Annotated in this window: 37 protein-coding genes; 23 read left to right on the top strand and 14 right to left on the bottom strand. The window is 65.9% G+C overall.

The genetic code is table 11. From position 1 onward, the window contains the following. On the top strand, positions 1–1,444 hold a 1,444-nt coding region (locus tag ACXAID_RS07310), incomplete at its 5' end, for an SDR family NAD(P)-dependent oxidoreductase (protein ID WP_475021527.1). Continuing rightward, entirely contained in the window at positions 1,441–7,944 is a 6,504-nt protein-coding gene (locus ACXAID_RS07305) for a beta-ketoacyl synthase N-terminal-like domain-containing protein (protein ID WP_475021526.1), read from the top strand. The genes ACXAID_RS07310 and ACXAID_RS07305, both read left to right, overlap by 4 nt. Positions 7,945–8,016: 72 nt before the next feature. Here the strand turns inward: ACXAID_RS07305 and ACXAID_RS07300 are convergent, their stop codons facing one another. The 3 genes from ACXAID_RS07300 to ACXAID_RS07290 all read right to left on the bottom strand — a co-directional run bounded on the left by ACXAID_RS07300 (position 8,017) and on the right by ACXAID_RS07290 (position 14,340). Beyond that, positions 8,017–10,929, bottom strand: coding sequence for an MMPL/RND family transporter (locus ACXAID_RS07300; protein ID WP_475021525.1), 2,913 nt, complete (start codon positions 10,927–10,929; stop codon positions 8,017–8,019). A 121-nt stretch (positions 10,930–11,050) separates the two neighbouring features. Then, positions 11,051–13,924: an MMPL/RND family transporter gene (locus ACXAID_RS07295; protein WP_475021524.1), complete on the bottom strand. Its 2,874-nt coding sequence runs from the start codon at positions 13,922–13,924 to the stop codon at positions 11,051–11,053. Further along, positions 13,921–14,340 (bottom strand): MmpS family transport accessory protein, encoded by a 420-nt coding sequence (locus ACXAID_RS07290; RefSeq protein WP_475021532.1) that lies wholly within the window; start codon positions 14,338–14,340, stop codon positions 13,921–13,923. The genes ACXAID_RS07295 and ACXAID_RS07290 overlap by 4 nt, the downstream gene beginning before the upstream one ends. Before the next feature lie 983 nt (positions 14,341–15,323). On the opposite strand from ACXAID_RS07290, the gene ACXAID_RS07285 reads away from it, so the two are divergent. Beyond that, positions 15,324–16,727: an MFS transporter gene (locus ACXAID_RS07285; RefSeq protein WP_475021531.1), complete on the top strand. Its 1,404-nt coding sequence runs from the start codon at positions 15,324–15,326 to the stop codon at positions 16,725–16,727. 34 nt (positions 16,728–16,761) lie between these two features. Here the strand turns inward: ACXAID_RS07285 and ACXAID_RS07280 are convergent, their stop codons facing one another. After that, positions 16,762–18,042, bottom strand: a complete 1,281-nt coding sequence (locus ACXAID_RS07280; RefSeq protein ID WP_475021523.1) for a wax ester/triacylglycerol synthase domain-containing protein — start codon at positions 18,040–18,042, stop codon at positions 16,762–16,764. Between the two features lie 383 nt (positions 18,043–18,425). Between ACXAID_RS07280 and ACXAID_RS07275 the strand changes: the two genes are divergently transcribed. The 5 genes from ACXAID_RS07275 (at position 18,426) to ACXAID_RS07255 (ending at position 23,541) form a co-directional block, all read left to right on the top strand. Next, positions 18,426–19,412: a sulfotransferase family protein gene (locus ACXAID_RS07275; RefSeq protein WP_475021522.1), complete on the top strand. Its 987-nt coding sequence runs from the start codon at positions 18,426–18,428 to the stop codon at positions 19,410–19,412. Between the two features lie 178 nt (positions 19,413–19,590). After that, a complete protein-coding gene (locus ACXAID_RS07270; RefSeq protein WP_475021521.1) occupies positions 19,591–20,871 on the top strand; it encodes a glycosyltransferase in 1,281 nt (426 codons plus the stop codon). Positions 20,872–21,020: 149 nt separating this feature from the next. Continuing rightward, on the top strand, positions 21,021–22,001 hold the full coding sequence (locus tag ACXAID_RS07265; RefSeq protein ID WP_475021520.1) for an ATP-binding cassette domain-containing protein: 981 nt from the start codon (positions 21,021–21,023) through the stop codon (positions 21,999–22,001). Beyond that, positions 21,998–22,753 (top strand): ABC transporter permease, encoded by a 756-nt coding sequence (locus tag ACXAID_RS07260; protein ID WP_475021519.1) that lies wholly within the window; start codon positions 21,998–22,000, stop codon positions 22,751–22,753. The genes ACXAID_RS07265 and ACXAID_RS07260 overlap by 4 nt, the downstream gene beginning before the upstream one ends. Continuing rightward, positions 22,750–23,541: an ABC transporter permease gene (locus ACXAID_RS07255; protein ID WP_475021518.1), complete on the top strand. Its 792-nt coding sequence runs from the start codon at positions 22,750–22,752 to the stop codon at positions 23,539–23,541. The genes ACXAID_RS07260 and ACXAID_RS07255 overlap by 4 nt, the downstream gene beginning before the upstream one ends. Positions 23,542–23,577: 36 nt before the next feature. Here the strand turns inward: ACXAID_RS07255 and ACXAID_RS07250 are convergent, their stop codons facing one another. Continuing rightward, positions 23,578–24,369 carry a GAP family protein gene (locus ACXAID_RS07250; protein WP_475021517.1) on the bottom strand — a complete coding sequence of 264 codons (792 nt, stop codon included), beginning with the start codon at positions 24,367–24,369 and terminating at the stop codon, positions 23,578–23,580. A 234-nt stretch (positions 24,370–24,603) separates the two neighbouring features. On the opposite strand from ACXAID_RS07250, the gene ACXAID_RS07245 reads away from it, so the two are divergent. Next, a complete protein-coding gene (locus tag ACXAID_RS07245; RefSeq protein ID WP_475021516.1) occupies positions 24,604–25,416 on the top strand; it encodes a TylF/MycF/NovP-related O-methyltransferase in 813 nt (270 codons plus the stop codon). 30 nt (positions 25,417–25,446) lie between these two features. Beyond that, positions 25,447–26,436 (top strand): Gfo/Idh/MocA family protein, encoded by a 990-nt coding sequence (locus tag ACXAID_RS07240; protein WP_475021515.1) that lies wholly within the window; start codon positions 25,447–25,449, stop codon positions 26,434–26,436. Here the strand turns inward: ACXAID_RS07240 and ACXAID_RS07235 are convergent. Both ACXAID_RS07235 and ACXAID_RS07230 read right to left on the bottom strand, forming a co-directional pair. Beyond that, positions 26,384–27,211, bottom strand: a complete 828-nt coding sequence (locus ACXAID_RS07235) for an alpha/beta fold hydrolase (RefSeq protein WP_475021530.1) — start codon at positions 27,209–27,211, stop codon at positions 26,384–26,386. The genes ACXAID_RS07240 and ACXAID_RS07235 overlap by 53 nt on opposite strands. Positions 27,212–27,268: 57 nt before the next feature. Then, a complete protein-coding gene (locus tag ACXAID_RS07230) occupies positions 27,269–28,912 on the bottom strand; it encodes a GMC oxidoreductase (protein WP_475021514.1) in 1,644 nt (547 codons plus the stop codon). Between the two features lie 207 nt (positions 28,913–29,119). Between ACXAID_RS07230 and ACXAID_RS07225 the strand changes: the two genes are divergently transcribed. Continuing rightward, a complete protein-coding gene (locus tag ACXAID_RS07225; RefSeq protein WP_475021513.1) occupies positions 29,120–30,595 on the top strand; it encodes a PE-PPE domain-containing protein in 1,476 nt (491 codons plus the stop codon). Here the strand turns inward: ACXAID_RS07225 and ACXAID_RS07220 are convergent. After that, on the bottom strand, positions 30,556–31,779 hold the full coding sequence (locus tag ACXAID_RS07220; RefSeq protein ID WP_475021512.1) for a glycosyltransferase family 4 protein: 1,224 nt from the start codon (positions 31,777–31,779) through the stop codon (positions 30,556–30,558). The two genes, ACXAID_RS07225 and ACXAID_RS07220, sit on opposite strands and share 40 nt — an antisense overlap. Positions 31,780–31,987: 208 nt before the next feature. Between ACXAID_RS07220 and ACXAID_RS07215 the strand changes: the two genes are divergently transcribed. The 3 genes from ACXAID_RS07215 (at position 31,988) to ACXAID_RS07205 (ending at position 35,607) form a co-directional block, all read left to right on the top strand. After that, the gene (locus ACXAID_RS07215) at positions 31,988–32,863 is read left to right on the top strand and encodes a class I SAM-dependent methyltransferase (RefSeq protein WP_475021511.1); all 876 of its coding nucleotides are present in this window, start codon (positions 31,988–31,990) and stop codon (positions 32,861–32,863) included. Between the two features lie 7 nt (positions 32,864–32,870). After that, the gene (locus tag ACXAID_RS07210; protein ID WP_475021510.1) at positions 32,871–34,145 is read left to right on the top strand and encodes a glycosyltransferase; all 1,275 of its coding nucleotides are present in this window, start codon (positions 32,871–32,873) and stop codon (positions 34,143–34,145) included. Positions 34,146–34,428: 283 nt separating this feature from the next. Then, positions 34,429–35,607: an acyltransferase family protein gene (locus ACXAID_RS07205; protein WP_475021509.1), complete on the top strand. Its 1,179-nt coding sequence runs from the start codon at positions 34,429–34,431 to the stop codon at positions 35,605–35,607. 10 nt (positions 35,608–35,617) lie between these two features. Here the strand turns inward: ACXAID_RS07205 and ACXAID_RS07200 are convergent, their stop codons facing one another. From ACXAID_RS07200 to ACXAID_RS07190, 3 genes are all read right to left on the bottom strand, one after another. Beyond that, the gene (locus tag ACXAID_RS07200; RefSeq protein WP_475021508.1) at positions 35,618–37,831 is read right to left on the bottom strand and encodes an acyltransferase family protein; all 2,214 of its coding nucleotides are present in this window, start codon (positions 37,829–37,831) and stop codon (positions 35,618–35,620) included. Between the two features lie 75 nt (positions 37,832–37,906). Continuing rightward, the gene (locus ACXAID_RS07195) at positions 37,907–38,668 is read right to left on the bottom strand and encodes a rhamnosyl O-methyltransferase (protein WP_475021507.1); all 762 of its coding nucleotides are present in this window, start codon (positions 38,666–38,668) and stop codon (positions 37,907–37,909) included. Between the two features lie 255 nt (positions 38,669–38,923). Beyond that, positions 38,924–40,564, bottom strand: a complete 1,641-nt coding sequence (locus ACXAID_RS07190) for a GMC oxidoreductase (RefSeq protein ID WP_475021506.1) — start codon at positions 40,562–40,564, stop codon at positions 38,924–38,926. Positions 40,565–40,736: 172 nt separating this feature from the next. On the opposite strand from ACXAID_RS07190, the gene ACXAID_RS07185 reads away from it, so the two are divergent. The 4 genes from ACXAID_RS07185 to ACXAID_RS07170 all read left to right on the top strand — a co-directional run bounded on the left by ACXAID_RS07185 (position 40,737) and on the right by ACXAID_RS07170 (position 45,995). Further along, positions 40,737–42,005 (top strand): glycosyltransferase, encoded by a 1,269-nt coding sequence (locus tag ACXAID_RS07185; protein WP_475021505.1) that lies wholly within the window; start codon positions 40,737–40,739, stop codon positions 42,003–42,005. A 167-nt stretch (positions 42,006–42,172) separates the two neighbouring features. Next, positions 42,173–43,555 carry a nucleotide sugar dehydrogenase gene (locus ACXAID_RS07180; protein WP_475021504.1) on the top strand — a complete coding sequence of 461 codons (1,383 nt, stop codon included), beginning with the start codon at positions 42,173–42,175 and terminating at the stop codon, positions 43,553–43,555. Between the two features lie 50 nt (positions 43,556–43,605). Further along, a complete protein-coding gene (locus ACXAID_RS07175) occupies positions 43,606–44,607 on the top strand; it encodes an NAD-dependent epimerase/dehydratase family protein (protein WP_475021503.1) in 1,002 nt (333 codons plus the stop codon). Between the two features lie 104 nt (positions 44,608–44,711). Further along, complete coding sequence (locus ACXAID_RS07170; RefSeq protein ID WP_475021502.1) at positions 44,712–45,995, top strand: glycosyltransferase; 1,284 nt, start codon at positions 44,712–44,714, stop codon at positions 45,993–45,995. 40 nt (positions 45,996–46,035) lie between these two features. On the opposite strand, the gene ACXAID_RS07165 is transcribed toward ACXAID_RS07170, so the two are convergent. Together ACXAID_RS07165 and ACXAID_RS07160 are read right to left on the bottom strand one after the other, a co-directional pair. Next, a complete protein-coding gene (locus ACXAID_RS07165; protein WP_475021529.1) occupies positions 46,036–47,094 on the bottom strand; it encodes an NAD-dependent epimerase/dehydratase family protein in 1,059 nt (352 codons plus the stop codon). 129 nt (positions 47,095–47,223) lie between these two features. Further along, on the bottom strand, positions 47,224–49,359 hold the full coding sequence (locus tag ACXAID_RS07160) for an acyltransferase family protein (RefSeq protein WP_475021501.1): 2,136 nt from the start codon (positions 49,357–49,359) through the stop codon (positions 47,224–47,226). A gap of 458 nt (positions 49,360–49,817) precedes the next feature. On the opposite strand from ACXAID_RS07160, the gene ACXAID_RS07155 reads away from it, so the two are divergent. Beyond that, positions 49,818–50,867, top strand: coding sequence for a class I SAM-dependent methyltransferase (locus ACXAID_RS07155; protein ID WP_475021500.1), 1,050 nt, complete (start codon positions 49,818–49,820; stop codon positions 50,865–50,867). A gap of 9 nt (positions 50,868–50,876) precedes the next feature. On the opposite strand, the gene ACXAID_RS07150 is transcribed toward ACXAID_RS07155, so the two are convergent. Further along, positions 50,877–51,380 (bottom strand): DUF2505 domain-containing protein, encoded by a 504-nt coding sequence (locus ACXAID_RS07150; protein WP_475021499.1) that lies wholly within the window; start codon positions 51,378–51,380, stop codon positions 50,877–50,879. Between the two features lie 149 nt (positions 51,381–51,529). On the opposite strand from ACXAID_RS07150, the gene ACXAID_RS07145 reads away from it, so the two are divergent. The 4 genes from ACXAID_RS07145 to ACXAID_RS07130 form a co-directional block, all read left to right on the top strand. Next, positions 51,530–52,261 (top strand): class I SAM-dependent methyltransferase, encoded by a 732-nt coding sequence (locus ACXAID_RS07145; protein ID WP_475021528.1) that lies wholly within the window; start codon positions 51,530–51,532, stop codon positions 52,259–52,261. Positions 52,262–52,334: 73 nt separating this feature from the next. Further along, a complete protein-coding gene (locus tag ACXAID_RS07140; protein WP_475021498.1) occupies positions 52,335–53,603 on the top strand; it encodes a glycosyltransferase in 1,269 nt (422 codons plus the stop codon). Between the two features lie 318 nt (positions 53,604–53,921). After that, complete coding sequence (locus ACXAID_RS07135) at positions 53,922–54,152, top strand: MbtH family protein (RefSeq protein WP_475021497.1); 231 nt, start codon at positions 53,922–53,924, stop codon at positions 54,150–54,152. 22 nt (positions 54,153–54,174) lie between these two features. Beyond that, positions 54,175–56,560 (top strand): AMP-binding protein (locus tag ACXAID_RS07130; RefSeq protein WP_475021496.1); only part of this gene is annotated, 2,386 nt, incomplete at its 3' end.

Genomic DNA, 56,560 nt, shown 5'->3' with positions numbered 1-56,560 from the left:
GGCCCGCGGCGAGCAGATCGGCCTGCCCCAGGCCCGGGCGCAGGCCGAGAAGCTGATGGCCGAGCGGGAGGTTCGCGCCACCCTGTCCGCCGCCGAACAGCAGGGCACCGCCGCGAGGTACTTCGCGACCGACATCAACGACACCGCAGAGTTGCGACGCGTTCTCGACGAGGTTCGGCAGACGTTCGGACCCATCGCCGGTGTCGTGCACGGTGCCGGTGTCCTGGCCGACAGGCGTCTGGAGGATCTCGACGACGATCAGTTCCTCAAGGTGTTCAGGACCAAAGTCGTCGGCGCGGAGGCGCTGCTGGACGCCACGGCCCCCGATGATCTGCGATTCATCTCGCTGTTCTCCTCCATCGCCGCGCGAGCCGGGAATCCCGGGCAGTGCGCGTACGCAGCCGCCAACGCCGCCCTCGAGGCGATCGCGGCGCGCGAAGCCCAGCGGCGGGGCGGCGATTGCGTGGTCCGCGCATTCGGCTGGGGACCGTGGGACGGCGGGATGGTCGACGCGACGCTCAAGAGCCGCTTCCTCGAAGCCGGCGTGGGTGTCATCCCGATCGACGAAGGGGCACAGTTCTTCGCCGAGAACGCGTTGCGCCGCTCCACGGCCACCGCGGTCGTCGTCGCGGCGCCCGCCGAGGCGCGTCTGCAGGCGGCCCGGCTGGAATGGGACGTGTCGACCGAGATACTGCCGATGCTCGCCGACCATCAGGTTCGGGGCCGGGTCGTCATCCCCGTGGTCATCGTCCTCGATGCGATGCTGCGCGCGGCGCGCGGCCTGGTGGCGGACGCACGCCCGATCGTGCGGGACTTCCAGGTGCTGTCCGGGGTCACGTTCGCCGCCTGTGAGCATCAGGATCTCACGCTCGACTTCGAGCCGTCGGGATCGTCCTACATCGTCACCGTCCTCGACTGCGAGGGCCGCAAGCGCTACCGGGCCGTCGTGGACACCGGTGAGGGCACCGCCGCCGATCCGGCCCCGGGAGTGCCCGAGATCTCTGGCTCGCCCTGGCCGATGAGTGTCGGCGACGCATACGCGGGCCCGTTGTTCCACGGACCGCAGTTCGCGTCGATCGAGCACCTCGATGTCGTCGGATCCACCGGCGGCACAGCCAGCGTCAAAGGTCTGCGCGAGCTGGGGTGGCCGGATGGCAACTGGACCATCGACCCCGCGATGGTGGACGGCGGCCTGCAGCTGGGGATCCTGTGGGCCAGCGCGCAGGGGCACCCGCTGGTGCTGCCCGTGCGGGTCGGGCGTGCGGTGTTCCACCGCGCCCCCGGTGACGGCGGCACCATGTGCTGTCGCATTGCCGCACACCCCGTCAGCGACAAGCAGGTCGACTTCGACATCGTGATCGAGACCGCCGACGGCACACCGGTCGCCGAGCTCGCCGGCGTGGAGTTCTATGTCGCAGGCGCAGGGGCGGATACCTCGGCGTGAGCGATTTCGAGCCCGTCGCGATCGTCGGGAGAAGTTGCATCCTGCCTGGTGCAACCAGCCCGGCGGAACTGTTCGAGGCAACCAAGGGTGGACGCTGCCTGCTCACTCCCACCCCACGTGATGCCTGGCGCGGAGTGGATCCGGGGACGCTGCACAGCAGCCGACAGCCCGGGCTGCGGGTGGCGTCGGCCACCGGCGGCTACATCGAGCCCACCCCGGACATGTCGTCCGCGCCCGAGCTTGCGGGAATCGCCTCGCGCATAGCCGGTTTCGAGCGGCTCGACCCGATCGCGCACTGGCTCACCCGATGCGCGCACCGGGCGCTGTCCGGTTCACCCGTGGCGCCGGGGACAGGACTCATCGTCGGGAACCTGTCCTATCCCAGCACGCTGAACACCGCTTTCGTGGAGGGCTTCTGGAACCAGAGCCGTGACGGCGCCGGCAGAGACGCCACAGACCCGGTGGACCCGCGTAACCGGTTCTCCTCGGGGCTTCCGGTGCAGCTGGTCGCCGAAGCCATGCAGATGACCGGACCGGTGTTCGCCCTCGACGCGGCCTGTGCGTCGTCGCTCTACGCGATCAAGCTCGCCTGCGACGCCCTGCACGACGGGACCGCGGAGGTGATGCTCGCCGGCGGTGTCAACGGCGCCGACGACCTGTTCCTGCACCTGGGTTTCACGTCCCTGCAGGCACTCAGCCCGTCGGGGCGGTCCCGACCGTTTCACGCCGATGCCGACGGACTGGTTCCTGCGGCGGGCGCGGCGCTGGTCGCGTTGAAGCGACTCGAGGACGCCGAACGTTGCGGTGACCGGATCCTGGGTGTGATCACCGGGATCGGACTCTCCAACGACGGTCGTCAGAGCGGCTTTCTCGCCCCGGCGGTCTCCGGGCAGAAGCAGGCCATGGCTGCGGCGCTGGACCAGGCCGGGCTCACGCCGGCCGACATCGACTACGTCGACTGCCATGCCACCGGAACCGTCCTGGGCGATGCCATCGAGCTCGAGAGCGTCCTCGCCGCCTACGGTGAGGTGCCGCTGAAACTGGGGGCACTCAAGGGAAATCTGGGCCACACGATCACCGTCTCAGGGGCGGCGAGCCTGGTGAACGTGCTCTCGGCCATGCAGGCGTCGACGATTCCGCCTGTGCTGTGCGACAAACCGGCCCCGGCGCTGAACGACACCCCCTTCACCTTGACCACCACCGCTTCGTCGTGGGAGGGGACGATCAAGCGGGCGGCGGTCAGCAACTTCGGGTTCGGCGGAAACAATGCACACCTGATCGTCGAGACCCACGTTCCCTCCCGCCGCCCCATCCGTCGCCCGGCACCGCCGGTGGGCGAGGTCGTGATCTGCGGGATCGGTGTCGTCACCGGCGACGCGCAGGACGCAGAACTGTTCCGTCGCCGGGTGTTGGACCGCCCGGCGCAGCCCACCCCGCTCGATGCCGTCGAGCTCGAGCTCGCCGGGCTCGGGTTCCCGCCGAGCGAACTCAAGGCCAGCCTCAGTCAGCAAACCGCGATGCTGGCGGCCGCGGCACAGGCGCTCGAGCAGGTCAGCACCGACCCCGACCGCACGGGGGTTCTGGTCGGCATGGGTTGTGACGCCACCATCGCACGGCAGCGGCTGCGGGTGCTGCACGCCGACGATGACACCTGGCTGGCCGCCAACGCCGAGGCGGCACCACAGCTCACCGCCGACGGCGTCGTCGGAACCATGCCCAACATCCCGGCCAACCGCATCCACGCACAACGCAACTTCCGGGGATTCGGCTTCACCGTCTCCAGCGAGGAACTCTCCGGCATCACCGCGTTGCAGATCGGCGTGCGCGCGCTCCGCAGTGGCGAGCTCGACACCGTGGTCGCCGGTGCCGTGGACATGTGCTGCGAGCCGGCACACGAGCAGGCTTCGAACGCACTGGCAACCGATACCGAAGCGCCGCACGGTGACGCGGCGGTGGCCTTCGTCCTCAAGCGGCGCGCCGATGCCGAGGCCGCCGGCGACGAGATCCTCGCCGTCCTCGACACCGCCGCCGGCCCGGCGGACGCCGATGACGTGAACGAGAACTTCGCTGTGCACCGATTCGGACGTACGCACGCCGCCAGCGCTGCCACCGAGGTGGCAGCCGTCGTGGCGGCGCTGCGTTCGCGGGTGCGGGTCGACCGGGGCGGGGCCCAACCGGCGCCCGGACGCCGGCGCTGCTCGGTCCGGCTGGACTCCCTCGGCGGTCGCACCGACGCCGTGACCGTGACGGCGGACGCAGCGCCCGAACCCTTGGCCCTCGGCGTGGTTCCCGTCACGGAACGCTATGCGGCTGCGAGCAGAGCAGACTTGCTGGACCGAATGACACGCCAGGACCCGGGCGGTGACGGGCCGGTGCGGTGCTCATTGGTCGCCGACGCCGCATCCACGCTGGACAAGCTGAGGCGTTCGGCCCGGGACCGGCTGGCAGCGGGCCAGGCACCCGCCGGCCCGGGCATCGCATTCGCCGAGACGCCGATAGCCGGTGAACTGGCGTTCATGTTCACCGGCGCGGCCGCTGCCTACCCGGGCGCCGGCCGAGATCTGCTGCTGGCGTGGCCGGAGCTCGGCGACGCGCTGGCCGCACGCCTGTCCGGTGTCGGCGACCTGGCGCGGGCGATGTACGGCGACGGCATCACCGCGCTGGACCCGCGCGCCCAGCTCACCGGATGCGCACTGGTCTGTCAGGCGCACGCGGAGTTCTCCCGCACGGTTCTCGGCCTGACACCCGGCGCAGCGATCGGCCTGTCCTCGGGTGAGACGAACTCCATGTTGGCTTTCGGAGTCTGGCGCGATCTCGAACCGATGCTCGACGAGATCGAGGCCTCGGGCATGTACGGTGACCAGCTCACCGGCAGCTGTCGTGTCGCGGCAGCTGATTGGGGCCTGGGAGATCAGCCGGCGCCGTGGGAGTGCTGGCGAATCACCGCGCCGAGGGCCGCGATCGAGACGGCGCTGGCCGCCGAACCCCGGGCCTACATGACCATCGTCCAGGCACCCGACGACTGTGTGATCGGCGGCGAACCCGCCGCGTGCCGACGCGTGATCGATTCGATCGACGGCGCCGGTGCGATGCCACTCGGCTTGGACATGGTCATCCACTGCAGCGCCATGGCACCGTTCGCCGACACGTGGCGCCGTATTCACACCCGCACCACCCACGAGGCACCGGGGGTGCGGTTCTACACCAACGCGGGCAACCGGGCCTACACACCTACCAGGGAAGCTGCCGCCGAAGCGATCACCCAGCAGGCTGTCGAGCCGATCGACTTTCCCGCGACCGTGCTGCAAGCCTGGGAGGACGGAGTGCGCGTCTTCGTCGAACACGGGCCTCGCGGCATTCTCAGCGGTGCCATCCCGAAGATCCTCGGTGATCGCCCGCATCTGGTCGTGGCGCTGGACGCACAGGAACGCCGCGGCCTTCGCGCTCTCTCGGAATCGGTGAACAAACTGTGGGTGCATGGACTGCCGGTGGACGTCGACGCCGTCGATGCCCGTATGCGGCTGCTCCGCGAGCGATCCGGTTCGGCGCGGTCGGAGAAATCACGCACGATCACGCTGCCCGCTCACTGGCCCGATGTCGTGTCGGCGCCCGAGGAGCCGGCCCCCGACACGCCCGAGGATGGGAAGACATCGATGCCCGCATTGGACCCGGCAAGTATTCAAATGATGCCGCCGGCACCCGCACGCCCCGCGCCGTTGAACTTCTCTGAGGTCGAACTCGTTCCGGCTCGGACCGCGACGGTGACGAGCTCGGTCGGCCACGATTCGGGTACCCCCGAGCAGGTGAGTGGCAGGACGGCCGCAGCGCTGAGCCTGATCGCCTCGGTGGGTGAGGCCCAGTCCGTTTTCGTCGAGCGGCAGGCGCAGGCGCACGCATCGTTTCTGAAGATGCGCGGTGACCTGCTGGCCCTGGCCACCGGCCGGCATTCGCCGGCTCCACCCCCCGCCCCGAGCGCCACCGCGGCGGCACCGGTGGCCCCCGTGCCCGTCCCGGCGGAGCCACCGAGGCCGGCAGCCCCGGCGACGACCGGTGCACCGCCGGCGGAGACGGGCACGTCCGCGCCGGCGATCGACCGGCCCACACAGGTGCCTGTGCAACCCCCGACGACTCCGCGGGAGAGGCCGGGCCCGGCCGCGCCGCGACCCGACGAGCCGCTGTACGACCGCGCGCAGCTGGAAATCCTTGCCGGCGGAAATATTTCCGAGGTCTTCGGACCCCTTTTCGCCGAGCTGGACCAATACCCGCGGTTGGTTCGGATGCCTGAGCCCCCGTTGCTGTTCGCCGACCGGGTGATGAGCATCGACGGCGAGCCCGGGTCGATGGGGACGGGCCGGATCATCACCGAGACCGATGTCGTCGCCGACGCCTGGTACATGCACAACGGCCGGATGTCGCCCGGGGTGGTGATCGAGTCCGGCCAGGCCGACCTGCTGCTCGCGTCGTGGCTCGGCGCCGACTTCACCAACCGCAGCGAGCGCGTCTACCGCCTGCTGGGTTGCGACCTGACGTTCATGGGCGAACTCCCGCAGGGCGGCGACACCCTGCGCTACGAGATCCACATCGACGGCCACGCGAAGACGGGTGAAACCCGGCTGTTCTTCTTCCATTACGACTGCTACATCGGTGATCGGTTGATGATCTCGGTGCGCAATGGGCAGGCGGGTTTCTTCTCCGACGACGAGCTCGCCGAGTCCGACGGAGTGCTGTGGGATGCGACGTCGGACGCCCCGCGCGACGGCGCCCGCCGTGATGCTCCGCCCTGCGTGACGACCAAGCGGTCCTTCGACCGTGACGACCTCGACGCCTACATCCGCGGACACGCGTTCACCTGTTTCGGGCCAGGTTTCGAGCGGGCCGCAGCGCACACCCGTACACCCGCGACTCCCGGCGGGCGCCTGCGGCTGCTCGACGAGGTCGCCGAGTTCGACCCCGAGGGCGGGCCGTGGGGCCGGGGCTATCTGCGTGCGACGGCGGCGGTGCCGACCGATGCGTGGTTCTACGACGGACACTTCAAGAACGACCCCTGTATGCCCGGCACGCTGATGGCCGACGCGGCCACCCAGGCGCTGTCGTTCGCCATGGCCGCCTACGGATTCACCATCGAACGCGACGGCTGGCGGTTCGAACCGGTCCCGGACGAGATGGCGCGATTCGTCTGCCGCGGACAGGTGATCCCCGACTGGGACCACAACCTCGACTACGAGGTCTTCATCGAAGAGATCGTCGACGGCCCGACACCGACGGTGTACGCCGCGTTGCTGTGTCGTAGTGACGGCTTCAAAGTCTTCCACTGCCGCCGATTCGGGATGCGTCTCGTTCCGGACTGGCCGATGCCGGTGGCGCCCGGTCCGGTTCGAATCCTGGAGAACACAAAGGACGTTCGCGGCGATCAGGGCGCGCTGTTGGCCTGCGGTCGGGGCATGCCGTCGGATGCGTTCGGCGCCTTGTACGCTCCGTTCGACGGTACCCGCCGGGCGCCCCGGCTGCCCGACGAGCCGTACCACTTCATGTCACGGGTGCTCAGTGTGTCCAGCCCGCCGGGGGTGCCGACCAAGGGCGGCACCGTCGTCGCGGAGTACGACGTTCCGGCCGGCGAATGGTATTTCGCGGATGCCCACGTCGACGCGGTCCCGATGCCGGTGCTGATCGAAATCCTGCTTCAGCCGTGCGGCTGGCTGTCTTCGTACAACGGATTCGCCGCCAACCGTCCCGATGACGTGGTCTTCCGCAATCTCGACGGTGGCGAGGTCGTGCAGCGTCGCCCGGCACGGGTCGGCACGCTGCGGGTTACCTCGACCCTCGAACGGTTCGCCGACGGTGCCGGTTCGACCATCGTGTTCTTCGATGTCGTGTGTACCCAGCAGGACGAGATCGTCATGACGATGAAGACGGCGTTCGGCTTCTTCAGTCCCGACGCGCTGAAGAATCAGGTCGGGCTTCGAACCGACCCCGCTGCACTGGAAGCACTGTCCGAGCCGGCTCCGGTCGCGCTGTCCTACCGCGCCGAGGAACTCGACGGCGCACCGTGGCTGGACCAGGGTCGCCTCCAAGTGCTCGACCGGGTCAACTTCTGGCCGGGTGGGGGAGAAGCCGGTCTGGGCCGGCTCGTCGCGGAGTACGACGTCACCCCCGAGGCGTGGTTCTTCAAGGCTCACTTCTTCCAGGATCCAGTGCAGCCCGGTTCGCTGGGACTCGAGGCCATGCAGCAGGCGGCTCGCGCGCTGGCCCGGCTGGCCGGTCACGTCCCCGCCGGCGATGACTACGAGTTCGAGCCGGTCGCCCTGAATCAGATGTTCAGCTGGAAGTTCCGCGGCCAGGTGATCCCGACCAACAAGCGCACCCGATCCGAGATCGAGGTCGTCTCGGTGACGCCCGAGCAGCGCGGTGCCCTGGTCGTGTTCAACGGCAGGTTCTGGGTCGACAATCTGTGCATCTACGAGACGAGCGCGATGGGTGTGCGCGTCATCGGCCGGTTCTAGCAGTCGAGACCGCCGACCGCGCCGAATAGGCTATGCGAGTTCGGCTTCGCCGGATTCCTGGCCGCCGGGTTCCTAGTAGTCGGTCGGCCTGGCCGGTCCGGGTGCGGCGCCGTCCCGCTCGTCCCCGGGAAGCAGCAGCGCGCGCACCGCCGTTCGTGGTCCGGCCGGCCGGAGCATTGTGCTGGCCGGGCGGGGACGCACGATCAGCGGCCACCAGAACCACCGCCCGATCAGCGCGGCGATCGACGGAGTCAGGAACGACCGCACGACCAACGTGTCGATCAGCAGACCGATGCCGATGGTGGTGCCCACCTGCCCGATGACCTGCAGGTCACTGAACACCATCGCGGCCATCGTGAAGGCGAACACCAGGCCGGCATTCGTCACGACCTTGCCCGTCCCGCCCATCGCCCGGATGATGCCGGTGTTGATCCCGGCGCCGACCTCCTCCTTCATCCGGGAGACCAGCAGCAGGTTGTAGTCGGAGCCCACGCCCAGCAAAACGATGACGGCCATCGGAAGTACCATCCAGTGCAGCTGGATGCCGAAGATATACTGCCAGATCAGCACCGAGAGCCCGAAAGACGAGCCCAGGGAAAGGGCAACGGTACCGACGATCACCATGGAGGCCACCAGGCTTCGGGTGATGATGAGGATGATCACCAGGATCAGGCAGAGTGCGCTCACAGCAGCGATCAGCAGATCGTATTTGGAGCCTTCGCTGAAGTCCTGGAACGTCGACGCGGTGCCGGCCATGTAGATCCTGGCGTCACGCAGCGGCGTCGTCTTGAGCGCCTCCTCGGCCGCCGACTTGATCCGGTCGATACTCTCGATGCCCTCAGGCGTGCCCGGGTTGCCCTTGTGGGAGATGATGAATCGCGCGGCTTTTCCGTCCGGGGACAGGAACGAGCTCATCGCCCGCTGGAAGTCCGGGTTCTCGAAGACTTCCGGCGGCAGGTAGAAGGTGTCGTCGTTGTTGGCGGCGTCGTAGGCCTGCCCCATCGCCATCGCGTCCTGGTTCGAATCTTCGAGCGTGGAGAAGGATCCGGACATTGTGCTGTGCATCGTCAGCAGCATGTCGCGCATCGTCTTCATGATCGCGATCAACCGGGGCATCTGCTCGAGCAACTTGGGCAGCACCACGGCCAGCTTGTCCAGGTCCACTTCGAGTATCTGAACCTTCTCGGCGAGTTGGTCGATGCCGTCGAGCGCATCGAAGACATTCCGCAGTGACCAGCAGATCGGAATGTTGTAGCAGTGCGGCTCCCAGTACAGGTAGTTGCGTATCGGCCGGAAGAAGTCGTCGAAGTTGGCGACGTTGTCCCGCAGATCCTCCATCACGACTCTCAGGTCCTTGGTCAGCGCAATGGAGTTCAGCGTGACGTCGGTGATCTGCCGCTGGATGTCGTACATGTGCTCGGTGATCTGGATCTGCCTCTCCAGCATCTCCGTCTGGTCGAGCATGTCGTCGACCCGGTCCTGCATGAACTCCATCATTTGCTGCTGACTCGCGTTCTGCATGCTGATCAGGAACGGGATGGAGGTGCGTTCGATCGGTGTTCCCTCGGGTCTGGTGATGCCCTGGACCCGGGAGATCCCCTGGACCCGGAAGATGGCTTTCGCCAGTTTGTGCAGGACGATGAAGTCCGCCGGATTCCGCATGTCGTGGTCGGACTCGATCATCAAGATGTCGGGCATCATCCGGGCCTGCGAGAAATGCCGATCCGCGGCGTCGTAACCGACGTTCGCCGGAACATCGTCGGGGATGTAGCGGCGGTCGTCGTAACTCGTCTGGTATCCGGGGAGCGCAACCAGCCCGACGAGGGTGACCGCCAGCGTCGCGACGAAGATGGGACCGGGCCAGCGCACGATCGCGGTGCCTATCCGGCGCCAGCGACGGACCCCGATCACCCGGGTGGGGTCGAACAACCCGAAGCGGCCACCGATGGTCAGAACGGCCGGAACCAGCGTGAGCGCCACTCCCATCGCCACGAGCATGCCGATGGCACACGGCAGCCCGATGGTCTGGAAGATCGGCATCCGGGTGAAACTCAGGCACAGCAATGCACCGGTGATCGTCAGACCGGAGCCCACGACGACCGGGGCCACCCCGCGGTAGGTGGTGTAGAAGGCCGTTTCCCGGTCCGCACCGGACTGACGTGCCTCCTGGTACCGACCGAAGAAGAAGATCCCGTAGTCGGTGCCGGCCGCCATAGCGAGCGCGACCAGCAGGTTGATGGCGAACGTCGACAGCAGAAAGAAGTCGTTGTCGCCGAGGAACGCGACGATGCCGCGGGCCGTGAAGACTTCGATACCGACCGTGATCAACAGCGCCACGACGGTAAGCAGCGACCGGTAGACGATCATCAACACCGTGAAGATGATCAGTGCGCCGATCAGCGTCATCTTCAGTATGGACCGCTCCCCGCTGTGGGTCATGTCCGCGAGCAGCGGGGCACCGCCGGTGACGTAGACCTCCACGCCGGGAGGGGCAGGCATTCGGTCGACGATGTCGCGCACCGCATCCACCGATTGCTGTGCAAGCGACGAACCCTGGTCGCCGACCAGGTTCAACTGCACATACACGGCGTAGCCGTCGGGGCTCTGCGCGCCCGCCGCGGTGAGCCGATCCCCCCACAGGTCCTGCACGTGCGCGACATGCTGCGGGTCGTCGCGCAACGCCCGGACCAGTTCGTCGTAGTAGGCGCGAGCGTTGTCGGCGAGCGGTTGTTGCCCCTCGAGCACGATCATCGCCAGGCTGTCCGAATCGGATTCGCCGAACACCTCGCCCATGCGTGTCATGGCCTGCACGGACGGCGCGTCCTGGGGGCTCATCGGCACAGACTGTTCCCGGCCGACCTGTTCGAGCGAGGGGACCGCGAACGTCACCAACAGCGCCAGCGCCGCCCAGGCCAGCACGATGACGATCGAGAACCGGCGGATCGTGCGCGCGATGAAGGGGCGGGGCGTGCTTGCCGGCTTCATGTGGCAGCCACCGCGCCGCCGGTGCGGGCGCCGACGCGACGGCTGCTCCGGCCGCTACCGCGCTGTGCCACGATGATGCTGCTTCCCACGAATGTCCGCGCCGTTCTGATGGATCCGCCGCCTACTGCTGCTGGCTCTGCAGCAATGCGCGCACCAGCGGACGCGGTCCGGTGGGGCGGAGCAGGGCACTGGCCGGGCGGGGCCGGACCTGGGTCGGCCACCAGAACCACCGCCCCAACAGCGCGGCGATCGACGGCACCATGAGCGCGCGCACGACGAGGGTGTCGAACAGCAACCCCAGCGCGATCGTGGTGCCCACCTGACCGATGCTGCGCAGATCGCTGACCACCATCGAGCCCATGGTCGCGGCGAACACCAGACCTGCGGTCGTGACCACCTTGCCGGTGCCGCCCATGGCCCGGATGATGGCCGTGTTGATGCCGGCCCCCAGCTCGTCCTTGATTCGGGACACCAGCAGCAGGTTGTAGTCCGTGCCCACCGCGAGAATGGTGATCACCGCCATGACGAGCACGGCCCAGTGGATCTGGACGCCCAGCAGGTACTGCCAAACCAGGACGGAGACGCCGAAGGCCGCGCCCAGTGACACCAGCACAGTGCCGACGATCACGATGGCGGCGACCAGACTGCGGGTCATGATCAGCATGACGCTGAAGATCAGACAGATCGCCGCGACCACCGCGATCAGCAGGTCGTACTCGGATCCGATGATCATGTCCTTGGTCATCGCGGCGGTGCCGGTGAGATAGATCGACGAACCCTCGAGCGGTGTGCCCTTGAGCGCTTCCTCGGCCGCGGTGGTGATGGCGTCGACCATTTGGATGCCGTCCCGCGACGCCGGGTCGCCCTTCTGCATGATGAGCATCCGGGCGGCAGTCCCGTCCGGTGACAAGAAGATGTCCATGACGCGTTTGAAGTCTTCGTTCTCGAAGACGTCCGGCGGTATCCAGAACGAATCGTCGTTCTGGGCGGCGTCGAAGGCCTTGCCCATGGCAGTCGGGTTGTCGTTGGCGGTGTCCATCTGGCCGAAGACCCCGGACATGGTGCTGTGCATCGTGAGCATCATGGTGCGCATGCTCTGCATGATCGCGATCATCTCCGGGAACTGGATCAGGATCTGCGGCAGCAGCGCATCGAGCTGATCGAGGTTCACCACCAACTGATCGAGCTTCTCGGTCAGCTGATCGACACCGTCCAGCACGTCGAAAATGCTTCGCAGCGACCAGCAGATCGGAATGTTGTAGCAGTGCGGTTCCCAGTAGAAGTAGTTGCGGATCGGTCGCCAGAAGTCCTCGAAGTTGGCCACGTTGTCACGCAACTGCGCTGTGGTGTCTGCCATTTCATGCGTGGTGGCGACCATGGAGTGCGTCGTGGCGACCATCTCCTTCATCAGGTCGTACATGGTCTGCATGATCGCGATCATCTCGGTCAGCATGTTGGCCTGTTCGAGAAGATCGTCCATCCGCAGCTGCTGGAACTGCATGAACTGCTGCTGGCCGGCCTGCTGCGTGCTGAGCATGTAGGGGATGGTCGCGTGGTCGATCGGTTTGCCCTCGGGCCGCGTCACGGCCTGCACGCTGGAGATACCCGGAACCGCGAGAACGCCCTTGGCGAGTTTGTTCAGGACCAGGAAATCGGCTGGATTCCTCAGGTCGCGGTCGGTCTCGATCAAAAGGATCTCGGGCGTCATCATCGCTGACTGCGGGAAATGCCGCGCGGCGGCGGCCATGCCCTCGCTGGCCGGAATGTCGTCGGGAAGGAACTTCTGGTCGTTGTAGCTGGGCTTGAACCCCGACAGCGTCAACAACCCCAGCAGGGTGACCGCCATCGTCGCCACCAGTATCGGCGCGGGCCAGCGCACCACCGCCGTACCCACCCGGCGCCACCCGCGCACCCGCAGGTCCCGCTTGGGGTCGAACAGCCCGAAACGACTTCCGAGCGCGAGGACAGCCGGGAACATCGTGAGCGCGACCGACAGCGAGACCAACACCCCGACGGCACAGGGGAGGGCCAGGGCGGTGAAGAAGGGCAGCCGGGTGAAGCTCAGGCAGTACAGCGCTCCGGCAGTGGTCAGGCCCGACGCCAGTACGACTTTCGCGGTTCCCCGGTAGGTGGTGTAGAAGGCCGTGACCCTGTCCTCGCCGGCTTGACGCGCTTCCTGGTAGCGGCCGACGAAGAAGATCCCGTAGTCGGTTCCGGCCGCGATGCACAGCGCCACCAGCAGATTCACCGCGAACGTGGTGAGGCCGATCACCTCGGTCTGGCCGAGGAGTGCGACGACCCCTCGGGCGGTCAGCAGCAGTATGCCGACCGACGCCAGCAGCAGCATCACGCTGATCACCGACCGGTACACCAGCAGCAGCATCACGAAGATCACGGCGATGCTGACGACGGTGATCAGGATGACGGTCCGGTTGCCGCTCTCGCCGACATCGGCCGCGATCGCCGAGGGACCGGTGACGAAGGCCTGCACCCCTGGCGGGGCAGGTGTCTGGGCGACGATGCCGCGCACCGCGGCCACGGCGGCGACAGCCTGCTCCGGACCGCCGGCGAGCCCGACTTGCACGTATGCGGCCTTGCCGTCGGCGCTCTCCGCCGCGCCCCTGGTGAGTTCGTCACCCCAGAAGTCCTGGACTGACTGCACGTGTTCGGGATCGTCGTCCAGTTGGCGAATCAGGCTGTCGTAGTACTGCCGCGCGTCCTCACCGAGGGGTTCCTGGCCCTCGAGGACGATCATCACGATCCCGCTGGATTCCGGTGTGTCGAAGGCGTCGCTCAGGCGCTCGGAGGCTTGGAAGGACGGTGCGTCGGTGGGATTGAGGGGTACCGAATGCTGCTGGGCGACCTGCTCGAGTGACGGCAGGCCGGTGGTCAGGGCAACCGCGATCGCCAGCCACCCGAGGATGATCAGCGGTGAGAACCGGTGGATCGTCTTCGCCACCAGCGGTCGAGTGCTCTGCAACTGATGGTTGCTCATGCGGCCTTCAGCACGCAGGACGTGAAGGTGCTGGCTTCGTGCGTCTCGATCTTCTCGTCCTTGAGCACGCCGTCGACCAGGATGCGGCAGCCGAGGCTGCCGCTGTCACCCTGCGCCGCGATGCTGCCGATGCTGGCGGCCGTGGTGATGGGGAATTCCAGCGACCACGGCAGCGGTACCCCTTCGAGGAACTCCGGATCCCCGTTCTCGTCGAAGTAGCTGATCTGGGCCACCGTTCCTGGCGGCCCGAAGATCTCGTATCTCAGGATCTTGGGGTCGACCGGTTCGACCGGCTCGTTCCTGGTGTCGCCATAGGAAATCGAGTCGTCCGAGCCGAACACCCCGTGCAGTCGCGACACCGTCAACGCTCCGGCGCCGAGGACGGCCAGAATCACCAGCGGAATCCACAGCCGCATGAGGAACCGGAGAACCGCGACACCCGGATTGCGCCGGCGCTTGCGGGTGCCGGATTGCGTCGAGGGAGCAGCCGGCTTCCGGCGCCCCAGCCGACCGCGGCCACCGGACTGTCTACCGGCGTCCTGGTGGCCTTCGTTGCCGACATCGGACTGTTCAGCGTCAAGGTCGGGCAAACTGCCGTCGACCACCGGACCCACCTTTCCACCTTTCCACCGGTTTCCGCATCTGGCATCAGGCCAGTCGATCGGACTTGCACCCGAGAACAATCGGCCGCGACACCCCGCGTTACACCGGATGCGGATGGCGTCACACGCTATCCGTTCGGTGGTCACTGTCAAGAAGCACCAACCCGCAGAGCCCGACCTTTGTTGACGCCAGAGTCAACCACGCCCGTGGTCGCGGTAGGAGCGTTTTTCGCAAACGCATAGGCAGATCTCAGCGGGCGCCGGCGACACAATGCGCCCGCCCGCCGCCCTCGGCGAACCCGGCGACGCCCGCAGCTACCGATGGATCCCCCATCTAGCTGGTGTTTTGCGGGAGGGACCCAGCCCAGTTCGACCCGCGCCCACCGGGCCGGACACCGCCCCGGGACGGCCCGGAGCGCACCCCGCCGGACCGGGTAGCGCGCCGGCAGGTGCAGCGTTGGCAATGCGGGAAGGTCATCTTGCTTATCGCTCCCCAGCCGAGATTCGGGCTGGTCAACCCGGTTCACCGGAACGGCACCGGGGCAGCCGCTTCGGTGTCGATGCGGAGAGCCGAACGGGGTCCGCGCGGCACCTGGATGCTGCTAGCATCGTGCGCTACTGCGTCGGTACCGGCGCAGATCCGGGCCCCCACTGGATGAGGATCGCGCGCGATGAGCGGCCCCAACTCGACGCCGGCCGAGTCGTCGGCCGTTCAGCAAACTCACTCCGGGGTGTCGGCGCGGCTGCGTTCCCGTCAGTTCCTGGGCCCGGTGGCGGCGATCGGCGGGATCCAACTGATGGCGTCGATGGACGGCCCCGTGGCCGTATTCGCTCTTGCCGAGATCCAGAGCGAACTGAACCTGTCCGACGCCGCCCGCAGCTGGGTGATCACCGCGTACCTGCTGACCTTTGGCGGACTGATCCTGCTGGGCGGCCGGCTGGGCGACACGCTCGGCCGCAGGCGAACCTTCCTCACCGGGGTCGCACTGTTCACCGTCGCCTCGGTCCTGTGTGGATTCGCATGGGACGGCGCAGTCCTCATCGCTGCCCGGTTGCTGCACGGTGCTGCTGCCGCGATCGTCGCGCCGACCTGTATGGCACTGGTGGCAACCACTTTTCCGAAGGGACCGGCGCGCAATGTCGCCGTCGCGGTTCTCGGGGCCACGGCCAGTGTCGGCGCTGTGTTGGGTCTGGTGGTCGGAGGCGTCCTCACCGAGGTGTCGTGGCGGCTCGCGTTCCTGGTGAACGTGCCGATCGGGCTGCTGGTCTTCGTCCTGGCCCGCACGATGCTCAAGGAGACGCGACGGCAGCCGATGAAACTCGACACCGTCGGCGCCGTGCTGGCGACACTGACATGTACCGCAACGGTGTTCGGGCTGTCGATGGGCCCGGTGAGCGGCTGGCTGTCGGCCGTCACGATCGGTTCGGGGTCGGTGGCGCTGGCCGCATTCGTCGCGTTCACGGTGGTGGAACGGACCGCAGCCAATCCCATCCTGCCGTTCAGCCTGTTCGCCGACCGTGACCGACTGGCGACCTTCGCGGCGATGTTCCTGGTCCGTGGCGTGGGTTTCACCCTCACCGTCCTGATCGCGGTGTATGTGCAGAACATCATGGGCTACAGCCCGATGGCCGCCGGGATCGGTTTCATCCCGTTCACCGTCGCGATGGCTGTCGGGGTGGGCACGGCGTCGCGGCTGGCGACGCTGTTCTCCCCGCGCGTGGTGGTCATCGCCGCGACTGCTGTGGTGCTCGGCGCCATCGTCTCGGGCGCCTCGATGCTCGAACCCGGTGTCCCGTACTTCCCGAATCTGGTGCTGCCCATCTCCGTCGGTGCGTTCGGACTGGGGTTGATCAGTGTCCCGCTCGGGCTGGGACTGCTCGCCAGCGTCGGCACCGACAGGATCGGGCCCACCTCGGCGGTTGCGGTCATGCTGCAGAGCCTCGGCGGACCGCTGGTGCTGGTGGTCGTTCAAGTCGCCATCACCTCGCGCACCCTGCAGCTGGGCGGGGTGGACGGACCGTCGACAGCCATGAACGCCGATCAGCTTCACGCGCTGGACCAGGGCTACATCTACGGGTTGCAGTGGCTGGCGGCGGCGGTGATCCTGCTGGGCGTGGCCGCGTTGTTCATCGGTTACAGCGCGCAACAGGTTGCACACGCACAGAAGGTCAAGGAGTCCATCGAACTGGACGATCCGTAGCTCCCCGGCGGGGACAGCGGGCCCCGCCGGGGAGTCAGTCGAATTCGCCGGTCAGACCGAATTCAGCCAGCGTGCGCTCGGCAAGGTCGCGCAGGTCCTGTTTGGTGGTGACGAATCCGGGGCGGTAGCCACAGATGTGAATGCCGACCTTGTTGGCCTCTGCACCGCAGCCGTAGAACAGCTGCAACTGGCTTCCCATCCTGTCGAGCCGCCGGCGGGTCAGCAGCTGGTCCACACCGCGCAGAAACGCGTAGTCGCACGGGGTGCCGTCCGGGCGGATCACCACCGGACCGACCTCACCCAGGCTCGAGCACACGACCGGCTGGTCGGGGTCGTCGATCGCGGAATCGACCATGTGCTTCCACGCCCGCTTCGGAGTGAACGGAGTCAGGGGAGCGAGCCTCGCCGACTCGTCGGTGGCTTCGCGGAGATCCTTGAGCGCCTGTTTGATAGCGGCACGGGCACTGCGCAGATCGGTCGTCACCTGTGACGGGTCGATCCTGAAGTGGGCAAAGGACACCGCAACTGCCCGGGTGTCGCCCTCGGACCGGTCGTTGACGACGAGAACCATCTTGACCGCGCCGTCGTCCTGCCCGCGCCCCATGCGTTCCCCGAGTTTCGCGGTCAGGGCCGCCGCCAACGTGCTGCCCGTACCGCCGAGAGCCGCCGCGCGGGCCTCCCACTCGTCCATGTTGGTACGAATCCAGATCCCGGGCATGGTGACGAGGTCGTCAGGCCCACCGGCCTGCCCGGCCCCCGGGTGCGACGCACTGCTCTGGCGGGCGGTGTCCCGGCGCCGCAGTCCGGCCTCCTTGATGGGCGCGACCGCCGCACGGAGCGCGCTGACCGTCGCCGGTAGATCCCGCGCCGCGTCACCGGCGTCCTGGATCAGCCCTTGGAGCAGCGGCCGCGCGTGTGGCGGTGGGTAGCCCTGACCACTCGTATCGCCCATCACCGCGAGCGCGACCGCGACCACCCCACCCACACCGTCGATCACGTAGTGCGACATCACCAGGGTGATCGCATATGTGCCGTCGGTGAACGGCAGGACGCTCAGACGCCAGGCGGGACCCGTTTCCGGGTCGAGCGGCATCCGCGCGCGTTCGTCGAGCCAGTCACCGAATTCGGAACGCGGGCGGGCGTGCTCAGCGATATCGAGTTCCGACGGCCTGCCATCGCAGACCCACCGGTCCCGCCCGAACGGCAGCTTTGAACGTTCGATACGCCGCCCCATCATTCCCTGCGCGAGATTCTGGTGGAACCGCTTCAGTGCGTCGAGGTCGATCGCTCGCTCGTAGACCCACACGACCTGCATGACTTCCTTCTGCCCCGCCGCGCGGTGGCCGGCGTAGAAAGCCTGGTCCAGGAACGCGAGCCGATTATCCGGTCGCAGTTCTGCTGTGGATGCGGGAGCGCTGGAAGAAGCACGCACGGGGCGTATCCGGACTGCCACTGATTTGCCTCCGATGACGCAGGATTCGCCCGCGAAGCCTGCTGAGGCATCCACCCGGTCGCGGGGCGACGCCGCAGCACGGGCATGGTCCTTGGCCGGGGCCGAACCGATTGACACGGCCAGAGTAGACGACGCGATGGCGCGACTCGGCAGAAAACGCAATCCGGAGCGCGGTAGCCGTCGGCCGGAGTGGATGGGCAGCCCAAAGCTCCCCGAATCGATTACCGCATCTCTATCCTGTCGCTGTGGACCCGAGCCGAAGCACTACGGCAGCCCGCCCGGTAGCTCTGTTCGTGCTGGGTTTCGGCCGCTCCGGAACATCGGCACTGGCGCGGGTGCTGTCACTGTGTGGCGCCGCGCTCCCGCCAAGGCTGTTGGGCGCCACCAAGGACAACCCGCGTGGCTACTGGGAACCGCGAATGGCGGTGCAGCTCAACGAAGAGATCCTGCGGAATCAGGGAAGCTCGGCCTACGACCTCTCACTGCACGATTCCGAGGGCTCGGCGCCCGACGCTGAAACGAAAGCCCGCTGGTTGGCCAAGGTCAGAACGTTCTTCGCCACGGTGCCGGCGGCACCGGTGGTCGTCATCAAGGAACCGAAGATCACGGCCCTGATCGGTTTGTGGTTCGAGGCGGCGCGGCTGTCCGGATTCGATGTCGCGGCCGTGGTTGCGGTACGTCACCCGACGGAAGCCATCGCGTCGATCGAAAAGCGCGCCCGCCGTCAGAATTACGTCGGTTCCTCACCGGAACTCGGTAGCGCCTGGTGGCTCAAGTACACCCTGCTCGCCGAACGAGACACCCGCGACGTGCCCCGGGTGTTCGTTGAATATTCGAACCTTCTGGAGGACTGGCGCCGGGAGGTCAAGCGGATTTCGACGGGCCTCGAGATCGATCTGGACCCGCAGCGGGCAGCAGATGCGATAGACGAGTTCCTCTCTGCGGATCTGAGGCACCACACCCACCGCGGACCGGTGACAGAGACCTTCGGAGCCGACTGGATGTCCAGCGTCTACCGGGCACTCAGTGCGGCCGCTCGAGACGATCCCTTTGATCAGGATGCTCTGGACCGTGTTTCGGAGGCCTACCGGATGAGTGAGGCCGGCTTTCGGACGGCGCTGGAGGATTCCCGGCGCTACCGCAAACTGAACCGGATCATGTTTCCGTGGATGGTGCGACTGGCTCTCGGCGCACTGGCGCTGGTTCACGGCCGCAAAGGGACCTGGTCCTAAGCTGATCCAGTCGAGCAGTAGGCCCGCCAGGCAAATTCGCGGCGAGTGCGCGCGAATCCGGCCGAGCGAGCCGAAACGTCGGTTTCGCTGCGTTGCCTGGTCGGGGCCGGGTTAGGCTCCCAGACCGCACGGTCATTGTGCGAAACACGGACGGGCAGTGAAGGGCCGGAACCACGCTGTGAAGATTGTGCTGGCTTTCTACGGAACTCGCGGCGATGTCGAGCCGGGCATCGCACTCGGGCGTGAACTCCTGCACAGAGGGCACGACGTGTGCATGGCCGTCCCGCCTGACCTCATCGGTTCGGTTGAGGCGGTCGGCCTGCCGGCGGTCGCCTACGGCCCGGACACGAAGGCATGGCTGGAGGAGACCCGGGACTTCTGGGCGTATTTCTTCCGCAACTTCTGGCGGGTTCGGGATGTGTTGCGGTTTCTGCGCGAATCCCGGGAGCCCGGGACGCGGTGCTGGGCGGACATGAGCGCGATGCTCACGTCGCTGACGGAGGACGCGGACCTGCTGGTGACCGGCGTCAGCTACCAGGAGCTCGCCGCCAATGTCGCGGAGTATCGCGATATCCCGTTGGCGACGGTGTTGTGGTTTCCGATCCGCGTCAACGGTCGGCTCATGCCCGCCCTGCCGGCACCGGTGACCCGCTCGCTGATGAGGGGGTACGAGTGGCTGGTGTGGCGAGGGGTGAGGAAGGTCGAGGATGCGCAGCGCCGGCACCTGGGCCTCGAGCGGGCAACGGCCCCGGCGCCGCGCCGGATCGCCGAACGTGGCTCCCTGGAGATTCAGGCCTACGAGGAGATCTGCTTCCCGGGCTTGGCTGCTGAATGGGCGAATGGATCCGGGTCACCGACGGTCAACAGGCCGTTCGTGGGCACGTTGACACTGGAGTCGTCGACGGCGGCCGACGCTGATGTGGCGTCGTGGATCGCCTCCGGGACGCCGCCGATCTGCTTCGGGTTCGGCAGCATTCCGGTCGAGTCGCCGGCGGAGATGATCGCGATGATCTCCGCGGCCTGCGCCCGGTTGGGCGAGCGGGCCCTGGTGTGCGCGGGCTGGACCGACTTCAGCGAGGCACGAGCATTCGACCACGTCAAGGTGGTCGACGCGGTGAACTACGCAGCGGTCTTCCCGCTCTGCCGGGCGGTGGTACACCACGGGGGCGCCGGTACGACGGCCGCGAGCCTGCGCGCCGGAGTCCCGACGTTGATCCTGTGGATGGCTGATGTCCAGGTGGTCTGGGGAGCGGCGATCAAGCGGTTGAAGGTGGGCACCGCGCGGCGCTTCTCGTCGGCGACCGAGGAATCGCTGGTCGCCGACCTGCGCACCATCCTGAATCCGCGGTACCTGACCAGAGCCCGCGAGATCGGGGCGCTGATGAGCAGACCCGCCGACAGCGTTTCGGCGGCCGCCGATCTTGCCGAGGACTTCGCCCGCGTGCGCAGTGACGGGTAACCAGCGAACGCCGGGCGCCCGGGTGGGCGACTCCGATCTCTTGCGGACCGCGCGGCGGTGAACATCGATGGGCACCGATCGGGCACCCTGCGCACATCCGGGCACGAACCGGTCGATCGCGGCCTCCTGGCCCGCCTACTGCTACCGAGGTGCGCCAATCTCAGGTTCGACACCCCTGCCCCCCAGTATCATCTGCACTCGTGATCGAGCTAGACGGCGTCGCCAAAACGTTCGGCGGGACAGTGCACGCATTGCAGGACGTGAGCTTCTCGGTCCCTGCCGGGTCGGTCTGCGCGCTTCTCGGTCATAACGGTGCGGGCAAGACCACCACCATAAAGATCTTGTCCACGTTGCTGCGGCCGACTTCTGGCCAAGCTGTTGTGGCCGGTCATGATGTTTGCCAGAACCCCGGCCAGGTGCGCGCCAGCATTGGTACCACCGGCCAGCTCGCCGCGCTCGACTGGCAGCTGACCGGCAGGGAGAACCTGGTGCTGTTCGGCCGGCTGCGGGGGATGCGGCGCAAACACGCGCAGCTGCGCGCCGATGCCCTGATCGAACAGTTCGAGATGTCGCACGCCGCTGACAGGCGAGTGGTCAACTACTCGGTCGGCATGCAGCGCCGGATCGACATCGCAGCTGCTCTTGTCGTTCTCCCGAAGGTGCTGTTCCTCGACGAGCCGACGACCGGGCTGGATCCCCGCAGCCGACGCGCGGTCTGGGACCTGGTGTCGTCGCTGTCGGTTCAGGGAGTCACGGTCCTGCTCACGACGCAGTACCTCGAAGAAGCCGATGTGCTCAGCGATTCGATCGTCGTCATCGATCAGGGTCGCGTCATCGCCCGCGGGACCGCCGAGGACCTCAAGCACCGGGTCGGATACAGCTACTGCACGGTGAGCCCGGTGGACCCGGCCGACCTGTCCAGAATCTTCCAGGCAGTCGCTGATCTGGAGGGCGCCGAAGCCGACTACGACGCGAGCACGGTGTCGGTGCTGGCACCCAACGGCGTCGCGACATTCAGTGAGGTCTTCCGCAGGGTCGACCAGCTCGGAGTCGAGCTGGCCGACATCTCGCTGCGCAAACCCTCTCTGGACGAAGCGTTCCTGCACCTCACTACAAGCGTTGTGACGTGACCGCGCTTGCGGCGCTGACCGAGCGGATGGTGCTCAGTCAGATTCGCGACGATCTGCCGTTCGCGATTCTGGCCCCCACCGGCTTCTTCGTCGTCTTCCATTTCGCGCTGCGCAATGTGATCGATACGGGTGAGACGAGTTACGCGCAATACCTGCTACCCGTCATCGTCATCCAGGTGGTCTTCCTCGGCGCGCTGACAACCGTGGACCGCGCGGTCGTGGATCAACAGTCCGGCTTCGGAGTCCGGCTGCGCACCCTGCCCATCCCCTCGGTCGTGCCACTGATGGCCCGCATGCTGTACTGCCTGTTCCGCGGGGCCATCGCCCTGCTCACCGCCATCGCGGTCGGGTACGTGTTCGGCTTCCGGATATTCGGCGGGATCGGCTACGCAGTGGCTTTCGCCGCTCTGGTCCTGGTGTTCACCCTGGCGCTGTCGCTGGGTGCCGACGCAACGGGGGCCGGTATCGCGGACTCCCAGATCGGCAGAAGCGGCGCATCGAGTCAGTTGCTCCTGATTCCCCAGTTGCTCCTGATCATGCTGTCCACGGGGATGGCCCCGGTCGAGTCGTTCCCCGACTGGCTGCAACCGTTCGTGCGCTACCAGCCCGTATCCCAGTTGACCGAAACCCTGCGCGGATTCGCTACCGGCGATGTCGTGATCAGCAATCTGACGATCAGCTTGGCCTGGTGTCTGGGGCTCCTGCTCGTGTTCGGCGCCATTGCGATGCGGATGCAGAGGCGGTCGCAATGAGCGTGAACACCGAACTGCGTAGTTCGCTGGCCGGCGAGAGCCTGCTGTTCGCCGGCCGGCTTCTGACCCATTGGCGCCGCGAGCCGCTGGTGCCGATCCAAGCTCTTTTGTTTCCAACCTTTTTGCTGCTCACCTACTACCTGCTGGTGGGCGAGTCCGCGATGAAGGTCACCGGCACAGACAGCCTGTACGGATTGGTTCCGACATGCGCCGTCGCCGGTGCGATGTTCGGGGCGCTGGCCGCCAGCCTCAACATTCGAGTCGAACGCGATTTCGGCCTGCTCACCCGGATGTGGGTGTTGCCCGTCAACCGGGCCAGCGCCCTGACCGGCAGGCTGCTCGCCGAGGCCGCTCGTACATTCGTGGCCTCGGCCATCATCACCGCGGTCGGTATCGGGCTCGGACTGCGCTTCCAGGGAAGCTGGCTGGCTCTCATCCCGTTCCTGTTGGTCCCTGTCATGGTCGCAGTCGTCTTCGCGACGGCGCTGGTGGCGATCGCGGTCCGTACGACGAACAGTGCGGCGATCATGTGGCTCGGGGTGCCGGCCATCGGCGCGGTGTTCGCGAGCTCCGGTACCCCGCCCGTGGAAATGCTGCCCACCTGGATGCAGCCGTTGATCCGCTTCCAGCCCATGTCACCGACGATCGAATCCATGCGGGCACTCGCCCTCGGGGACCCCGCGTTGTGGCCGCTGCTGCTGACATCGATCTGGGCGCTCGCTCTGGCCGCAGTCATCGTTCCGCTGGCCATCCTCGGCTACCGCAAAGCGGCAGAGTCAGGTAGCTGAAACCCCAGGCGCCCGCGGCGCTCCGAGAGGACAGCCTCAGATCCCACCCATTCCGTGAGCCACCATCGAGAACCCGAGCACCGCGAATATCGCGATCAGGATGTGGCGGCGGTGCGCCGATGCCCAGTCGTGTAGGAGCTTCAGCGCAGCCCGCGTTTTCGCCGGGGTGACCAGGTAGCTGACCAGAATGACCTCGACGACCGCGAGCATCGCGACGAGATATGCGGCAGCGGCGACCAGCTGCGCGCCCAGCGCCGCTCCCGAGGCAACGATGATCGCGAGCGCGAACAGCACCGCGTCGGGTCCGGGACCCACCAGCAGGCCGATCAACCAGGTCACCCACAGCGAGCCGTTCTCCCAGGCGTTGTTGGCGCGGCCGATCAGCCGACGTATCGCCGACCCGCCCTCGGCCGCGTCATCCTCAGCCCGATTCAGCGGCGACGATTGTGCGGACGCCGTATCCGGCTCGTCGAGCACAGCCGGGGAGCCCTGGGCCGCTACGCCTGCGGGGCGCCGACGCATCACCAAGCTCAAGGTCAACAAAACGGCGACCGACAGCGCGAACACCCCGAAGCCGACCTGGATGCGCTGGACAGTCGAACTGGCACCCGGATCAGCCCAGTCTTGGCTGAAAGACCGCAGCATCGGGGTGAACTGCAGCACCAACAGGGGCACGAACAGCACGGGAACGCCCACCGTCAGGCTGCCGGTCCAGTAGGCGAGCAGGTTCGGCAGCGGTCTTGGGCGGGAGATCACGAGTGCTGTGACTCCGAGGCGAACTGGATTGAGCATCCCCAGCACAGCCAGGAGCAGCAGCGAGCTCCACATGGGCGGGACCCTACCGGGTCGTCTGTGTGTCCATCGCCGATCCGCCGCATCGTCGTCGACCGTCCGACACCGACAAATCGACGCCTGTGACGATCTGTTCGGGGAAAGTGCGGAACACGCGGTCGATAGATGTCTAGACTCTGCCCGGGAGTACCGGTTTGCGAGATCAAGACCGGTTTGCGAGATCACCGCCGGTTTGCGAGATCAACACCGGTATGCGAGATAGGGGCAGCCGTGACTGTGACCGACTACGACGTCCGATCGCTGTACCTCGACCTGCTCCGGCGCAACCTGACCAGATACGGAATGCACGAGCGCACCCCGTCGGGTTGGCCACTGCAGCGTCGCCTCCTGCTGAAGACCGTCAACACTCTGACCCCGATACTCCGGGGCTCGAATGCGAAGGCCCAGCAGGCACGCGAATTAGGCCTGGACTGGCCGGCAGAGGCCGAGACGATGATCGGGATGCAGCGATTGACGAGTCTGCAGCACTGCGTCGAAACAGTGCTCGAGGAGGACATCCCGGGAGATCTGATCGAATGCGGGGTGTGGCGCGGAGGAGCGTGCATCCTGATGCGTGCGGTCCTGGCAGCCTACGGTGACGGCACCCGAAACGTGTGGCTTGCCGATTCGTTCCAGGGGGTGCCGCGCTCGGACCCGGCGAACTACAAAGCGGACAAGGGGATCAGGGCTGATTTCGCCGCCGGAATACTGGGGGTCTCGGAATCGGAAGTCCGCGCGAACTTCGAGCGCTACGGCCTGCTCGATGACCGCGTCCGTTTTCTGCCCGGGTGGTTCAAGGACACCCTTGCCGACGCCCCGATCGAGCGAATCTCGGTGCTGCGGCTCGACGGTGACCTCTACGAATCCACCATCCAGGCCCTTGATGCCCTCTATCCGAGATTGTCACCGGGCGGCTTCTGCATCATCGACGACTATCGGGCGGTGAAGGCGTGCGAGACGGCGGTCACCGATTACCGTACGAGGCATGGGATATCAGCACCCATCGTCGACATCGACGGGACAGGCGTGCTGTGGCGCAAGTAGTGATCCGGGTCGAGCACTCACCTCGAGCACGTGTCTGACACCGAGGCCCCGATACGGATCGGCATCCTGGGGGCAGCGCGCATTGCGCCTGCGGCGATCATCAAACCCGCCAGGAAACACAGCGAGGCGGTGGTGGCGGCCGTCGCCGCGCGCGATGGCTCACGCGCGCGATCGTTCGCCGGCAAGCACGGCATCGCCCGGGTGCACGACAGCTACGAGGCGCTGATCGCCGACCCGGATCTCGACGCGGTGTACAACCCGCTTCCGAACGGGCTGCACGGCAGATGGACGCGCGCAGCGCTCGAGGCCGGCAAGCATGTGCTGTGCGAGAAACCCTTCACCGCCAACGCCGCCGAGGCACGCGAGATCGCCGCGCTGGCTGCGGCTTCGGACAGGGTGGTGATGGAGGGTTACCACTACCGCTACCACCCGTTCGCCCTGCGTGTCGAAGAGATCATCGGCTCAGGTGAACTGGGCAGGCTGCAGCGGGTGGAGGCGGCGTCCTGCTTCTGGCTGCCGAAGTTCTCCGATATCCGGTACGACTACAGGCTGGCCGGCGGCTCGCTGATGGATCTCGGCTGCTATGCGGTCGACATGGTTCGCACATTCGGCGGCTCGACCCCGGAAGTCACGTCCGCGCAGGCGAAGCTGCGTGGTCCGCAACTGGACCGGGCCATGACGGCCGAATTGCGTTTTCCCGGCGGATACACCGGTAGTGTCCGCTGCTCGATGTGGTCATCGGACCTGCCCCACTTCACCGCTAGGGTGGTTGGTGACCGCGGCGAACTGCGGCTCAATCCGCTGATACCGTTCCAGCGATTCTCGGTTCGATCGGCGAACGGAAAGCGCGTGGAACATTTTCCGCTTCGGGCAACCTACGAGTATCAACTGGATGCCTTCGCCGCCGCGGTGCTGCGCGGAGAGCCGATCCGGACGACACCCCAGGACGCGGTCGAGAACATGACCGTCATCGATTCGATCTACGAAGCCGCCGGCCTCGAACCACGCATGCCGGCCTGATCGGCGCTGCCACGATCTCGGTCGGCAGCGCCGCGCGGGAAAGCCAGGCGTCGACGGTGCGCGAGAAGAGATCCGGATGGCGTAGCGGCCAGTCGTGGCGCATCCCGACTGCGACCCGCTCGGTTCCGTTCGGCATCAGCCGCGCGAGCGCAGCCGCCCGCCGGCGAACCACCGGCCATTCCTTGGTGCCGGTGAGAAACAGTGTGGGGGTGCCGGATCTCTCCAGTCCACTGGGAGCAGCGAAACCCACCGACGCCGCGACGATGTGGCCGACCGCCCCGCCCGACCTGAGACTCAGGTCCTGACGATAGTCGGTGACATTCGCAGCAGGAATCGGAATTTCGCGAGCCTCGAATCCCCGGTTGACCATCCACCGGAACGATGCGGTTCGGGCGAGCCGACCCGCCACCCGTTGTGCAAATCGGCCGCCCGGCAGCGTGTTGACGATCGCGCCGCACAGCACCGCGCGGTCGACGACGCCGGGCTCGGCCGCCAGCACCTGCATTCCGACCTGGGCCCCGAGGGAGAATCCCACCAGGTGCGCCCTCCCGCCGGCCCGGGACCGGATCAGGTCGGCCACAGCACCGGCGGCTCGGGTCATCTCGAAAGGTCCTTGGCCTGCGCTCTTCCCGTACTGCGGAAGGTCGGGCACCAAGCAACGGTATCGCTGGTATCGCAGCATTCGTTCGACCACGGGTGCCCAGGACCAACCGCTCATCCTCCCTCCGTGCAGCAAGACGAGGGTGGGCGCCTCCAACGGACCTGATTCACGCACAAACAGATCCACGAAACCATGCTACTCGCGGCGCGAGGCCCCGAGCCTGCCCGTGGATCAGTTCGCGAAATGGGCCTGATCGACGTGGTGGGCCACCCGCAGGGCGTTGGCCGCCACCGTCAGGCTGGGGTTCAGCCCGGTACTGGAGGGAAAGAACGAGGAGTCCACGACATAGAGGTTGTCGACTTCGTGGGAGCGGTTCTGCGCGTCCAGCACACTGGTGTCGGGATCGGTGCCGAAGCGGCACGTACCGCACACGTGGCCGAGCGCGGTGTTGTTCTCCCCGGTTCGCAGCGTGAGACTGCGGAACGGCGCCAACACATCCTTCACCTGTCGCAGAAATGTTGCGCGGCGCTCGACCTCGCTGGGGTGCAGACGATATTGAAGTCGAAGTCGCTGGCGGCCGTCGGAACCGGGATCGGCACTGGGCAGCACACGATTGTCGAGATACGGGAGATCTTCCATGATCGCGGCCAAGATCAGCCCACCGGTGAAGAACTTCTCGTAGAACGGTCGCGCAGCGGGGCTCAACAGACGCATGGCCTTGGCTCCCCAGCCCGGGTGGTTTGTCAGCATCTCCATCGGTGCCAGTGTCGTCATGGCACCCGCCGACTGGACGGTGCCGAGTTTCTGGCCCTCGAAGAAGTAGAAGTCGTTGAGCCCGAGTTCCTTGTTCTCGGCGGTGATCCTGCAACCGGGTTCCGGCCAGACCTCGATCCAGTCCAGCAGGTGCCGCATGAGGTTGCGCCCCACCCAGTCTGAGCCGTTGGCCACACCGCGCGGCCAGTCACCGGATCGCGAGTTGAGCAGCAGCAGTGGAGTGGCCAGGGCCCCGGCGGCGAGCACCACGACCTTGCCCTTCAATGTCAGCGTAGTGCCGCGGCGCTCACAGATGACCCGCCGGACGTGCGTGCGGTCAGCGTCCAACCGCAGCACCCGGCAGTCGGCCAGCAACTGCGCACCATGCTCGGCCACAGCCGGCTGCACGCCATTGCGGCCGGCCTCGTTCTTGCACGTCCTCGCGCACAAATAGGCCTGGCAGGTCACGCATCCCTCGGTGTAGTCACAGGCCATCGGCAAGCGGTATGGATGCAGCCCGCGCCCGGCCAGATAGTCGGCCAGCAGCTGGTTCTCGGCTGAGAACGGTGGCGCGGTGGGCAAACCCCCGGCGGGCGGCCGCAGCGGATCGGGCCCGCCCCGGACGCCGAGTAACCGCTCGGCTTCGCCGTACCACGGAGCCATCTGCTCGTAGGTGACCGGCCAGGCGTCGGGGATGGTTGAGTCACCCGGGTCACCGAAGTACTGCCGGGGGGTGAAGTCCTCGGCGAAGAACCGCTCGCACACCATGCCGTACAGCGCCGAGGATCCGCCCGTCCCGCTTCCGATGAAGGGGATGAATCGTTTCGAGAACCGTCCGCTGATGTCTTCGATCTCGTCGGTGGACCGACCGGCGCGGGCCAGGGCGTCGAAGTAGGTCGCCGTGGACTGACCCGCGTGCGGTTCGGCCACCTCGGGCATGGCTGACCGAATCGTGTCGGGGACTTCGGGCAGCGCAGAGCGTCCTTTTTCGACGAACAGCACCTTTCGGCCGGACTGGGCCAGCCGGCGGCCGAGCATGCCACCGCCCATGCCCGTTCCGACGACGATCACGTCCCACAGCACGCGTTCTGCGCTGTCGGCAGTCAAGTCGCCATCAGCCACAATCGAGCTCCTCAGCGTGATGACCCAAAGATTGCTCTAGCCTTGGGCGATTCAGGATCGTAACATCGGATTCGACTGATACAGCAACAGATTGTGGGGCTGCGCTTCATGCAAGGCGGCAGTACACCGCACTCGAGGGGGCTTTACATGCGCAGTGCGCGTCGCGCGACTGTCGTGGCGGTATCAGCACTCGTGGTCGCTACCGTCGTGACCATCGCGGCGACCATGCCGCCGATTTTCACCTTCGCCGCACTCGCGGGAACGACCCTGCTCATCATGGGCGGCACGGGACATTCGCTGGCGACACCACCGGACACGATTCCGTACGTGCAGCAGTACATCGGCATGGCCGAAAACGACTATGTGCTGCCCTCCGCGACCGGGACCGACTCCACGGGAATCCCGGACGGGCCCTACAACAGCGTCGCCGTCATCACTCCCGAAGAGCATGCACCGAACTACGGAACCCTCACCTTGGGGGAGTCGATCGCCCAAGGCCTGGCCAATCTCGACAACTGCATCACCTCCGAGGTCTGTCACTACAACGAGAACATCGCGTCCTCCGCGCCGTCCCCGGCCGACTCGTTCGTGGTCTTCGGATACTCGCAGAGCGCCACCATCGCAATGCTGGAGAAGGCCAGGCTCACGGCCCAGTACGCGGCGGGCGACGGCCCAGACGTGTCTTTCGTCGTGATCGGCAATGCGCGACCGAACGGGGGGCTGGGTACCCGCGACACCACCGGAATCGTGGCGGCCACACTGTTCGGGGTACCGCATCACGAGCAGATCACCGAGCCGGCTCCGACCGACACCCAATACTCGACCGTCGACATCGCGATCCAGTACGGCTTCACCGATATCCCGTTGAATCCGCTCAACCTGCTCGCAGACCTCAATGCCTACATGGGGATCGTCCTGCTGCACACCACCTACGGCGACCACAGCCTCGACGATCCCGGCGTGGTCGATCAGGGGCAGTACGGTGACACCCACTACTACATGATCGGCACCGACATCCTCCCGATCCTGCACCCCGTGCAGGGCATCCCGGTGGTCGGACCTGCGCTGGCCGATTCGTGGGACCCGGTGCTGCGTGTGATCGTCGAGTCCGCCTACGACCGCAGCATCAGCCCGGGCAAACCGACCCCGTTCGATCCGCTGTACTTCGAGAACCCCATCACGTTCGCCAACGACCTTCTGGTGGCGATCCCGACTGGACTCGACAACGGCATCGAGCACCTCACCGGGGTACGCCCGCTGAGCACCCAGCGGCCCGACGCATACGGCGTCGGCGGCCCGGAGGGCGATTCCGCACCGCCGGAACCGGCCGCGATCAGCGACCCGAGTGCGGCTCCGACCGTCTCGCCGGTGTCGACGTGTACCGATTGTTCGGCACCGGTGTCCGAACAGCCCGGCGACGAGATCGATGAGCTCGTCGAGGCCGAGCCGGTGGACACAGACCCCTCGACGGTGTTCTCCGAACCGTCGGATGACAGCGCCGATGTCGAAGAAGCTGCTGACACCGCCGCGGATGATTCACGCCACGCGGACAACTCGAGTAGCGCTGAGACGTCGGCGAAAACCTCAGCCGGTGATTCGGGCTCGTCCAGTAGAGGCAAGCCTGGCGCTCGCAGTGCCGATCGTCAACAAAGGCCTAGTGCGGCGGCGAGTTCGTCGTCATGACGGTCCCGCCCGAAGCGTTGTGACGCCGCCAGTGCTCCGCGGGCCAACTCTCGACGCAACTGCTCGTCTGCTTCGAGTCTCATCAGATTGGCCGCGAGTTGCTCGGCGTCGCCGGCGGGGCTGAGCAGTCCGGTGACGCCGGGCGCGATGATCTCAGGAGTACCGCCCGAATCGGTCCCGCATACCGGCAGTCCCGCCCTCATCGCCTCCACGGTCACCCGCCCGAACGCCTCGGATTCGCTGCACATGAGCCCGACGTGGGCGGCTGACCAGTGCGGTCGGAGATCGCGGGTCGGTTCGTGGATGCGGACCAGATCTGTGACGCCCAGCGTCTCGGCGAGGATGCGTAGCGGTTTGTGGCTGCCCGCTCCGATCAGCGTCAACTCGATATCGACGCCGGCCCGGCGGGCGGCGGAGACAGCCTGGATCGCAAGGTGCTGCCCCTTGGATTGCGAGAAATAGCCGACGAGCAGGACTCGCATGGGCTCCCCGGGCCGGCGCTCCGAGGCTGTCGCGAGGGGAGTGTCGACCACCGGATAGACCACATGCGTGGTCATCGACGGATCCTGCGCCAGCAGGGCGAGCTCGACCGCCCGTGAATTGCAGATCACCGACTCCGACAGTCGGCCGATGAGCCGAACGGTCCTGCGGTAGCCGAGGAGGAACCACAATCGGTGGTCATCTCTGCCGAACTCGCGGACGACCCAGTGGTGGGGGATACCGAGCAGGGCGGCCGCGATCGCGTGGGACGGGATCGTCATGGTGTTGCTGAGCACCAGTGCCGGACGCAGCCGCCTCAGCAGCAGCACCGCCTGCACGATGCCCGGGATCAGGATGATGCTGTAGGGCACCGCGCCGACCAACGCATGCAGGTCGAAACCAGCGGTTCGCGACCACTTGCCGAAGGCCCACCATGGCGTCCAGGCAGTCAGCGTGGTGACTTCGTACCGGGCGCAGTCCGCCGCCAGATCTCCCTTCTGGGGAAATACGGCAAAGAGCTCGACGTCCGGGCGTTTACTTCGAAGCGCTCGCAGGATGTCCCGGAATCCGATCACGCCACCACCGCCGAAGTTGCTGACGTTGGAGACCACGACGACCCGGGGCACCGGACTGCCGCCAGGCGAGGATGATCGATTCGTGCTGAGCCGCATCCGCGCGCGGCGCAGTGCGTCACGAGCGAACATGCCCGGAGTGTATGGGACGCAGAACCGACATTGACCGATATCGGTGCCACCCGATGGTGTTTGGCGTAGTGTTCATCGTGGCCCGGCGGTGCCCGTGCACGCCGAATTGAGCAAATTCGGACGAGGTTCCGGTTGCACGCCACGAGACGGTGACGGCCACGCAGGGAGTGACTGAGATCTTGGTGATCACGGGCGGAGCAGCGCTTCGATGACGAACGTCATGCCGCTGCCGGACACTGCCATGGTGACGTTGTGGTGTCGCGCAAGTGAGGCGTCACGGCCCGACGCCATCATCGACGACCCGCTGGCGATCAGCCTGGTCGATTCGATCGACTACGACTTCAACAGGTTCAAACTCGCCGCCGACGGTCAGGACCTCGCCATCCGGGCCCTGGCGTTCGACGAGAACACCCACCGCTACCTCGCCGATCACCCGAATGCCACGGTCGTCGCGCTCGGCGAGGGCATGGAGACGAGCTTCTGGCGCCTCGACGCCGCCGGACTCGGCGATGGGTTTCGTTGGCTCACCGTCGATCTACCGCCGAACATCGAACTCCGTGAGCGGCTGCTACCGCATTCCCCGCGCATTTCGAGCTGCGCGCAATCGGTACTGGATTTCAGCTGGATGGACCGGGTGGACCCGGAAGGCGGGGTGTTCATCACCGCCGAGGGACTCCTGCCGTACCTGGAGCCGGCCGACGCGCTCGGTTTGATTCGCGAGTGCGCCCGTCGTTTCCCCGGTGGGCAGATGATGTTCGACCTACCGCCGAAGTCCCAGGCCATGCTGGCGGCGCGGCATCGGTTGTGGAAGGTGCTGCGGCAGGATTGGCCACGAACCCCGTTCAGCCTGTCACCGGGGGAGTTGGCCGACCTCAACGACCTGGTGCCCAGGGTTCGGGCCGTCCACAACCTTGCGCTTCCGCAGGGGCGTGGCGCGTTGTTCGGCCACCTGTTGTGGCAGACCCGGCACCACCCCGTGTATCGACCTCTTCGACGGTTGGTGGGACTCGGTTTCCCGGTGCTGGCAATGCTGGCCCTGGTTGAGTTCGACCCCGCGCCCGGCGCGAGCGACCCGGAAGGTTAGGTCTGCGATGAAGATCGCGCTCGCTTGCCACGGCGTACGTGGTGACGTCGAGCCCACTGTTGTCATAGGCCGCGAGCTGTTGCGCCGCGGCCATGAGGTCGCCATCGCCGTGCCGCCCAACGTGGTCGGCTTCGCCGAATCAGCCGGGCTCGCTGCGATCGCGTGGGGCGAGGACTCGCAGGTAATGATGGATGCCCAACGCGACTACTGGTCGTGTCTGTTCCGGACGCCCTGGCGAGCAAGAGATCTGGACAGGATGGGACGCGAGATCGGGGAGATAGTCTCCCGGTGCTGGACCGCGGAAGCCTTTTCGACGCTGGCCGAGCTCGCCGAGGGCGCCGACCTGATCATCGCCGGTTACGGTTTCGAACAGTTCTCGGCGAACGTCGCCGAGTACTACGGCATTCCGCTGGCCACCGTGCATTTCTTCCCCACCAGGGCAAACGGGAGGGTGTTGCCGCTCCTACCAGCAACGTTGGGCCACGCGGTGATGCGGGCCTATGAGCGGTTGTCCTGGAGCGGCCCGGTCAAGGAAGTCGAGGATGCTCAGCGCCGCGGGCTTGGCCTGCCCGAAGCGGCAACTCCGTGGCCAGACCGCATCGCAGAGCGCGCCTGTCTCGAGATTCAAGCATATGACGAGGCGGTCGTCCCCGGACTGGCGGCCGAGTGGGCGAAATGGGGTGGCCAGCGGCCCTTTGTCGGAACATTGACGCTGGAATCACCGACGGAGGCCGACGAGGAGGTCGCCACCTGGATTGCGGAGGGAAGCGCACCGGTCTTCTTCGGGTTCGGCAGCGTGCCGATCGGCTCGCCGGCCGAGACGATCGCAATGATCAGCGCCGTCTGCGAGCAGCTCGGTGAACGAGCTCTGGTCGGCGCCGGCGCCACCGACCTCAGCGGCGTCCGCAACCGCGATTGCATCAAGTTTGTGGGCCAACTGAACTACGCAACGACCTTCCCGGCCTGTCGCGCCGTTGTGCACCACAGCGGCGCCGGAACCATCGCCGCATGCCTGCGGGCGGGGGTGCCGCAGGTCGGCCTTTGGACCCTGCCTGACCAGGCATTGCGGACGCGCCAGCTCAAGCGATTGAAGGTGGGAGCCGGGCGACGGTTTTCGACGACCACCGAGAGAACCTTGCTCGCAGACCTCCGCCGGACACTCGACCCCCAGTACCTCGCCAACGCCCGCGCCCTCGCGCAGCAAATGACGCAGCCGTCCGAAAGCGCGGTTGCCGCTGCTGACCTTGTTGAAGAGTTCGCGCGCCTCGGTCGCGTCGGCTGACCGGGCGGACGGGTCGCTACCAGCGGAGCAGGCGATCTGTCCGGAGACCAAGGTTTGCAGGCACCCGGACTGTCAATTCTGAGCAATCTCGCGATGCTGCCTCCCTTTGGCGATTGATCGTTGTATTGTGCGCCCGAAGTCACTTTTGGCGAAGTTCCTGGCGAACCAGGTGGCACACGGAATGGGCAGGTGAGCCAGCGCCGGACAGTGGGATTCGATCGACCTGTGGCGATTCTGCGTCGGCGAGACAACCTGGGTAGTTCACTCGGGCGGATGAGGTGAGATGAGCGCGGATCCAAATGTCGCAGGGTCGGGGGAGGGCGCCGGACGGTCAGAACGGCCCCGCAAGACCATCCTCAAACTCGGCGACGAGTTCGATCCCAAAAACAATGCCCTGAATGCCTGGCGATTGGCGATGGCCACAGGGGTGATACTTTGGCACTCCTGGCTTGTCACCGGGCGCCAGGTATCGTTCGAACCAGCCCATCAGCTTCTCAGGGATGTGTGGGTGGACGGATTCTTTGCAATCTCGGGATTCCTGATCACCTGGAGCTGGTTCAAAAGACCGCGCCTGAGAGACTATTTCGCGGCCAGAGGGCTACGCCTACTTCCCGCGTTCTGGATCTGCCTGATCGTGGTGGCATTCGTCATCGCACCGACCGCCGTGGCGATTCAGGGCGGCGCTCCAGCCAACCTGCTGCTGTCTTCGGGGCCGATCGACTATGTCCTGCAGAACAGCGCCCTGCTTATCAAGGTCAACGATATCGACGGCACCCCACTGGGGGTTCCGCGCCCTGGAGAGTGGAACAGCTCGCTGTGGACCCTCTACTGGGAGGCATTGTGTTACATCGCCATTGCCGTCCTCGGGGTGACCCGACTTCTTGCTCGCCGATGGGTGATCCCACTGTTGCTGGCGATGGCTGTGCTCTGGTCGATGCAACTGCCGTCGATGAGCGCAATCGTCGAAGCGCCCCCCGGCGAGAGGCCGCAGATCGACGCGGCGACGGAGCTGCTGATCGCCCAAGGAGCAGCGGCACGCTTCGCGGTCATGTTCCTCGCCGGAGCACTGCTCTATCAGTTGCGCAACGTGATTCCCGCTCGATGGTCGTTGGTCGCGCTCAGTGTCGCCATAGTCCTGCTTGCCAGCCTGCTGCCGAACTACCGTGTGATCGCCGCCTTCCCACTGGCCTACGCACTGATCGCTTCAGGCGCCCTCATCCACAACCCGCGTTTCAGGTTGCGCACCGATCTGTCCTACGGTGTGTACATCTACGCCTTTCCGATGCAACAGCTCCTGGTCATCTGCGGGCTAGCGTTTCTGGCGCCGCCACTGTTCGCTATCGTCGCCACTGCGGTCACCGTGCCGTTGGCCGCTCTGAGCTGGTTCTTGATCGAAAAGCCCGCGATGTCGCTGAAATCGCGCCTGCTGAGGAGAAGCCCTCCGGCGACGAGCGCCGATTGACTCGCCGCCGCTACCGCAACGCAGAACGTGCTCCGTGGGCCATCGCTCGGTCCGCCAACGCCCCGATGACCGGCGCCAACGCCAGCGAGTAGCCGGCCGCCAGGTGGTTCCAGTCGAAATAGACCAGAGAGTTGCCTACGATCACCGGGCACAGGTGCTCGGTGCAGAAGAGGTCGGTGAGGTCGGCGTGTTGTCCACCGCCGGCTTCGGTGGCGGCAGCTTCCGCTTCGATCGACCGCGCATCCGCTGTGGCGATCGATCGCACCGCCGCGCACGAGGCTGCGTCGTCGAGGTGATGAGACAGGCACACCGGCACCACGGTGTGTGGATCTGGAATGGGGCCGAGTACCAGAACTTGGGACCCGTTGCTTCGCAACATCTGAACGGTTCGGTTCAAGCTGGCGATCCACGCTGCGTCATACGACCGGAATCCCGACTCCCAGATGCCTGAACCGTATCCGCGCCACATGCCCAACACGACCAGTCGAGGTGGTTTGTCCCGCAGTCGATCCATCATTTCGGCTCGCCATTCCTCACAGGAGGTGTAGTCCCCGTTCACCACGTGGTTCTTGATTGGCAGGTCGAGAAGGGGGCAGCCAACCTTGGCCGATGTCTCCAGCCGCCAGCCTCGTTCGATGGCGGCCTGCCGTAGTGCCGGATTCCACATCGCGGCATGCGAATCACCCACAAGGGTCACCGTCGTGGTCGAAGCGGTGTCCCCTGTCACGCACTCGGGCTGCCCGGTCTCGAAGAAATCCCGCATGCAGCCCTCGAGATATACGGTGGTTTCCTGGGTTGACGCGGCCGCGAGTGGGGGGTCCAGGTTGGACGGGACGGGCCCGAGGTCGGCCGAGGCCGCCACCGCTGCCTGGACTTCGGCAAAGGCCTGCCGCACCGCAGAGTCATAAGACCCGATATCCGAACCAGCCGGCACCGATTCGACGGTGACCTTCAGCGGTTTGGCCGCCGCTCCGTGACCGACCGGAGTCGGCACGACTTCGACCATCGAAAAACCCACGAACACGGCAATGGCAGTCGCCGCAGCGCCGAGCGCCAGGCTGCGCCCAGCCGAGTCGCGCACTTTCGGTGCGAAGCGCAGAGGGTTCTCGACGTAGCGCATCGTGAGCCAAGCCAGCCCAGCGGCGAATGCCGCCGCGGTAAGCCGGGCACCCAGCCCAAGCGGATGACCGACTATGACCGGCACGAATATCAGCACCGGCCAGTGCCACAAATACCAGGAGTAGGAGATCCTGCCGATGGCACGCATCGGCGCCAGGCTCAACAAACGCCCCGCGCCGTAGGTCGGGATGGCACATCCAGCACCGATTATCAGCACCGTGCCGATGGTCGGCAACAGCGCAGCCACGCCAGGGTACGGCGAGTCCGGACTCAACCAAGTACAAGCCAGTACGAGCAGAGTGGACCCCGCCCAACCAGCCACTGCCGCCAACCTCCGCGGCAGTTTGGCCCAGCGTCCGACTGACAGCGCAACCAACCCACCCAGCGCAAGCTGCCAGGCTCGAGTGGGCAGCGAATAGAACGCTACGGCGGGCACGACATAAGTGGCCAAGTAGGAGAGCCCGAAAGACACCGCTGCGACCACAGACAGCACGACCAGGTAAGGACGGTGCGACGGGATGTCCGCCGCCTCGCGACGTCGCCGGGACCGGCGGATCAGCCACGCCGCCCCGAGGATCATCGGCGCCCACACCAGATAGAACTGTTCCTCGACCCCGAGTGACCAGTAGTGCAGGAACGGAGACGGCACGAGGAGGCCGGCCGAGTTGAAGTAGTCGACACCTTCGAGCATGAACCGGTAGTTGCTGACGTAGAGGGCGCTGGCGATTCCGTCCCCGAGTACTGCCGGTGCCTGCAACGGGGGCAGCCAGATCGCCGTCGCGATCATCGTGATGACGCCGACCGCAGCGGAGGCCGGTAGTAGTCGCCGGGCTCGCGCACCGTAGAAGCTGCCAAGCCGGACCCGACCGGTCGCGCTTACCTCACGCCACAGCAGCCCCGTGATCAGAAAACCCGAGATGACGAAAAACACGTCGACGCCGACATACCCGCCGCTGAGACCGGGTAGTGACGCGTGAAAGAGGACAACCGCCACAACTGCTACGGCGCGTAGTCCTTCGATATCCGTCCGGAATCCTGGCCGCGGCAACTGCCGATGCGCCCGCTCTTCAGTCGAGCCGCGTCCGTCCGCCTGGGGCAAGGTCACCTACTCGAGAGGAGAGTTCTGCAGCGACAATGGGCAATTCGATGCCCGAACCGAACTTGAGCGCTGTTATTCGATCTATTTCCGAACGAGGTATCCGTGCGGCGCAAATGACCACCCGAATTTTTCCTCGCGAACCAGGTCATGTGTGTAGTCGTCGGGGAATTCTTTCTCGTAGGCCTCGATGGCTTCGTAAGGCCCGGGCCCCCATTCAGGAGCAACCGGATGTCCGTTGAGGAGGGAATCCTCGACGACCAGGTAGTCGCCGGCCGAGAGCAAAGGTCGCAACAACTGCATCTCGGCCAGGACATGATCTCTGGAGTGATCGCTGTCCAGGATGGCGAAGACCCTTCCTGGATATTCCTGTCGCAGAAGACGAATACGTTCAGCAATCTCAGGAGCGGTGGATGAGGACTCCACGAACAACACGTCGGGATCCCGCCTCGCCTCCGGCCTGAGAAGCTCGTGGCTGACATCAACCGAGAGGACCTTGAACGGCTGGCCTATCTGTCGCATGACGCTCGCCCAGAACAACGCGGAGCCACCGAACGCGGTACCGAACTCAATCACCAGAGAGGGTCTGATCTTGACAAGGATTTCCTGGTAATTCCACATATCAGAAGGCGACTTGTAGGTCTCGACCCCCATCCAAGTGGTGTCCTGCCACACCAGATTGTTGAAGTACCATTTCGAGTATTCCTCGGGCTCAGAGCCTGTCGGGCGATAGAAGAGTTGGGAAAACAGGCGGGTGTTCCGTCGATCGAAGGCAAGCTGGTTCAGGATCCGGAACTTGGTCCCCAGGGTCGATCGTTTCGATTCGGACTGTTGTTGGCTCGACATGCCAACCCTTCTCTCGAAGTGGCTCTCGATGCGGCCGAATCGTAGCAGGACAAACCTAACCCAACTACCGTTTTCTCAGTTGGACAGGCGATCACGCGATCCACGAGCCCGAACACCCATGCTCGGCGAGTGCAGCGAGCCGGAGAAGGGACCGTCGTCATCGGCTCGCCACGCCGACGCCGAGTATCTGACTGCGACACAGTCTGGTTCGTCGCCCTCTTCGGTGGGGCGTCGCCGGTATCGCGACCAGCCGAGTCAGTCGCCGAAGTGAACGTGATCGAGATGCTGCGCCACTCGCAGCGCGTTGGCCGCAACCGTCAAGCTGGGGTTCAAACCAGCGCTGGAGGGAAAGAACGAGGTGTCGACGACGTAGAGGTTGTCCACCTCGTGCGCCCGGTTCTGCGGGTCGAGCACGCTGGTCGCGGGGTCGGAGCCGAAACGGCAGGTGCCGCAGACGTGACCCAGGTTCGCATTGTTCTTGCCGTTGCCCAGCTTGCGCGTGCGAAAAGGTGCCAGCAACTCTTCGAACAGGCGCAGAAATTCGGCGTGTCGCGCGGTTTCACTCGCATGCAGCCGGTACCGGATGCGCATCCGCTGGCGCCCATCGGAACCCGCGCGCTCGCTGGGCAGCACGCGGTTGTCCAGGTAGGGGAGATCCTCCATCATCGCGGCCAGCACCAGGCCTCCGGTGAAGAACCGCTGATACACCGCCCGCACCGCCGGGCTCATCAGGCGAAGCGCCCTTCCCTTCAGTCCGGGGCGGTTGGTCACCCACTCCATCGGCGGTATGGCGCCGAACGACTGGACGGTTCCATACTTTTGCCCCTGCAAGAAATAGAAGTCGTTGAGGCCGATCTCCTTGTTTGCCGCCGTAATCTGCGAGTCTGGCTCTGGCCAGATCTCGACCGGGTCGAGCAGATGGCGCATCAGGTTGCGCCCCACCCAGTCCGAACCGTTCGCCAGGCCGCGGGGCCATTCGCCTGATCGGGAATTGAGCAGCAACAGCGGGGTGGCCAACGCGCCGGCTGCCAAGACGATCACCTTGCCCTTCAGCGCAAGCCGCTCGGAGCGGTGCTCGCAGATCACCCGTCGCACCTGGTTGCGATCGGCGTCCAGCGCGACCACCGTGCACTGCGCGAGTAGGTGGGCGCCGTGGTCGGCGACGGCGGGCAACACGCAATTACGCGCAGCGTCGTTCTTGCAGGACTGGGCACAGAGAAAGGTCTGACAGGTCCTGCAGTCGTCGGTGTACTCACAGGCCATCGGCAGGTGATAAGGATGCAGGCCCCGTCCGGTCAGATATTCGACCAGTGGCTGGTTGTCGGACGAGAACGGCGGCGCCTCGGGCAGTCCGACCTGCGCCGCTTCGGCCCGCAACGGATCGGCTTGCCCCCGAACCCCGAGCAGCTTCTCGGCCTCCGTGTACCACGGCGCCATCTCGTCGTAGGTGACCGGCCAGGCCTCCGGCACAGTGGAAGTGCCCGGATCGGCAAAGTTCTCCCTGGGCGTGAAATCGCGGGCGAAGAACCGTTCGCACACCATGCCGTAGAGAGCCGAGGAACCGCCTGTCCCGCTGCCGATGAACGGCACGAACCGCGTGGGGCGCCGGCCGCTGATGTCTTCCACCTCGTCGGTGGAGCGACCACCGCGGGAGAGTGCGTCGAGATAGGTCTGCAGCGAATGAGTAGCCCAGGGCTCGGCTAACTCGGGCACAGCGGCGCGAATCGTGTCCGGCGCACCCGGCAGAGTCGACCGGCCCTTCTCGACGAACAGCACCCTGCGTCCGGATCGGGCCAGGCGGTGTCCCAGCACCCCGCCACCCATGCCGGTACCGACGACGATCACGTCCCAGTCGATGCGTTCCGCTTCGCGCGCACTCAATGCGCCGTCAGCCACAATCGGGCTCCTCAGCAGACGTGACCCAAAGGTTTTCCTGGTCTTGGTGATTGGGGATCGTATCAACCATGTTTCAATGCCAATCAGCGAACGCCTACAGGACAGTGCGAAAACCGGCGATAATGACGCGCGGTGTGGTGACCGCACGACGACCGGAGGAGCCGGACTTGCGATGAGGTTGGTGCTGTCGAGCTACGGCGGTCGCGGCGACATCGAACCCGCCGTCGTCGTCGGCCGCGAGCTGCAACGCAGAGGACATGACGTTGTCATCGCGGTCCCGCCGAACCTGGTGGAATTCGCGAAGTCGGCGGGCCTTCGCGCGGTCGCCTACGGGCTGGATTCCGGGGCCATTCTCGACGCCCAGCGCAGGTACTTCACCGTCTACTCCCGCACTCCGTGGAAGCTCAAGGAGCTCAACAGGATGGCCAAGGAGACCGAGCAGTTCGCCGCCGAGTGCTGGGCTGACATGACCACAACACTGGCGTCGGTGGCTGACTCGGCCGACCTGATGTTGACCGGCCTGATCTTCGAGCAGCCCGCCGCCAACGTCGCGGAGTCCTACGACATCCCCCTGGTCACACTGCAGTACTTCCCGGTAAGACCCCACGGCCGGCTGCTGCCCTTCCTGCCGGCACCGCTGAGCCGCCTGGCGATGAAGGCCAACGACTGGGCCGCATGGCGCGGGACCCGCAAGGCCGAGGACGCACAGCGCCGTGGCCTGGGCCTACCGGCGGCGACACGCCCCGCACCGCGGCGGATCGCCGATCGTGGCGCGTTGGAGATCCAGGCCTACGACGAAGTCGTCTTTCCCGGCCTAGCCGCCGAATGGGCGAAATGGGGCGCCCAGCGCCCCTTCGTCGGCCCGCTGGCCATGGCCTCACCCACCGACGCCGACGACGAAGTCGCCAGCTGGATCGCCGAAGGCAGCCCACCGATCTTCTTCGGCTTCGGCAGCGTGCCGATCGGCTCCCCGACAGACACGATCGCCATGATCGCCGCAGCCTGCACACAACTGAGCGAACGCGCCATCGTCGGCTCCGGCGGAACCGACTTCAGCGACGCCACCCACCACGACCACGTCAAAATCGTAGGCCAAGTGAACTACGCAACGATCTTCCCCACCTGCCGAGCCGTCGTGCACCACGGCGGCGCGGGCACCCTGGCCGCATCACTGCGAGCCGGCGTACCCCAGCTCATCCTCTGGACACTGCCCGACCAACCCTTCTTCGCCGCCCAACTCAAACGCCTCAAGGTCGGCGCCGGACGACGCTTCTCCACGACAAACCAAAAAACACTGGTCACCGACCTACGCCGGATCCTCACCCCGCACTACGCAGCACACGCCCGCGACCTGGCCCCCCAGATGACCCAACCCCACGACAGCGCCACCGCCGCCGCCGAGCACGTGGAGTCATTCGCACGTCAGAGATGCGAGATTTGAGCGACGGCGGGCCGCTGAGGCCGCATCGGCGCACACATGCGGAAAAGTTCCGAATTCAGGACAACTAGCGAATTGTGTCGACTAAGCTCCGGGCGGGATTGTTGGTCGGGGCGGCAGCCTCGTTTTGCGTACCCCACGTCACGCGAACTGAAGGGCTAGGACCCGCGATGGCTCAAGGCGTATTCGGACGAAGCGACGCCGAGATCGACCTGCTGGTGCGCGGCATGCGGTCCGGCGTCGCCGTCGTGGGCTTCGGCTACATCGGCACCGTGATCGGTGCGGTGCTGGCCGATCGCGGCTGGCCCGTCACAGGGATCGACGTCCGGCAAAGCGTTGTCGACGAGATCAACCTCGGCAAGAGCACGGTTCCCGAGCCGGGGCTAGCCGAGCTGGTCTCCCACAATGTCCAAGTCGGCCGTCTCCGTGCCACCACTGATTTCGGTGTACTGCCCGACAACGACTTCATCGTGGTGACTGTCGGAACACCGCTCGGACCGGGCTACGAGCCCATCGTCGACCACATCACCGCCGCGGCACAGGCCGTGGGGGAGCACCTGCGTGCCGGTCACCTCGTCATCCTCAAGAGCACCGTGCCCCCGGACACCACCGAGAAGCTCGTACGGCCGATACTCGAAGAAGCCTCGGGGCTTCAGGCAGGGGTCGACTTCGGCCTCGCGTTCTGTCCTGAGCGGCTCGCCGAAGGCCAGGCGATCCACGAGCTCACGTCGATCCCCGTGGTGGTCGGCGCCGTCGATGAACGCAGCGCGCGCGCATGCTCGGCACTGTGGCGCCACGCGCTCGGCGTGGAGTCCGTGATCGTCGAGAACCCGCGCACCGCAGAGATGGTCAAGCTCGCAGACAACCTGTGGGTCGACCTGAACGTCGCGCTGGCAAACGAGTTGGCCAAGGTGTGCGACGGCCTGGGAATGGACGCACTCCAGGTCATCGAAGCCGCCAACACCATGCCGAAAGGCACTGGTCCGGTCAACATCCTCAAGCCCAGCATGGGCGTCGGCGGCTACTGCCTGACCAAGGATCCCTGGTTCGTCGACCACCTGGGCAAGTCGGTCGGACTCGATCTGGAGATTCCGCGGACCTCTCGGACCGTCAACGACACGATGCCGGCCTACACCTTCGGGCTTCTCGAACAACTCCTGGCAGACCAGGGCAAGGCGATCGGAACCAGCAAGATCGCGGTGCTCGGTATCGCGTTCAAGAACAACACCGGCGACTGCCGCCTGACGCCGACCAAATACGTCGTCGAACTGCTGGAGAAGTCCGGCTGCAGGCTCTCGATCCACGACCCCTGGGTCGTGCCCGAGGAGGCCCTCGAAGTCACCAGGATTCCGCTGACCGCCGACATCGAGTCCGCGGTCGAAGACGCTGATGCCGTGGTTTGTCTTGCAGGACACCGGCAGTTCCACAAGATCCCTCTGGTCCAGCTGGCCGGATTGGCCGCACCCGGCTGTGTGTTCCTCGACGGCCGTAACAGCTTCGACCCGGCGGCAGCACGCGCCGCCGGTTTCGCCTACAAGGGGATCGGCCGATAGTCCGACGCCAGGTCAGGCGAAAATCGCTCTACTGCAATGAAAGAGAAAGCATGGCAAATGTCGTCGTCACCGGCGGTTACGGATTCGTCGGATCGCATCTGGTCAACGCTCTACTGAACCGCGGAGACTCGGTCACGGTCTTCGACTTCGCCAAGAACACCCGCGACACCAGTATCGATTTCGACCGACATCCGAATTTCCGGTTCGTACAGGGCGACGTCACCGATCGTGGCTCGCTCGAACAGGCCGTGACCCCGGACGTCGATACGGTCTTCCACCTGGCTTCGGTCGTGGGTGTCAACAAGTACGTGGAGGATCCGCTCCGCGTCGTCGATGTCAGCGTGACGGGAACGCGCAACGTTCTCGAGCTGTGCCATCGGCACGGTGCGCGCCTGGTGTTCACCAGCACCTCGGAGGTGTACGGGAAGAACCCGAACACGCCGTGGGGCGAGGACGACGACCGCGTGCTCGGTTCCACCCGGACCGCACGGTGGAGTTACAGCACGAGCAAAGCGATGGCCGAGCACATGGTCTTCGCGATGCACGATGCCCACGGTCTGCCGGTGACGGTCGTGCGGTTCTTCAACGTGTACGGACCTCGGCAGAACCCGATCTTCGTGATCTCGAAGAGCATCCATCGCATCCTCAACGGTCTGCAGCCGTTGCTGTACGACTCGGGCGCTCAGACCCGATGCTTCACCTACGTCGACGATGTGGTCGCGGGCACCTTGCTGGCCGCCGACAGCGACGCGGCAGTCGGTGAGTTGTTCAACATCGGGAGTATGACCGAGACGACGATGCGCGACGCCATTGCTCTGGCGATGAAGATCGCCAATGTCGAAGCGGTTTCGGACACCACGGCATTCGACACCGCCAGGCAGTATGGGTCTCGCTACGAGGACATCCCGCGCCGCGTGCCCGATTCGACCAAGGCCCAGCGCGAGCTGGGCTGGCGTCTGGAGGTCGACCTCGAGGAGGGTCTGCGCCGCACCATCGATTGGGCGCGGGCCAACCCGTGGTATCTCGAAGCGCCGACCGGCGATTCATCGTAGCGGCGACCTACAGCGATACCTGTTGGGCGAAGCGTCGAGCGTTGCGGCACTTCTGCTTCCACTTCACCGAACGCAAACGGTGAGCGGAAGTTAGGATACCTAATATGAAAGTCGTGCTGGCGAACTGGGGGACTCGCGGCGAGATCGAGCCCTTCGTGGCCGTCGGCCGCGAGCTTCTGAAACGCGGACATGACGTGCACATGGCAGTCGCCCCGGAGATGGTCGGCTTCGCCGAGTCAGCGGGCATCACGGCTGTCGCCTACGGGCCAGACCTTAATGCGATATTGGACCCACATCGCGACTACTGGACATGCTTTTTCAGCACGCCCTGGCGACTTCGGGAACTGAACCGGTTGATGGCCGAAGTCTCCGAACCGCTCAGCCAGTACCGGACACAGGTCAGGACGACGCTGCTGTCGCTCGCCGAGGATGCGGCGCTGCTCGTGACGGGAATGAATTTCGAGGATGTCGCCGCCAATGTCGCCGAGCACTGCGATATTCCGCTGGGCACGCTGGTGCACTTCCCGATCCGCGCCAACGGGCAGATCCTGCCATATCTACCGGCGCGGTGGCGACGCTCGGCCATGACGGCGCTGGAATGGCTGTCGTGGCGCGGGGAACGAAAGTCGCTCGATGAGGGCGAACGCGGTGACCTCGGGCTGCCGAAAGCGACCGGGCCCTGGCCGCAACGGATCGCCGACCGCGGGTCCCTGGAGATCCAGGCCTACGACGAGGCCTGCTTTCCTGGCCTGGCCACCGAGTGGGCTTCCTGGGATGACCACCGCCCCTTCGTCGGTGCTCTGACCATGGAGCTGGAAACCGATGCCGACGAAGAGGTCGCGTCGTGGATCGCAGCTGGAAAACCGCCGGTGTGCTTCAGTTTCGGCAGTGTAGGGGTCGAATCTGCGGCGGATACGCTCGCGATGATCAGTTCGGCCTGCGCGCACCTGGGCGAGCGGGCATTGGTGTGCGCTGCCGGATCGGACTTCGCCGACCTCCCGCATCCCGACCACGTCAAGGTGGTCGGGGCGATGAACTATGCCGCGGTGTTTCCCGCCTGCCGTGCGGTCGTGCACCACGGCGGCTCAGGCACCACGAACGCCGGCCTGCGCGCCGGGCTGCCCACCTTGATCCTCTGGACGCTGCCCGACCAGTCGCTCTGGGGAGCGCGAGTCAAGAAGCTGGGAGTGGGCAGCTGGCGACGCTTCTCCGGAACCACCGAGAAGACACTCATCGCAGATCTGCAGACCATCCTGACCCCCCGGTACCGCGCCCGAGCCCAAGAGCTGGCGTACCAGATGACCAAGCCCACCGAGAGCGTCACCATCGCCGCCGACCTCATCGAGAGCTACGCGCAACACCGACGCGTTGTGGCGCGGGGGAGTTGACGGCCCGCCGGTCGGCGCCGATGTGTCCGCAGGGTTGAGGTCAGGAACGCTCGGGCTGTTCGGCGATCCAATCGAGCAGCGCAGAAAGCCCGTCTTCGAGAAGCCATTTCGGACGCCAGTCGAGTTCTTCGACGGCCGGCTCGATATCGCACCGTGCCGCGCGGACGTCACCGTCGCGGAATTTGCCCACCACGACGGGGGCCGGGGCATCGCAGATGGTCGCCACCTTCTGCGCCAGCTGGTGGATCGTCGTCGGGACACCCGAGCCGATGTCGACACAACGGTGCTGCACGGCAGGTCGGCGCACTGCGGCGAACAGCGCCTCGACGACATCGTCGATGTAGACGAAGTCACGCAGAATTCTGCCGTCCTCGTAGACCTCCAGCGCGTGACGGGCGCGTGCCATTCGCGCGAACAGGGCCACGATCCCGGTGTACGAGTTCGTCAGCGACTGGCCGGGCCCGTACACGTTCTGCAGCCTCAACACGCTCAGACAACTGTCGTGGGCGGCGGCCCAGGCTGCAAGGATGTGCTCTTGGGCGAGTTTGGTCGCAGCGTAGATGTTGGTCGGGCGCGGCTCGGTGTGCCCGGCACTACTCGGAAGCGGCACGGCGGGAGCGCCATTGGGTCCCTGCGGGTCCCAGATCCCGGCGGCCAGCTGGGCGTGGCTGCGAGGTTGCGGGTAGAAGACCTGCGCGCCCGACTGCCAAGCTCCCTCACCGTACACCGCGCGCGACGATGCCAGCACGAGCTGCTCGGGAACATAGTGGGCGCGGCTGAGGGCGTCGAGGAGTTGGGTCGTGCCCACCACGTTCACCGAGCCATGGCGGGTCGCCTCGGAGAGCGACTGTGCCGTTCCCGTCTCGGCGGCCAGATGCACGATCTGGGTGGGACGGCACAGGCGTAGCACCGCGTCCAGGTCGGGGGCGTGGGTGACATCACCGGTGAACAACCGAGCCGACGGCGGTAGTCCGACCGTCGACCGTTCGCCGTGCACCTGGGGATGCAAAACGTCCAGGACGGCAACCTCGTACCCGGATGTCACGAGACGGCGTGCAAGCGCAGAACCGATGAACCCTGCTCCGCCGGTGATCAAGATGGACCCTGGCAACAGCTGACCCTCCGAATTCGCTTGTGGGCCCGAAAGGACCCCGTGTGTGCGGGACCGGCGCCGAGCGCCGTGACCCTCGTTGTTGAACTGTGTTCGCGACCGGCGATGTGCACCAAATCAATCCCTGGCCAGCGCACGGTCGGCCAACGACCCGATGACCGGACCCAGCTGTCCGGAGTACTCGAGTGTCAGGTGGTACCGGTCGAAGAAGACAAGCGTGTTTCCGACAATCACCGGGCACCGTTCGGTGGTGCAGAACAGATCCGTGAGGTCAACGTAGTCACCGCCGGCCGAGGTGGCCGCGGAGTGCTCGGCTTCGATACCGGATTCGTCGACCGCGACCGACCTTCGCGGCGAGCAGGCCTGCACGTCATTGAGATGACCGGACAAACAGATCGGCACCGAGGACGTTGGACTCGGAGTGGGGCCGAGCACCAGCACCTTTGCGCCAGTGCCGCGCAAGTCGACAACCAGCTGCTTCAGGCTCTCGATCCATACGGGGTCGTATGCGGTGAAGCCGGTGAGGGATTCGTCGATCCCGTACCCGCGCCACATGCTCACCACCACGAGCTGGGGACGTTCGGCCCGCAGCCGCGCGAGTATCTCGGAACGCCACAGCGCGCAATGCTGGAACTGCTGCAGCAGCCGGCGCAGTGGGTTGGTGATGGGTAGATCCATCAGGGGGCAGGCGCCCTTGGCAAGCATCAGCAGCCGCCAGTTGCGCTCCTCGGCGACGTTGCGCAGTGCCGGCGTCCACATGGCGGCATGTGAGTCGCCGACGAGGGCCACTGTCGTCGGTGAGTCGGTGTCGCCCATCGCGCACTCGGGTTGTCCGCTCTGAAAGGGCGAGCGTAGACAGCCGCCGAACAGGACCGCCTCCGACTCCGCGGCCGCGTCGGCGAGAGGCGGTTCCAGGTTGGACGGAACGATTTCGAGGTCCGCGGATGCCGCGACTGCGGCCTGCACCTGGGCGAAGGCCTGCCGAACCGAGGCGTTGTAGGCCTCGCGACCCGAACCAGCCGGCGTTGGCACGGCGGCTACGGTCAGCTCCGGCGCCGGTACTCCGCGCCCCACCGGGGTTGGCACCACGACCAGCATTGCCATACCGACGCTGACCGCGACCGCGGTGGCCAGGCCGCCCATCCCCAGGCTGCGCCACGCGGAATTGCGGATCTTCGGCGCGAAACGCAATGGATTCTCGACGAACCGCAGCGTCAGTACGGCCAGGCCAAGGGAGAACAACGCAGCTGCCAGCCGGCCGGTGATTCCCAGCGCACCCCCGAACATCAGCGGCGCGAATATCAGCACTGGCCAGTGCCAGAGGTACCACGAATAGGAGACCCGGCCGATGGCCCGCATGGGTGACACCGCAAGTACCCGGCCGCAACCCCCGTCCGGAGCTGCGCAACCGGCGCCGATCACCAACGCAGCTCCCACCACCGGCAACAGCGCGGCCGTACCGGGATACAACGTGTCCGGCCCCAACCAGACACACGAAAACAGGATCAGGACCAACCCGGCCCATCCCGTGATTGCCGCGTCTCGCCTGGACAACCGGCGCCATCGGCCGGCGGTCAGGGCCACCAGCCCACCCAGCGCCAATTCCCACGCCCGGGTCGGTAGGGAGAAGAACGCTACCGCGGGCACGACGTAGGTAGCGGCAAACGACAACAGGAACGACACACCGGCGACGGCTACCAACACCGCCAGGAAAGGGCGCTGCGAACCGATCGCACCGGCCCCAGGACGCCGGCGCACCCGCCGGATCAACCACGCCGTGAGGATGATCAACACCGGCCACACGAGGTAGAACTGCTCCTCGACTCCCAACGACCAGTAGTGCTGGAACGGCGAGTGCGGCAGATCGCCGGCGAAGTAGTCCACACCACGCAGGGCGAACCAGTAGTTGCCGACATACAGCGCGCTGGCGATGCCGTCGGTCATGACGGTGCGGGCCTGCAACGGAGGCAACAGAACCGCCGCGCCGATCATGGTGACCACACCGACCAAAGCCGATGCCGGTAACAACCGACGGGCGCGAGCCCCGAAGAAGCCGCGCAGTCGCACGGTTCCGGTGGTGCTGACCTCCCGCCACAGCAACCCCGTGATCAGGAAACCGGAGATGACGAAAAACACGTCCACACCGACGAATCCACCGCTGATTCCGGGCACCTCGGCGTGAAACAGGACCACCGCCAACACCGCGACAGCACGCAGTCCCTCGATATCCGCGCGAAATCCACTACGCGCCATGCTCCGTTGCTGCAGTCCGTCAGCAGAGCTCACGCTGTCGGTCTGACGCAAGGTCACCCACCTAGTAGCAATACGCGGTCTTTCGAACCGACGAATTATCACATCCGTCGCGCTGCGAAAGGGCTGCTTTCGGGGCCTGGGGTGCAGCCGATGCGCGACCTCGCGTGACCACCGGGGTGCCCAGCAACCTCTGCTTCGCCGGTTCACAGGCCGCTGCGCAACGATCCCTGCAGTCCGTGCTCGCCGAGGAGGAGCCGTCGGGATCCGCTGACCGAACACCAGATATCCGCAGGGCTTTTCAACTGGGACACAACTGAGCTGATTCGGCCTAGTCTTGCTGCCGAGAACCTGGAGGTGGACGGGTGGGTGTAGTCGACAAGGGCACGGCGGATCGCACGAGCAGCACGACTGTGGATCGGACCAGCCTGCATCGGGTCTGGAAAACGATTCTGCTCGCCATGGCACTCGCCGTTGCCGTTGCGTGTTACTTCGTGCCCGTCCTGCTTGCCGTGATGGGCCTGCTGCTGGTGTCGCTGCTGGTGGCACGCGCGGTCTATCGGGGACGCGACCGCTACATTCCCAACTTGTACGCCCGCGACATCCGAGTGTACGAGGACGATTACCGGGAGTTCATCGGCGGCACGATGTCCGATCTTCGCCGGTGCCGGATCGGCGATCACGTGCTGCTGCGGGAGGCATCCCAACTGAGTTTGTCGTCTGGCTCGGACGCCGAGGAACTGCTCCTCGACCTAGGGGTTTGGATCGGGTGGTCGACCCGATTGGTCTCGGATGCCTGCGACCACACGGTGTACGGGTTCGACACCTTCGAGGGACTTGTCGAGGATTGGCAGATCGATGACCAGATGGTGGTCAAGCGGGGCACGTTCTCGCTGTCGGAACCGCTCGCAGAACGCTTCATCCGCGATACCGGTGTGACCTTGAATGACGGACTTCCCGCCCCGCTCGGTCGGGACGTGCAGTTCATCAAGGGAAGCACCTACGACACGTTGGTCCCGTTTCTGTCCGATCGGCCGGCGGCCCCGATCAGGCTCTTCCACATGGATCTCGACACCTACGAGAGCTGCTGGCACGCCCTGGAGACCTGCAAGGACCACTTCGTTGAAGGCTCGGTCCTCGTCTTCGACGAGTTTCTGGTCACCAATGGCGAGATGCGGGCGTTCTACGAGTTCCAGCGCGAGTACGGTCTCGAGTGGCGATACCGGGCCTGGGGTCTGGAGATCTGGGAGATGAACGTCGAGATGGTCGCCTCACGGTGGAAGCGCCTGGCGTACTATCTCATTCTGATCGGCGGATACTGGCTGTTGGGCGACGGTAGCTATGTCTGGAGATTCTTCGACAAGCGGTTCTGGCGATTCTGGCTCGGCGCACCCTTCGGCGACATCGTCTTCATGCTCGGCGCCGCCGGACAACGCAAGTCGGTGAGTCTGGAGATCACCGGTCTGGGCAAGCTCGACCGCAACCGACGGCGGCTCGCAGACGACGGATGACGGCCGGCCTCAGGCGTGGTCGACGATCCACTCGGTGGTGAAACGCAGCACCTCGGGAATGCTGTCAGCCAGATTCGCACCGATGGTCTTCTCGAGACTGCCGCCCACCAGCGGGATCCTGACCACGACCCGACCGCTGAAACGCAGTTGCGAGCCGACCCCGCCCGGCACCAGCGAGGTCTTTGCACGACACGAGCCCAACCCACCCGAGACGGTGACCCCGACCGCACCATTCAGCTGGCCGTTCGTATCCGGAACCCATTTTTCGGAGTGCTCCAATTTCAGTTCGCCGGCAACCCATTTCGCTACGGGGCCCGGTAGTTGCTGTGGAACCAGCTGCTGGATCAGGCTCACGGTCACGGCGCCGTCCTCGTCGACCACCAACGAATTCAGCGTGGCGGCGGCGCCGCTGGTCGCGAGCCGGTCCAGCCAGTAGTCCTCGCGGCGGTATGCCGCCAGAATCTGCTCCACGCTGGCGGGCGATTCGGTGACGCCGTCGAACGAACGCGACATTCAGCCATCCTTACCAAAGTGACGGTCCCGGTGAGCGAACTTTTGTGCGCTGCGAGTTCGCCAGATGAGCACTGTCTTACCGCATTCCCTTGTGGGCGAACCCCTTGTGCGGGCACTATCGTCGCGTGGACATCAACAACGGGCTGGTGATGTTGGCGGATGCATTGCCCGGCGTGAACAGGATCCGGGCCGTGCAACGGGCGCTTGCCGGACGGTCCGACCCCGTCTATCTGGAGATCGGGGTTTCGCGTGGACAGGCGTTCCAGCGGATCAGCGCCGACGTGAAGATCGCCGTCGACCCGGCCTTCAAGATCTCGGAGCGCACCCGCGAACTCGCCGACGCCAAAGCGCGTGTCACCCACTACTTCGAGACCACCAGCGACGCCTTCTTCGAGAACGAAAAGGCCTTCCTGGCCGAGCACCCCGTCGACGTCGCGTTGATCGACGGGCTGCACACCTACGAGCAGGTCGTCCGGGATGTCGAGTACACGGTGCGTCACCTCAAAGACGACGGCGTCATCTTCCTGCACGACTGCAATCCGCCGTTCGCCCTGGCCGGGCGGCGTGCCGAGTCCTGGGACGAGTTCATCGCCCAACAGAAGGGTCCGCTGGTCATCGGGATCTGGAACGGCGACGTGTGGAAGGCGATCGTCCATCTGCGCAGCACCCGCCCCGACCTGGTGATCGGCGTACTGAAGTGCGACCAGGGCGTGGGATTCGTCCGTAAGGGATCGCCGGAGCAGACGCTGTCCTATTCCCCGGACCAGATCGACGCACTCACCTATGCCGATCTCAAGGCCGACCGCAAGCGACTGCTCAATCTGAAGCCACCCCGCTACCTGGGCGAGTTCCTCGCTGGTGCCGGGTCTTCTTCGCGGTGACGACGCCGCCGGCAGGCGCCGACGCGGCATGCCGCAGAACCTCCCACGGGAACGCGAGCGACTAGGGGTTTCGATGAAATTCGTGTTGGCGACGTGGGGAAGCCGCGGCGATATCGAGCCCTCGGCCGCCGTCGCCCGCGAGTTGCTGCGCCGGGGCCATGACGTGTGCATTGCCGTTCCGCCCGACCTGGTCGGCTTCACCGAGGCAGCGGGCATCCCCACCGTCGGCTTCGGCCCGGATTCGAAGACGATCCTGGACGCCCACCGCGACTTCTGGACCTGCTTCTTCAGCACCCCCTGGAAGATCAGGGCGATGATCAGACCACGGGTGGAGATCGCCGGCCCACTGCTGGAGGGCTGGCAGGAGATGAGCACCACGCTGGTCTCGTTGGCCGACGGCGCCGACTTGATCTTCAGCGGGATCAACTTCGAAGATGCCGCAGCGAACGTAGCCGAGTACCACGACATCCCGTTGGCCACGCTGCATTACTTCCCGTTGCGCCCCAACGGCAAAGTGCTGACATTCCTGCCGCCCGCGTTGGGAAGGGCAGCGGTGCGGGCGTTCTGGTGGCTGTCCTGGCGGGTGATGAAGAAGGTCGAGGACACTCAGCGCGAGGAGCTCGGACTACCGAAGTCCACCGGCTCTGCACCGCACCGGATCACCGAACGCGGGTCACTGGAAGTCCAGGCCTACGACGAAGCGTGCTTCCCGGGCCTGGCCGAGGAGTGGGCGGACCACAAGGATCAGCGGCCGTTCGTCGGCACCCTGACACTGGACTTGGCCACCGAGGCCGACGAGGACGTGCTGTCATGGATCTCCGCAGGTAAACCACCGATCTACTTCGGGTTCGGCAGCATCCCGGTCGAATCACCCGCCGATACGATCGCCATGATCAGCGCGGCCTGCGCGCAACTCGGTGAGCGCGCGCTGATCGGCGCGGCCGGAACCGACTTCGGGAGCGTTCCGCACGACGAGCACGTCAAAGTGGTCGGCGCGTTGAACTATTCGGCGGTGTTCCCTGCCTGCCGCGCTCTGGTCCACCACGGTGGTTCGAGCACCACGCCCATCGCGATGCGAGCCGGGGTGCCGCAGTTGATCCTCTACTGGGACATGGTTCACGCGATCTACGGCGCCGCGGTCAAGCGGCTCGGGGTCGGCACCGCCCGGCGATTCTCGACGGCGAGCGAAGCTTCTCTGGTGGCGGATCTGCGCACCATCCTCGCTTCGGACTACCTCGCACGTGCCCGCGACCTCGCCACGCAGATCACCGAGCCCCCCAAGAGCGCCGCGGCGGCCGCCGACGTGCTGGAAGATTTCGCCCGCCTCCAACGCGTCAGTTGACCGTCCGGGTCGCCCGAGAAACTCTCGCGAGCACACCGCGCTCGTCCACGCACCCCAAGCCTCCTCGAGGTGATCGAAGGGCCCGGCGCAGCCCTGAACTGCGGCGCATCGCCCGCCGGCAGGCTCCCCGTGCCGAGTCGGCGCGATCGGCAAACCTGACGAGCAAATCGAAATTCAGCGAATTTTTACGCTTCCGTCGTCGAAATCGACCGACAGGGTGATGGGGGTCACATTCAAGTGCGTGACAGGGGTCACAGCGGGCGGTTATGGTTTTACAGCCTGTCACCCGCGTGTCAACTCGAACCGTCTGGAGAGAACGTGAGCAACAACCCGTTCGACGATGACAACGGCAGCTTCTTCGTCTTGGTCAACGACGAGGAGCAGCACAGCCTGTGGCCGGCGTTCGCTGACGTTCCCGCTGGCTGGCGGGTGGTTTTCGGCGAATCGGAGCGGTCTGCATGTCTGGACTACATCGAACAGAACTGGACTGACATCCGGCCGAGGAGTCTGCGCGAGAGGCTGGCGGCGGGCCGGTCTGCGGACAAGTAGGGCGTCTGGATAGGGGAGTCCCATGGAGCCTGACGACCGCGTGTTTCCGTTGACGCGCGCACAGCTCGACATCTGGTTCGAGCAAGAAATGAACCACTTCGGCGCAGAGTGGCAACTTGGGCTGCTGGTGAAGATCGAGGGCGCGGTCGAACACGACGCCCTCGAATGGGCGATCAGCCGGGTGATCAAGGAGGCCGAACCGGTCCGTGTCTCGATCGACGAAGTCGACGGGCGAGTCGTCCAGCGGGTGGTCGACTATCCGGATGTCGAGTTGGCGTTCCATGACGTGAGCCACTCGCCCGATCCCGCCGGAGAAGCCCAGCAGATGGCCCTGGCGATCCAGCGGTCGCCGATGCCGTTCAGCGGACCGCTGTTCAAGTTCGCGTTGTTCCAGACCGGCCTCGACGAGTACTACCTGTTCGCCTGTTTCCACCACATCGTCATCGACGCAGCCGGGCTCGGACTGATCGGCAATCGGGTCGCATCCGTCTACTCCGCGCTGGTTTCCGGGGAACCCGTCCCGCCCGCCTTCTTCGGCTCGTTGCAGGACCTCGTCGACTGTGAAGCGCAGTACGAGGCATCTGGCGAGTACCGCGACGACGAGGCCTACTGGACCGACAACCTGCCCGAGGCAGGCGATCCGAACGGCCTCGCGCCTGCGCAGGGCGACCCCGATCCCAACTGGCACTCGTCGCCAGTCCCGTTGGCCCCAGGGGTCCTTCGCCGGATCGACGAGCTGTCGCACGTGTGGAACATGCCCCGGTCGTCAGTCATCACCGCGGCGTGCGCGCTGATGGTGCGTGCATCGTGCGCGCAGGGCACCGAGGTGGTGCTCGACTTCCCGGTCAGTGGCCGGGTGCGTCCGGAGTCCAGGACGCTACCCGGCATGGTGGCCGGAGTGGTGCCACTGGTGCTGAACGTGCAGGCCGGCGACTCGGTTGCCGGCTTCTGCCGGGAGGTCGACGCGCGAATCCGGGAAGCGTTGGACCATCAGCGTTTTCCGGCCCACGCACTGGAACGCAAGACCCGCGGTGCGGACCAGCGGGCCGACAGGGTTGTCGTCAACTTCGTCCCGCTGTCGTTCTCGCTGGACTTCGCCGGTGCGCAGGCATCGGCGTCGATGACGAATTCAGGCTTCGTCGGAGGCCTAGGCCTGGTCTTCGCCGGCACCGGCGACGAGTTGTCGCTCAACACCCTCGGCGCCGGCCAGCTGTTCGCGAACTCCGACGTCGCCGACTTGGCGCGACGGATGGAAAAGGTGTTGGTGGCAATGGCCGCCGACCCGGACCGCCGATTGTGCTCGATCGACGTCGTCGACAATGCCGAGCTTGCCCAGGTGAGCGAGTGGGGTAATCGTGCGGCGTTGGCCGGGTCGGACGGTGGTGTGGGTTCGATTGCCGGGGCGTTCGCGGCGCAGGTGGCCCGTGATGCCGATGCGGTGGCGGTCAGCTTCGGTGCCGAGTCGTTGACCTACCGTCAGCTCGATGAGGCCTCGTCACGGCTGGCCTCGATGTTGGCCGGCCGGGGTGTGGGTGCCGGTCAGCGGGTGGCGTTGTTGGTCCCGCGCTCGGCGCAGGCGGTCGTGGCGATGCTGGCCGTGGTGAAAACCGGTGCGACGTATGTGCCGATCGACCCCGCGGTACCGGTGGCGCGCATGCAGTTCGTGCTCACCGACTCCTCGCCGGTCGCCGTGCTGACCACAGCCGAGTTGCGCCCACGGCTCGACGACTGCGATCTGGCGGCCATCGATATCGGGGTGCTCGGGGATCCCGGGGATCCCGGGGATCCCGGGGATCTCGGGGATCTCGGGGATCTTGGGGACCTCGCAGACGTCGGCGACATCGCAGACCCCGCCGCCACGCCGGCCCAACCGGGCCCTGACGACATCGCCTACATCATCTACACCTCAGGCACCACCGGAACACCCAAGGGCGTAGCGATACCGCACCGCAACGTGATCCGGCTGCTGAGCACCCTCGACACCGACATCGAACTCGCCGGACAGGTGTGGTCACAATGCCACTCACTGGCCTTCGACTTCTCGGTCTGGGAGATCTGGGGAGCACTGCTGCACGGCGGCCGGCTGGTCATCGTCCCCGACACCGTGGTCCGCTCACCCGAAGACCTGCACGCCCTGCTGATCAGCGAACAGATCACCATCCTCAGCCAAACCCCCTCAGCGTTCTACGCCCTGCAGGCCGCCGACGAGCTCACCGCGAAATCGGAACGCGAACTTGCCCTCGAGGCGGTGGTCTTCGGCGGGGAGGCACTCGAACCACAACGGTTGGCCGCGTGGTCGGCGGCACATCCGGGCTCACCCCGGCTGATCAACATGTACGGCATCACCGAAACCACCGTGCACGCCTCGTTCCGCGAGATCACCGCCACCGACCTCGACAACCCCACCA

Source organism: Mycobacterium sp. ABE4_509, from assembly GCF_056160785.1.
Note: the sequence above shows the minus strand (reverse complement) of the source record. Positions and strands in the feature narration are given on the sequence as shown.

Excerpts from the sequence above, each read along its gene's own strand:
- ACXAID_RS07300 (WP_475021525.1), bottom strand. The coding sequence starts at position 10,929 with ATGAAGCCGGCAAGCACGCCCCGCCCCTTCATCGCGCGCACGATCCGC.
- ACXAID_RS07295 (WP_475021524.1), bottom strand. The coding sequence starts at position 13,924 with ATGAGCAACCATCAGTTGCAGAGCACTCGACCGCTGGTGGCGAAGACG.
- ACXAID_RS07290 (WP_475021532.1), bottom strand. The coding sequence starts at position 14,340 with ATGCGGCTGTGGATTCCGCTGGTGATTCTGGCCGTCCTCGGCGCCGGA.
- ACXAID_RS07285 (WP_475021531.1), top strand. The coding sequence starts at position 15,324 with ATGGCGTCGATGGACGGCCCCGTGGCCGTATTCGCTCTTGCCGAGATC.
- ACXAID_RS07280 (WP_475021523.1), bottom strand. The coding sequence starts at position 18,042 with ATGCAGGTCGTGTGGGTCTACGAGCGAGCGATCGACCTCGACGCACTG.
- ACXAID_RS07255 (WP_475021518.1), top strand. The coding sequence starts at position 22,750 with ATGAGCGTGAACACCGAACTGCGTAGTTCGCTGGCCGGCGAGAGCCTG.
- ACXAID_RS07250 (WP_475021517.1), bottom strand. The coding sequence starts at position 24,369 with ATGTGGAGCTCGCTGCTGCTCCTGGCTGTGCTGGGGATGCTCAATCCA.
- ACXAID_RS07220 (WP_475021512.1), bottom strand. The coding sequence starts at position 31,779 with ATGTTCGCTCGTGACGCACTGCGCCGCGCGCGGATGCGGCTCAGCACG.
- ACXAID_RS07215 (WP_475021511.1), top strand. The coding sequence starts at position 31,988 with ATGACGAACGTCATGCCGCTGCCGGACACTGCCATGGTGACGTTGTGG.
- ACXAID_RS07210 (WP_475021510.1), top strand. The coding sequence starts at position 32,871 with ATGAAGATCGCGCTCGCTTGCCACGGCGTACGTGGTGACGTCGAGCCC.
- ACXAID_RS07205 (WP_475021509.1), top strand. The coding sequence starts at position 34,429 with ATGAGCGCGGATCCAAATGTCGCAGGGTCGGGGGAGGGCGCCGGACGG.
- ACXAID_RS07195 (WP_475021507.1), bottom strand. The coding sequence starts at position 38,668 with ATGTCGAGCCAACAACAGTCCGAATCGAAACGATCGACCCTGGGGACC.
- ACXAID_RS07185 (WP_475021505.1), top strand. The coding sequence starts at position 40,737 with ATGAGGTTGGTGCTGTCGAGCTACGGCGGTCGCGGCGACATCGAACCC.
- ACXAID_RS07180 (WP_475021504.1), top strand. The coding sequence starts at position 42,173 with ATGGCTCAAGGCGTATTCGGACGAAGCGACGCCGAGATCGACCTGCTG.
- ACXAID_RS07175 (WP_475021503.1), top strand. The coding sequence starts at position 43,606 with ATGGCAAATGTCGTCGTCACCGGCGGTTACGGATTCGTCGGATCGCAT.
- ACXAID_RS07170 (WP_475021502.1), top strand. The coding sequence starts at position 44,712 with ATGAAAGTCGTGCTGGCGAACTGGGGGACTCGCGGCGAGATCGAGCCC.
- ACXAID_RS07160 (WP_475021501.1), bottom strand. The coding sequence starts at position 49,359 with ATGGCGCGTAGTGGATTTCGCGCGGATATCGAGGGACTGCGTGCTGTC.
- ACXAID_RS07155 (WP_475021500.1), top strand. The coding sequence starts at position 49,818 with ATGGCACTCGCCGTTGCCGTTGCGTGTTACTTCGTGCCCGTCCTGCTT.
- ACXAID_RS07150 (WP_475021499.1), bottom strand. The coding sequence starts at position 51,380 with ATGTCGCGTTCGTTCGACGGCGTCACCGAATCGCCCGCCAGCGTGGAG.
- ACXAID_RS07145 (WP_475021528.1), top strand. The coding sequence starts at position 51,530 with ATGTTGGCGGATGCATTGCCCGGCGTGAACAGGATCCGGGCCGTGCAA.
- ACXAID_RS07140 (WP_475021498.1), top strand. The coding sequence starts at position 52,335 with ATGAAATTCGTGTTGGCGACGTGGGGAAGCCGCGGCGATATCGAGCCC.